Source organism: Larkinella bovis (assembly GCF_042655385.1).
Taxonomy (GTDB): domain Bacteria; phylum Bacteroidota; class Bacteroidia; order Cytophagales; family Spirosomataceae; genus Larkinella; species Larkinella bovis.
Genome location: NZ_JBHSMA010000001.1, coordinates 1 through 57,671, shown reverse-complemented (window position 1 = coordinate 57,671; position 57,671 = coordinate 1). Strand labels below are relative to the sequence as shown.

Annotated in this window: 41 protein-coding genes and 1 CRISPR repeat array (1 of these 42 running past the window's edge); of the genes, 12 read left to right on the top strand and 29 right to left on the bottom strand. The window is 52.0% G+C overall.

Annotated elements, in window-relative coordinates:
- A protein-coding gene (locus tag ACFPMF_RS00205) for a TolC family protein (RefSeq protein WP_379840397.1) crosses the window boundary here: on the top strand, positions 1-827 show its 3' portion. 511 nt of this gene lie to the left of the window's left edge; 827 of the gene's 1,338 nt are visible here — the last part of the coding sequence; its start codon lies beyond the left edge, outside the window; the stop codon is at positions 825-827.
- A 59-nt stretch (positions 828-886) separates the two neighbouring features.
- Here the strand turns inward: ACFPMF_RS00205 and ACFPMF_RS00200 are convergent, their stop codons facing one another.
- Positions 887-1,507, bottom strand: coding sequence for a hypothetical protein (locus tag ACFPMF_RS00200; protein WP_379840396.1), 621 nt, complete (start codon positions 1,505-1,507; stop codon positions 887-889).
- A gap of 206 nt (positions 1,508-1,713) precedes the next feature.
- Between ACFPMF_RS00200 and ACFPMF_RS00195 the strand changes: the two genes are divergently transcribed.
- On the top strand, positions 1,714-2,955 hold the full coding sequence (locus ACFPMF_RS00195) for an MFS transporter (protein WP_379840395.1): 1,242 nt from the start codon (positions 1,714-1,716) through the stop codon (positions 2,953-2,955).
- A gap of 99 nt (positions 2,956-3,054) precedes the next feature.
- On the opposite strand, the gene can is transcribed toward ACFPMF_RS00195, so the two are convergent.
- The 6 genes from can to ACFPMF_RS00165 all read right to left on the bottom strand — a co-directional run bounded on the left by can (position 3,055) and on the right by ACFPMF_RS00165 (position 8,254).
- Entirely contained in the window at positions 3,055-3,699 is a 645-nt protein-coding gene (can, locus tag ACFPMF_RS00190; protein ID WP_379840394.1) for a carbonate dehydratase, read from the bottom strand.
- 113 nt (positions 3,700-3,812) lie between these two features.
- Positions 3,813-4,199, bottom strand: a complete 387-nt coding sequence (locus ACFPMF_RS00185) for a hypothetical protein (RefSeq protein WP_379840393.1) — start codon at positions 4,197-4,199, stop codon at positions 3,813-3,815.
- A gap of 194 nt (positions 4,200-4,393) precedes the next feature.
- Complete coding sequence (locus tag ACFPMF_RS00180) at positions 4,394-5,755, bottom strand: HAMP domain-containing sensor histidine kinase (RefSeq protein ID WP_379840392.1); 1,362 nt, start codon at positions 5,753-5,755, stop codon at positions 4,394-4,396.
- Positions 5,752-6,447 carry a response regulator transcription factor gene (locus tag ACFPMF_RS00175; RefSeq protein WP_379840391.1) on the bottom strand — a complete coding sequence of 232 codons (696 nt, stop codon included), beginning with the start codon at positions 6,445-6,447 and terminating at the stop codon, positions 5,752-5,754. Before ACFPMF_RS00175 ends, ACFPMF_RS00180 begins: the two co-directional genes overlap by 4 nt.
- A 222-nt stretch (positions 6,448-6,669) precedes the next feature.
- Positions 6,670-7,434 carry a carboxypeptidase-like regulatory domain-containing protein gene (locus ACFPMF_RS00170; protein ID WP_379840390.1) on the bottom strand — a complete coding sequence of 255 codons (765 nt, stop codon included), beginning with the start codon at positions 7,432-7,434 and terminating at the stop codon, positions 6,670-6,672.
- A gap of 571 nt (positions 7,435-8,005) precedes the next feature.
- Entirely contained in the window at positions 8,006-8,254 is a 249-nt protein-coding gene (locus ACFPMF_RS00165; protein ID WP_379840388.1) for a hypothetical protein, read from the bottom strand.
- Between the two features lie 436 nt (positions 8,255-8,690).
- Between ACFPMF_RS00165 and ACFPMF_RS00160 the strand changes: the two genes are divergently transcribed.
- Positions 8,691-9,035 carry a hypothetical protein gene (locus ACFPMF_RS00160; protein WP_379840387.1) on the top strand — a complete coding sequence of 115 codons (345 nt, stop codon included), beginning with the start codon at positions 8,691-8,693 and terminating at the stop codon, positions 9,033-9,035.
- A 303-nt stretch (positions 9,036-9,338) separates the two neighbouring features.
- Here ACFPMF_RS00160 and ACFPMF_RS00155 read toward each other — a convergent pair whose 3' ends face one another.
- Complete coding sequence (locus ACFPMF_RS00155) at positions 9,339-11,660, bottom strand: tetratricopeptide repeat-containing sensor histidine kinase (RefSeq protein ID WP_379840386.1); 2,322 nt, start codon at positions 11,658-11,660, stop codon at positions 9,339-9,341.
- A gap of 197 nt (positions 11,661-11,857) precedes the next feature.
- On the opposite strand from ACFPMF_RS00155, the gene ACFPMF_RS00150 reads away from it, so the two are divergent.
- Positions 11,858-12,475, top strand: coding sequence for a DsbA family protein (locus tag ACFPMF_RS00150; RefSeq protein WP_379840385.1), 618 nt, complete (start codon positions 11,858-11,860; stop codon positions 12,473-12,475).
- A gap of 49 nt (positions 12,476-12,524) precedes the next feature.
- Here ACFPMF_RS00150 and ACFPMF_RS00145 read toward each other — a convergent pair whose 3' ends face one another.
- The gene (locus ACFPMF_RS00145) at positions 12,525-14,597 is read right to left on the bottom strand and encodes a sigma 54-interacting transcriptional regulator (RefSeq protein WP_379840384.1); all 2,073 of its coding nucleotides are present in this window, start codon (positions 14,595-14,597) and stop codon (positions 12,525-12,527) included.
- Positions 14,598-15,155: 558 nt separating this feature from the next.
- Here ACFPMF_RS00145 and ACFPMF_RS00140 point away from each other — a divergent pair.
- Both ACFPMF_RS00140 and ACFPMF_RS00135 read left to right on the top strand, forming a co-directional pair.
- Positions 15,156-16,154, top strand: a complete 999-nt coding sequence (locus tag ACFPMF_RS00140) for an alpha/beta hydrolase (protein WP_379840383.1) — start codon at positions 15,156-15,158, stop codon at positions 16,152-16,154.
- Positions 16,155-16,206: 52 nt separating this feature from the next.
- Positions 16,207-17,001 carry an alpha/beta fold hydrolase gene (locus ACFPMF_RS00135; protein WP_379840382.1) on the top strand — a complete coding sequence of 265 codons (795 nt, stop codon included), beginning with the start codon at positions 16,207-16,209 and terminating at the stop codon, positions 16,999-17,001.
- A 244-nt stretch (positions 17,002-17,245) separates the two neighbouring features.
- Here ACFPMF_RS00135 and ACFPMF_RS00130 read toward each other — a convergent pair whose 3' ends face one another.
- The 7 genes from ACFPMF_RS00130 to ACFPMF_RS00100 form a co-directional block, all read right to left on the bottom strand.
- Positions 17,246-17,641 (bottom strand): response regulator, encoded by a 396-nt coding sequence (locus ACFPMF_RS00130; protein ID WP_379840381.1) that lies wholly within the window; start codon positions 17,639-17,641, stop codon positions 17,246-17,248.
- Between the two features lie 449 nt (positions 17,642-18,090).
- On the bottom strand, positions 18,091-20,067 hold the full coding sequence (locus ACFPMF_RS00125; RefSeq protein WP_379840380.1) for a sigma 54-interacting transcriptional regulator: 1,977 nt from the start codon (positions 20,065-20,067) through the stop codon (positions 18,091-18,093).
- The gene (locus ACFPMF_RS00120) at positions 20,057-22,348 is read right to left on the bottom strand and encodes a histidine kinase dimerization/phosphoacceptor domain -containing protein (RefSeq protein WP_379840379.1); all 2,292 of its coding nucleotides are present in this window, start codon (positions 22,346-22,348) and stop codon (positions 20,057-20,059) included. The genes ACFPMF_RS00125 and ACFPMF_RS00120 overlap by 11 nt, the downstream gene beginning before the upstream one ends.
- Positions 22,349-22,796: 448 nt before the next feature.
- A complete protein-coding gene (locus ACFPMF_RS00115) occupies positions 22,797-25,292 on the bottom strand; it encodes a tetratricopeptide repeat-containing sensor histidine kinase (RefSeq protein WP_379840378.1) in 2,496 nt (831 codons plus the stop codon).
- Between the two features lie 197 nt (positions 25,293-25,489).
- Complete coding sequence (locus ACFPMF_RS00110) at positions 25,490-27,604, bottom strand: tetratricopeptide repeat-containing sensor histidine kinase (protein WP_379840377.1); 2,115 nt, start codon at positions 27,602-27,604, stop codon at positions 25,490-25,492.
- 246 nt (positions 27,605-27,850) lie between these two features.
- Positions 27,851-29,083, bottom strand: coding sequence for a PQQ-dependent sugar dehydrogenase (locus ACFPMF_RS00105; protein WP_379840375.1), 1,233 nt, complete (start codon positions 29,081-29,083; stop codon positions 27,851-27,853).
- A gap of 58 nt (positions 29,084-29,141) precedes the next feature.
- Positions 29,142-29,282: a hypothetical protein gene (locus ACFPMF_RS00100; protein WP_379840374.1), complete on the bottom strand. Its 141-nt coding sequence runs from the start codon at positions 29,280-29,282 to the stop codon at positions 29,142-29,144.
- Positions 29,283-29,407: 125 nt separating this feature from the next.
- On the opposite strand from ACFPMF_RS00100, the gene treY reads away from it, so the two are divergent.
- A complete protein-coding gene (gene treY / locus ACFPMF_RS00095) occupies positions 29,408-32,125 on the top strand; it encodes a malto-oligosyltrehalose synthase (protein WP_379840373.1) in 2,718 nt (905 codons plus the stop codon).
- Here the strand turns inward: treY and ACFPMF_RS00090 are convergent.
- Positions 32,122-33,861, bottom strand: coding sequence for an alpha-amylase family protein (locus tag ACFPMF_RS00090; RefSeq protein ID WP_379840372.1), 1,740 nt, complete (start codon positions 33,859-33,861; stop codon positions 32,122-32,124). The genes treY and ACFPMF_RS00090 overlap by 4 nt on opposite strands.
- 175 nt (positions 33,862-34,036) lie before the next feature.
- Between ACFPMF_RS00090 and ACFPMF_RS00085 the strand changes: the two genes are divergently transcribed.
- The gene (locus ACFPMF_RS00085; protein ID WP_379840371.1) at positions 34,037-34,726 is read left to right on the top strand and encodes a DUF421 domain-containing protein; all 690 of its coding nucleotides are present in this window, start codon (positions 34,037-34,039) and stop codon (positions 34,724-34,726) included.
- A gap of 9 nt (positions 34,727-34,735) precedes the next feature.
- A complete protein-coding gene (locus ACFPMF_RS00080; protein ID WP_379840370.1) occupies positions 34,736-35,425 on the top strand; it encodes a DUF421 domain-containing protein in 690 nt (229 codons plus the stop codon).
- Positions 35,426-35,445: 20 nt separating this feature from the next.
- On the opposite strand, the gene treZ is transcribed toward ACFPMF_RS00080, so the two are convergent.
- The gene (treZ, locus tag ACFPMF_RS00075) at positions 35,446-37,302 is read right to left on the bottom strand and encodes a malto-oligosyltrehalose trehalohydrolase (protein ID WP_379840369.1); all 1,857 of its coding nucleotides are present in this window, start codon (positions 37,300-37,302) and stop codon (positions 35,446-35,448) included.
- On the bottom strand, positions 37,299-38,909 hold the full coding sequence (locus ACFPMF_RS00070) for an alpha-amylase family glycosyl hydrolase (RefSeq protein WP_379840368.1): 1,611 nt from the start codon (positions 38,907-38,909) through the stop codon (positions 37,299-37,301). Before ACFPMF_RS00070 ends, treZ begins: the two co-directional genes overlap by 4 nt.
- 440 nt (positions 38,910-39,349) lie before the next feature.
- On the opposite strand from ACFPMF_RS00070, the gene ACFPMF_RS00065 reads away from it, so the two are divergent.
- From ACFPMF_RS00065 to ACFPMF_RS00055, 3 genes are all read left to right on the top strand, one after another.
- A complete protein-coding gene (locus ACFPMF_RS00065) occupies positions 39,350-40,585 on the top strand; it encodes a glycosyltransferase (protein WP_379840367.1) in 1,236 nt (411 codons plus the stop codon).
- On the top strand, positions 40,582-41,901 hold the full coding sequence (locus tag ACFPMF_RS00060; protein ID WP_379840366.1) for a family 1 glycosylhydrolase: 1,320 nt from the start codon (positions 40,582-40,584) through the stop codon (positions 41,899-41,901). The genes ACFPMF_RS00065 and ACFPMF_RS00060 overlap by 4 nt, the downstream gene beginning before the upstream one ends.
- Positions 41,902-42,239: 338 nt before the next feature.
- Complete coding sequence (locus tag ACFPMF_RS00055; RefSeq protein WP_379840364.1) at positions 42,240-44,084, top strand: glycoside hydrolase family 2 protein; 1,845 nt, start codon at positions 42,240-42,242, stop codon at positions 44,082-44,084.
- Positions 44,085-44,098: 14 nt separating this feature from the next.
- On the opposite strand, the gene ACFPMF_RS00050 is transcribed toward ACFPMF_RS00055, so the two are convergent.
- The 10 genes from ACFPMF_RS00050 to ACFPMF_RS00005 form a co-directional block, all read right to left on the bottom strand.
- A complete protein-coding gene (locus ACFPMF_RS00050) occupies positions 44,099-44,581 on the bottom strand; it encodes a hypothetical protein (RefSeq protein ID WP_379840363.1) in 483 nt (160 codons plus the stop codon).
- Positions 44,582-44,781: 200 nt separating this feature from the next.
- Positions 44,782-50,020: direct repeats of the CRISPR family, unit length 30 nt; unit sequence ATTTCAATTCCACACAGGTACGATTAGAAG.
- Between the two features lie 217 nt (positions 50,021-50,237).
- On the bottom strand, positions 50,238-50,501 hold the full coding sequence (gene cas2, locus ACFPMF_RS00045; RefSeq protein WP_379840362.1) for a CRISPR-associated endonuclease Cas2: 264 nt from the start codon (positions 50,499-50,501) through the stop codon (positions 50,238-50,240).
- A gap of 88 nt (positions 50,502-50,589) precedes the next feature.
- The gene (cas1b, locus tag ACFPMF_RS00040; RefSeq protein WP_379840361.1) at positions 50,590-51,621 is read right to left on the bottom strand and encodes a type I-B CRISPR-associated endonuclease Cas1b; all 1,032 of its coding nucleotides are present in this window, start codon (positions 51,619-51,621) and stop codon (positions 50,590-50,592) included.
- Positions 51,618-52,130 carry a CRISPR-associated protein Cas4 gene (gene cas4, locus ACFPMF_RS00035; RefSeq protein WP_379840360.1) on the bottom strand — a complete coding sequence of 171 codons (513 nt, stop codon included), beginning with the start codon at positions 52,128-52,130 and terminating at the stop codon, positions 51,618-51,620. Before cas4 ends, cas1b begins: the two co-directional genes overlap by 4 nt.
- 4 nt (positions 52,131-52,134) lie before the next feature.
- The gene (locus tag ACFPMF_RS00030) at positions 52,135-52,269 is read right to left on the bottom strand and encodes a hypothetical protein (protein WP_379840359.1); all 135 of its coding nucleotides are present in this window, start codon (positions 52,267-52,269) and stop codon (positions 52,135-52,137) included.
- On the bottom strand, positions 52,254-52,631 hold the full coding sequence (locus tag ACFPMF_RS00025; RefSeq protein WP_379840358.1) for a DUF1016 N-terminal domain-containing protein: 378 nt from the start codon (positions 52,629-52,631) through the stop codon (positions 52,254-52,256). The genes ACFPMF_RS00030 and ACFPMF_RS00025 overlap by 16 nt, the downstream gene beginning before the upstream one ends.
- A 6-nt stretch (positions 52,632-52,637) precedes the next feature.
- Positions 52,638-55,106 (bottom strand): CRISPR-associated helicase Cas3', encoded by a 2,469-nt coding sequence (cas3, locus tag ACFPMF_RS00020; protein WP_379840357.1) that lies wholly within the window; start codon positions 55,104-55,106, stop codon positions 52,638-52,640.
- Complete coding sequence (gene cas5 / locus ACFPMF_RS00015; protein WP_379840356.1) at positions 55,091-55,792, bottom strand: CRISPR-associated protein Cas5; 702 nt, start codon at positions 55,790-55,792, stop codon at positions 55,091-55,093. Before cas5 ends, cas3 begins: the two co-directional genes overlap by 16 nt.
- Positions 55,789-56,784, bottom strand: coding sequence for a type I-B CRISPR-associated protein Cas7/Csh2 (gene cas7b, locus ACFPMF_RS00010; RefSeq protein WP_379840355.1), 996 nt, complete (start codon positions 56,782-56,784; stop codon positions 55,789-55,791). Before cas7b ends, cas5 begins: the two co-directional genes overlap by 4 nt.
- Positions 56,785-56,796: 12 nt before the next feature.
- Entirely contained in the window at positions 56,797-57,492 is a 696-nt protein-coding gene (locus ACFPMF_RS00005) for a hypothetical protein (RefSeq protein ID WP_379840354.1), read from the bottom strand.
- Positions 57,493-57,671 lie beyond the last annotated feature (179 nt).

The window sequence follows — 57,671 nt, the reverse complement described above, 5'->3', positions numbered from 1 at the left end:
TGCGCAGTTTTCAGTCGGTTCAACTCATGAAGGCGCGTCTGGAGGAAGGCCGATTGCTCAAGACCGAGTACAACAAAGCCAGGGTCAATCATAATCACGCCCTGGAAAACTACCAGTTGGCGGTTACGGAGTTTGTCAAACAGATTGTCTACCTGAGCTACCTGACCACCTTGCCCGTTGAGCAATTATTGCGCGCTAATTACCAATCGGAATCCCTGCAATCGCTCCTCCATAAAGCCGACAAAACGGACCTGAACCCGCAGCGAATCAGCGCCATCAATCAATTGCAGGGGCAGAACGAGTTGGTCCAGCAGCAACTGATTAGTGAACGCCGAAAAAATAAGCCGACGGTCGGCCTAGACGGTTTTTTCGGCGCCAATCAGTTTACCAATGCGTTCAATCCCGTGGCAAAGAACAGTTGGTATCTGGCGTCCTATGTCGGGCTGGCGGTAAAATGGAATTTGCTGGCGGGCGAGAATCGGGCGAATCATTTACAGCAACTGAGCGTTCAGGCCACCTCCTTAAAGCTACAGGTAGAAGAACAGGAACAACTTGTGCGGAAAGACCTGCTTGAACTGGATGAAACCATTCGTACGCAGCAACAGCAACTGATTCCTATTGAAGAAAATATCGCGCTTTTCAAGGAAAGTCTGCAAATTTACCAGGAACGATTCAGCGCGGGCAAACTGGAAGCCAACGACCTCAACTCGATGGAAATAGACCTCCAAAAAGAAATCCTTAAACAGCAGGACACCAAAATTCAACTGTTACAAAACCAGCTGAAACGGTTGTTCACCTCCGGAAATCTGGCCGTACTCCTCCGGTAGACGTTTACTGATAACAGTCCGAGCCGTATAACTACAACTACCTGATCCCGGTTTTTCGTCTACCTGATGATCACATCCGTGATTTTTATACGGAATAACCCACTGGTAAACCGGGCCGTTTCAGGCATGCCATTCCGAAGGCGGCCGTAAACGCTCATATCCTCATTGAACGAAATGGCAAAACGCCCTTCCACGATACCGGCCGCTTTGTCAACCTTCGTCACGCTGACCCAACTGGGTTTTAGTCCCTGGTCAATATAGCGTTTGACTAATCCGCCCGAGTTACCGATATAGGAAAGATTAGCATACTCGTTGTTCAGTTTGCGCCGTTTGTTCAGGTTGGAAATTTTGAAACGGCCTTTTTTCAAAGGAATATTGAAAATCATCAGGGCCTGCGTTTTCGTGCACTCAGGATCCAGGCAACCGTTGCTGGTATTGGGATTCGGGCCAACACCCATTCCAGGATAATCAATATCGGTGTATACCAGCAAATTAAACTGCCGAACATCTTCTATCCGCTCCGTCCGTTCCTTGAGTCGCAGGACCTGTCCGGTGCCGTACCAAACCGAATCATTGAGCATACTGGTCACATTGTGCTGGCTGTCTTTGGGTAAGGAAGGCTGTCTGACACAGCCTGTGCAGACTAAGGCGAACACCAGGGAATAGAAAAAACCTTTCATACTAACTTTCGGGAGTAAAAACGAAGACCTGCCTTAAAACTAATCATTTAGTTGTGATTTTTCTACAAACCAAAAGGATTCAGCGAACCTCCTTATAAATGGGCAGTATATTACGGTGATTGCCTCCTTAAAGAAGGAGCTTGTTCTCACGCAGGACTGACCTGCTAACCCGCGATCGTCACCTTTACCCTTGCCTCTCCCATTGCATGATCCATTCAATCGCCCCAATTCGCTGGTACCGCCTGATACCGGTTGTTTTCATCACCTACAGTCTGGCTTACCTCGACCGGGCCAATTTTGGATTTGCGGCTGCGGGTGGCATGAACGAAGACCTCCAGATTTCCCAGACAACTTCGTCCTTATTAAGTTCCTTATTTTTCCTGGGTTACTTCTTCTTTCAAATACCGGGAGCGCAGTATGCTTCCCATAAAAGCGCCAAAAAGCTGATTTTCGTTTCCCTGATTTTGTGGGCCGGACTGGCCACGGCGACCGGCCTGGTTAGCAATGTCACGGCCCTGATCGTGATCCGGTTCATGATCGGGGTGGTGGAAAGCGCTGTCATGCCCTCCATGCTTATCCTGCTGAGTCAGTGGTTTACGAAGGAGGAACGCTCCCGCGCCAATACCTTTCTGATTTTGGGTAACCCGGTTACGGTTTTATGGATGTCGGTTCTGTCCGGGTACCTGATCGATTCCGTAGGCTGGCGGTGGATGTTTATCATTCAGGGTGCCCCCGGTATTTTGTGGGCGTTTGTCTGGTGGAAAATGATTGCCGAGACCCCACGGGAAGCCGATTGGCTGACGACGGAAGAAAAATCGAAGCTCGAAAATCGGCTGAAGGATGAGCAAAAAGCGATCAAACCCGTCAAAAATTATGGACAGGCGTTCCGCTCCAAGGCGGTTATTCTGTTATGCATTCACTATTTTTTGTGGAGTCTGGGCGTATACGGTTTTGTCATGTGGCTCCCGTCCATCATCAAAGCCAGTCCGGATATGGACATTGTTACGACGGGCTGGCTATCGGCAGCCCCTTACCTGTTGGCGATTGGTGGCATGCTGGCGGCATCCCATTTCTCGGATAAAAGCCAAAACCGTATTCTTTTCATCTGGCCTTTCCTGGTTATCGCGTCGTTGTCCTTTTTCGGCTCCTACTGGTTGGCGGGGCAACATTTCTGGCTTTCGTACGCTTTACTGATTTTGGCGGGTGGTGCTTTATATGCCCCATACGGTCCATTTTTTGCCCTCATAACCGAACTTTTACCCAAGAACGTGGCCGGTGGGGCCATCGGTTTAGTCAATAGCATGGGCGCTTTGGGTTCGTTTGTCGGCGCTTATCTGGTTGGTTACCTCAGCGGTCTTACGGGCAACTTCAATGCCTCGTACCTGCTGATGGGCGTTGCGGTTTTGATCGCAGCCACCCTGACATTTCGGATCGCCAGACGCGGGTAAGACGGACTCTGGCGTCGGTATGTTTCATGCAAAAAGCCCCAAGGATGGGGCTTTTTGCAACCTATTTACTCGCACAATGAATCTATTTTCGGGCCCGGTTTAGGCGTAAACCGGCTCAAGCCGATACACATCGTCGACGGCATTGGCGTGGTCTATTGTAATTCCCAGATCTTTCAGCAAACCGGTTTTCAGGTCATACACCATTCCGTGAACCTGTAGCGGCCGGCCCGCATTCCACGCGTTCTGCACGATGGTGGTCGTCGTCAGACCATACACCTGCTCCTGGATATTGAGTTCGATCAACCGGTTAAGCCGCTGGGCCGGATCTTCAATCGCATTCAGTTCGTGCTGATGCAGGCGGTATACATCCTTAATGTAACGCAGCCAGTTGTCGATCAGCCCGACCTGCTTATTTCCCATGGCAGCCGCAACGCCCCCACAGCCGTAATGACCGCACACAATGACGTGCTGCACTTCCAGTACATTCACGGCATAGTCCAGCACGCTAAGCATGCTCATGTCATTATGAATCACCATATTGGCGATATTGCGGTGCACAAACATATCGCCCGGATCGGTTCCGGTAACGACATTGGCAGGGACCCGGCTATCGGAACATCCGATCCATAAAAACTTGGGCCGCTGCCCTTCGGCCAGCTTATTAAAAAAGGCAGGGTCTAGGTTTTTTCTTTCATCAACCCACTTTTTATTATTTGCAAAAAGCTCCTGATAAGTACGAATCATGGTATTTCCCGGTAAAAATGAAAAGAAAGAAAACTAATTGGCCAGCGACGTAACCGCATCGAAGTGACACGGTTACGTCGGCCGACTAACGGAGAGTTCAGCATTGAACCGTTTTATTTATTCTCTTTCGGCAACTCCTTGCCGGGGGTGGTGGCCACCTCGGAGGGTTGCTCGACCGGTGTCAACCCACTGGGTCGTTGCATTTTATAGTTCCGGTCGGCCAGATTCTCGTTGGCCTTATGCGGTACGAGATACCCATCGGCGGGGGCAGCATTCGGCACGGGCTGTTTGTAGTTGACTACCGCCCGGTTATCGAGGCCAGGGGCACTGATGGTTTCTCCGCGCTGGCTAGCCAATTTCTGGGCCTTGGCGGCTTTGTTCGGATGCTTGTAATTATGCGTTGAAATGGTGTGGTCCCTACGGATTTTCTGATCGTTTTGGGCCGTGGCGGTCAATATGGTTAATCCACTCAGGGCAAGTGCTGCAATGTATGTTTTCATGGCTTATCTATCTTTATAAACAATCAGCCTCATGATTTTGACCAGTTAACACCTGATCGCTGGCTGACAGAACAAAGATCGGAAGCCCGTGTTAAGCTCGTGTTAGAGCGATATTAGAACGGGGTTAGAAATGATCCGGCCCCTGAAAAAAACCGGATTTACGGGAAATTTACCTAAAAACAGGCCTCCGGAGGTCAGCGGGGTAAGGTAATGACAAAGGTGGTGCCAGCTTCTGCCGATGAGTGGACCTCGATCTGGCCCTGGTGAAGTTTGACAATGCGTTCGGTCAGTGGCAGTCCGATTCCGAAACCGGGCAAACCACTGGCATTGCGCCCCCGCTGGAAGGGAATAAAAATGGCCGTGAGCTGATCGGACGGAATCACCGAACCCGTATTGTGAACCGTGAGCTGAAACGATTTACCGGTGGCGGACAGGGATACCGTTACCGTATGATTCGACGAAAATTTACAGCCGTTGTCCATCAGATTAAAAAAAGCCGTTCGCAGGAGCGGTTCGCTGCCCGTCAGTTGCCAGTCGTCATCCGACTCATTTTGCGATTCAACCCGGAGTTCAACCGTGCAACCGGGCTGAAGACGCTGCACTTCGTGCCGAACCTGTTCCACCAACGCCTTGATCTGCACCGGCCCCATCGGAACGGCGGACGAATCCATGCTGGCATTGGCCAGCGCCAGCAACCCGTTGGCCATCCGGTTCAACCCCCGCACATCATCCAGCACCGAGCGCAGGGTTGCCCGCAATTCTTCCGGTTCGTCATCAGCCAGCAGTGACACCTGCAACTGGCCCGTAATGGCCGTCAATGGGGTACGAAGCTCATGCGATGCGTGCGACACAAACGAACGTTGCAGCCGAAAGGCTTCTTCCAGCCGGTTCAACATCCGATTGAAGCGTTGCGCGAGTTGGGTCAGTTCGTCGCCACTTTTACCTTCCGGTAATCGCAAGGAGAGGTTTGAGGCCGTGATCTCGTCGATCCGCTGATTGATCCGGCTAATGGGCTGCAGGATCCGCCCCATGAAATACCGCCCGGCAACCAGCATGATTCCGGTCATCAGAAACCACCCTCCTCCCAGGAGCTTCGCCAAATCCTGAATGGTCCGGACCCCACGGCTATCGATGGCTGAGGCAAAAATGAGGTAGGGAGCCGTTTGTTCGGCAAACCGGATTCCCACAATCTCGCGGTCGCCTTCCCGCCAATGGGTCGTTTCCAGTTCCCGAACACGCGCCAGAATTGAGGGCGTTACGGTGAGATAATCCGTACCGCTTTCGTAGATTAACCGGTTCTTTGCATCATAAATGATAATTTCTTCGTCGGGCAAAACCGTCAGCTGATTTTTGTCAATGAGTTTGTAGAGGTCCGGTCCGATCCGGTCTTGCCCCACCAGCAGATGACCCGCCGTCAACGCTTCGGCCCGCAGGCGGTTCAGGAATTCGTGTTTGCGGTATTGCTGGGCAATCAGGTACAGAAACAGACAGAAGATCGCCAGCAAAACGGAAACAATGGCGGTCGATAAAAGCGTCAGGCGGTTATGCAGGCTCATTTTTCTTTCAGCACGTAACCCATTCCGATCAGAGTGTGAATCAGTTTGGTGGGGTGGTCTTTGTCGATTTTCGCGCGCAGGTAACTAACGTAGACGTCAATGACGTTGGTCCCCGTATCAAACCCGATATCCCATACCTGCTCGGCAATGTCCACCCGCGAAACCACGCGCCCGGCGTTCCGCATCAGGTATTCCAGGAGGGCAAATTCGCGGGCGGTCAGGTCAATGGTCTGACCACCCCGGCGGGCAACGCGCTCGTGCAGATCAAGCTCCAGGTCGGCCACCCGTAAAATCCGATCTCCTTCTTCGGGTGTCCCCGACCGGCGCAGCAGTGCTTTGACCCGGGCCAGCAATTCCAGAAAGTCAAACGGTTTGACCAGGTAATCGTCGGCCCCAGCTTCAAATCCCAGCAACTTGTCGGCGGTGGTATCCAGGGCGGTTAACATCAGAATCGGGATCCGGGTATTTTGTCGCCGGATGTATTCGGCCACCTCAAGACCACTGATGTCCGGCAGGTTGACGTCCAGAATGACCAGATCAAAAGCGGCCTGGGCAAAAAGTTGTTTCCCTTCCTGCCCCGTCAGGGCCACCTCCACCCCATAGGACTGGGTCTGGAGTCCTTTTCGGATAAACGTAGCCACTTTGGGTTCATCTTCAATCAATAACAAATGTGCAGTGGAACCAGCAATCATAAACCTATGGATAAGATCGGAATCGCCAACCAGCCGAAACCGGCTATACAATCGACTGCAAGGTACTAATCGAATGGCAATCTCCGCCCCCCAATCGCAGGAATACCCGTCTTGTTTTATTATACCAGGCTATTTTCTCACGCTGCGACCCGGTTTTCCGGTATCGCAGCATGAAGCGTCAGAGCAGGCCCTTCGGGCAAAAATCACACACCCGGGCTGGTTTTATAACGTATCCACAAAAATACCCAGGCGGTAATGGGTTGACCCGATGAAGTCTTCGTCTTCAAACAAACCGGTTACCGACGGTTCGTAGTCCTTGAATGAATCCTGAATGGAGACGCCCAACGGTTTCCCCGTCCCTTTATCCCGGGCGGTAATTTTGTACCGGCCCACCGGAATGTCGTCAAGGTAATAGCTGTTTTTGGGCATCATCCGGACTATTTTCTTGCCGGTGCTGCCATCAACCAGCGGGCCAACGGGTTCGAGCGTAATTTCAAGGTTTTCATAAACAACACGATCGACCTGGTGATGCACCTCCAGTTTTGCGCCCAGTGGGCTGGCCGTTTCGTCGGCATCAACGGTGCGTTTTCCGGTCAGCCGGAAAACAAAGTTGCGAACAGCGCCGTCGTAGGCTGAAAACACGCGCGTATCTTCCTGATACAGCGCCATTTTAAAATTCTTATTCTGGTACCGGATCGTCACGGACCCATCCACAGAATAAGAACCGGCGGCAACACCGGTTGGCACCTTAAAACTGTAGTTTCCATTGGCATCCGTATAGCCGGTTGCGGTTCGGTTATAGTGATCGGTGCTGCTGGCCACGATCTCGGCCTTGGCAACCGGTTTGCCCTGCGCATCGACTACGCGGCCTTTGACGATTCCTTCCCCGGGTTTATCCGTTTCCTTCGGCCCTTCCAGACCGGGCTTCGTACAGGCCGCCATGCTCAGCAAAGCAGCCATCAATAAAAAATGCTTCAGCGGTTTCATATTGTATTTGTTGTTCTAAACGGACTGTTATTCAGCCCTATCTGCTTAATAAGTGATTTAATAACTCAAAAGTAAGAGAGTCAATTACCGCCGGAAAACCATTCCCAACCGGGTTGTCAGTAGCGCGGAATGAATTGCGGCAAGGTGCGCATCAACTGCGTACGGCCCTGCCCAACCGGAATCCAGTCAGAAGATGACCATACGGACGCGCCCCCCGGCAGCCAAAAGAAGAAGACGAAAGAAACCGGCAGGCACTTTACCGTAATCAGCCCTACAAAAAAAGGGTTTTCACTTCCAGTCAGAAGAAGTGAAAACCCTTATTCACACGGTATGTCCGGCCGGGGTGTTCAGGATCGACGCCCACCGACGCTGATCGTCAACCAACGATTAGGTCGGTTAAAAGCCCTTAAATCGAAACCCGAAATCCCACCCGATCCTGCCGGCATTCAGTGTTTCCGGGATTGGCAATACGGTCAAATACAGGTGCCGCGTACGGATTTTACGGAGTCGGCCGGTGGCGCTGGCAGCCGTTTATGCTCGTATTTTGGAAACCCGGTTTACTCAGGAATGACTATTTTTTGTAGGCCTTCAAAATAATATGGCCTTCTTCTGCCAGGGCCTTCGCCAGCTTGGTGCGTACGACCCAAAAAAGCTGATGTTGCTGGTGTTTGACTACCGAGTAATCCTCATTAGTATTCCGATACAGACGATTACAGGCCCTAATGGCGTCAATTTGGTTAGTGTACTGATTTTTCTGAGTTTCCACTAAAGCTTTGGCAAGACGTCTCGCATGGAGGTACGAGCGAATCGACTTAATCATAACGTTTAATTTATTTTACGATGTACAAATTACAGTAATTATACTTACTATTTTTTTGAGTATCAATAAAAGCACCATTGTTACTTATAAGGCCAATATTGGTAACAAATGCAATCAAACTGATAAGTTACTATAATCCGTAAAGAGGAATGCGGAAAAACTTTCATTCTCCGTTAATCATGCCAAATAGAGTAATAAAGGAATATTTTTCAAAAATTCTTGATCAGTACCAATAAGCATAAACACTCACCTCTGATAGAATAGGCAAAATAACCGGGTAAGTAGTACCGGGAATTATTGTATAAACTGCCTTTGGTCCTCCTCCTCAGGTTTGTTCATCAGCGCACACCTTATAACATAAATACATCATAAAACTTGACACTTTCACAATATTATATTATAGTTGCAACACAAAACTTCCATTGCCATTATACCCATGTATTTTCAAATAGAGCAAGATCCCAAAACCATTTCGGGCTACCTGGTGCGGCTCCTGAATAATGACCATCGCATTCTGCTCAATAGCGAGCCCTTCAGCAATAAGACAGACTGTCTTATGTGCATCCGAAAGGCTAAACAAGCCGCCGTTGACAAGGATAATTTCATAGTCTGGGACATCGAAGGCTACCGGTTCAATCTTTTCTATGGTACCGGGCTTCTGGTCGGGGCTGTTAAATACAAGAGTGCGGGGGAACGGGATGCTGCGGTCAATCTCTGCCGGCTGGCTATACTGGAAGCGGAAGTGGTGGATAAGGCCCGGGAATTGCTGCAGGCAGCCTGAAAGCAATCCGAAAAAACCCTAAAACAAAACCCGGTTCGTCACCGGGCCTGTAAAACTACCATCTCTATTAATTGAAGCTTTTTATGCTTCTCTATACTAGAGGTACCTTTTGGGGCCCAAAAAGTTGCATCGCTTCCGAAAAAACTCCGCCTGAGTTATCCGCGTTTCGTTTCCCGATAGAAAAAAAGAAGCCGCCAAGCTCTAGAACGGTTGACAGACTTTTCAGATGACAGTAGCCATTGTTCCGCTTAATATGACATCAGTCCGTCAAACGTATATAAATCACCGGTTTCTGATCCAGCCTCAGACCAGCGGGTGCACCTTCTTGTCTTCCACAAACGTTAAACGGATCTGCACCCCGTTTTGGCGACAGATTTCCAGCATCCCTTCTATCTGTTCACTCAGGCCCCTGATTAAACTCAGGCCTAGGGTTCGGCTTTGACCCGGATTCAAATCTGCCGGAAATCCAATCCCATCATCCCCCATGATGAGCCGGTACGATTGATCGGCTTCCAGACGAAGTTCTATGGTTATCGTACCGGGCCGGGTCGCCGGAAACGCAAATTTTAACGAATTCGTCACCACTTCGTTGAGGATCAACCCCAGGGGAACCGCCAGCGTCACATCGAAACTGACCGGAGCGACCACAATCTTTTTTTGAACCTGATCGCCTTTGTTGAACGTCGTAATCAGATAATCGACAATCTCCCTGATGTATTCGTCCATCGCAATACTCGAAAGCCGATCCGACAGATAGAGTTTCTGGTGAATAAGCGCCATCACATACACCCGGTTCTGGCTTTCCCGGATTGCGGCCAAAGCCTCCGAATTTTTCAGAAAAGAACCCTGGGAGTGAAGCAGGCTGGTAATGATCTGCAGGTTGTTTTTGACCCGATGATGAATCTCCTTCAGCATCCATTCCCGTTCTTCCAGCAGTTGGTCTTTGTCGAGCAACAATTGCTCCTTGTCGATCAGCAAGTGGTCTTTTTCCTGCACAATCTGTTCCAGCGAACGGTTTTTCAGATTGATCTCGATTTGTTTCGCTTCCAGCAGCTGGTTATTCCGCTGCTTGAGTTGGTATCGGTTGTAGCCCAGCGCCAGCAGAAGGGCTAACAAAACCGCCCCGGCAATAATACTGTTCCGCATGATAGCGGCCTGGTGCAACTGGTTCTGCTGAAGCTGGCTTTGCTTGGTCAGCAATTGAATGGACTGCTGTTTGAGCTTCAGATCCTGATCTTTTTTCTCACTTTCGTACTGAATTTCGAGCTGGGCAATCTGCCGGCTTTTTGTGACGTTCAATAGCGAATCCTGCAAAACCATGTACTGCTGGTAGTGCTGAATGGCCGAATGATACCGGGCCTGAATAGAATCCAGCTTGAACCAGAGCAAATTATTCTTAGCCAAACCCGTTATGGAGCCGTTTTTCCGGCATTGGGCTTCGTTGAGTTGAAGGTAGTCGTGCGCCAGTGGATATTGTTTACTTTTGATCAGAAACCGGATCGTCGACTCATACAGGGGTGCTGCGCCAATTCCCCCGTTCCCTTTTTTAGCCAGTATGTCCAGTAGATGATCACACTGTTGCTGGGCCTGCCTGAAATCGTTCAACTCGGCGTAAATATCCATAAACCGATGCGCAACAATAAGTTTACTCTCCGCCGTTACGGGCGGATACCGCTGAACCTGTTGTCTGAAAAAGCGCAGGGCAGTTTGCGGTTTGCGCTCCTGAAGCAACAGTTTGGCAATGTTCCCCGCCAAATTCAGGACGTAGGCATTTTCCTTGAAATAACGGGCGACTTTAATCGATTTCTGAAAATAGGCATCGGCCTGTTTAAATTGCCCCAAAGCGAAGTACGTCAAACCCAGCCGGTTATACGTCGTACAAAGCTGAATGGACGTATCGTTTCGCGCTTCCGCAATTTTGACCGCCAGCAATCCATAGGTCAGCCCTTCCTTATAATCCCCGAGTTTTGAGGACACAAAGCCCATTAAATCGTAGATCCGCTCCAGATCGGTTCGCCCAAGTTCCCGGGACAACGTTAGAGATTGCTGCAACTCAATCAGCGCCTGGGTGTAGTTTTCCTGTATTTGATGATGGTCGGCCAGCTCTTTGTAGATATCAGCCTGCTTTCCTTTATTTCCCGCCCTCCGGAAGGCCATCATCGCGTTCTGGTAGCAGTCAATTTTTTTTTGCAATTCGTCGCCCTCGATGGTGTAAAACCGGGTCATGTTCTCATACAAAACCCCCAGTTCCTGCCAGTAACCGTGTCGGGTAAACCGTTCGATGGCCCGTTTCGAAAACGCATGAGCCTGCGGATTGTCGCCTTTTTCAAACAGGGCCAGGAACGTGTTAAAATCGGCCAGGGCCAGGCCTTTCGAGTACTGAAGCGACTGGCTCAGAAAACGGGCTTGCCGGGTCATCAGCAGCGCCGTGTCCAGATCGTGGGCATGTTCGCCCGGTTTAAAAATATAGTATCGGCTGAGATCGAGCAGGGCATTCACCCGATTGGTATCCGCCACATTCCGGCTGACGATGGTTCGCAGGGTTTGAACCGGTACGGCCGGAGACTGGGCAACGACAAACCCGGTTGACAGACACAGGACAATCAGGAAAATGAACCGCTTCATCGGCCTGCTGCAAACCCATATGCGATGCGGTTCAAACAAACTGGAGTTGTCCGGCATTTGCCCTAAATAGTTGGAGATACTCAATTTTAAATCCGTTACCTTTTGCACAACAAAAATCAGCAAACCGGTTTCCTGACGCTTAAAGGCCCGGTTTGCCGTTGCCACTTCTCCCTTTTCTGTTCTGGCACTTCGGTTGAGTGCGTTTAGTCAGACTTAATCGTACACTTTCTAATCTCCTTTCCAATGACCTACACATCTGCCTTTGCAACAACTGCGCCCAACCGGATCGAACTGCTCGAGTTTGGGGATTTTACCTGCCCAAAAGCCGGCGGATCAGACCCCTGATCGACACGCTGCTGGACCATTTCCGGGACCATCTCGCCTACACCTATCGTCATTTCCCGAACAGTCAGGATAATCAGTCGTTTCTGGCCGCGGTGGCCGCCGAAGCGGCCAAACGGCAGGGAAAATTCTGGCCCATGGCCCGGGGCTTAACGTCCTTACCCTCAGTCACCTTTCCGGCCGTTTCGGCTCTGGCGATCGACCTGAGCCTGGACCACCGGCAGTTTATCCACGACTTGCTGGATAATCAACTCTACAATCTGGTCAAAGCTGATTATAGAGACGGACTCAATCTGGGTGTCGTCCACACGCCAACCCTGCTGGTGAATGGTCAACTCTTCCACGGCAAAATCACCCTGGCCCGGCTTTTACCCATTCTTCAGCATCAGGCACAGCCGGGCCGTAAGGCGGTTTTAGGTTCGGTGGACAAACGGAGCGGACGGATCGACTGGGGCCATAACGGGGTATGGTAAAGCGGCCTTATCGGCCTCTCTGCCAACCGGATCCTTGTCATTAAAGCGATTAGGGCGTTGGGGGCTGAACCGTCAGGACTTTGCGAATGCCCATCTTTTCCATCCGATATTCCAGGGTGGTCGGTTTTAAGTTTAAAAGTTCGGCGGCTCCACCGGCCCCCCGAATGCGGCCGTTGGTCTGATTCAGAATAGCCAGAATGTATTCCCGTTCATTCTCCTGCTGCCTCTGTTTCATTTCGTGTAAATCCTTCGGTACGGAAAACGTCAGTTGGTCAGGCGTTGTCCCTGGCGGTTTGGACTGGGAGTGGGCACCGATGGGAGTGAGCGCGAATAAACTCTTCCCCAGAGGACGGCCTAACGCCAGTGGACTTTGGCCATTATTCAGGATGATGGCCTGTTCAATGACATTTTCAAGTTCCCGAATATTCCCCGGCCAGGAGTAATTCATTAACTCCTGCAGAACCGTTTCGCTGAATCCCAGGAAGGGTTTTCCCTGCTTGCGGGCCAGCTTCCGGGCAAAAAAATCGGCCAGAAGCGGGATATCGATGGTGCGTTCCCGCAGGGGGGGCAACGCAAGGGGGAAGGCGGCCAGACGAAAATAGAGGTCCATTCGAAACCGCCCTTCGACCACCTCCATTTCCAGATCCCGATTTGTGGCCGCAATAACGCGCACATCGGTTTTGATGGGCGCCTTCCCACCTACCCGTTCGATTTCCCGCTCCTGCAAAACCCGGAGCAGTTTCGCCTGCAACTCCAGGGGCAGCTCCCCGATTTCATCCAGGAAAATGGTCCCTCCCTGGGCCAGTTCAAACTTGCCGATCCGCTGTTCATGGGCCCCGGTAAAAGAGCCTTTCTCGTGGCCGAATAATTCGGACTCGATCAGGTTGGCGGGCAAGGTGGCACAATTGATTTTGACCAGTATTTTGTCTTTCCGGGAAGACCGGTTATGGATGGCCCGGGCAAACAGTTCTTTTCCCGTACCGCTCTCTCCCATAATCAGAACCGTGGTATTGGTGGGGGCAACCTGGGTAACGAGATTGAAAACCTGGACCAGGTTTTCACTTTTGCCCACAAGCTCGTCGAAGTTCACCAGCGTTTTTACTTCCTCCTGTAAATACGAATTTTCCTGTTTTAACTTCTCGCTAAGCCGGGCGATTTCTTCGTAAGCCATCACCCGCTCCAGGGTTAACAAAAGGGGCTGTTCCAGCCGCTCCAGCAACTCCTGATGGGATGGCTGATAAACCGCGGGGGTTCGACTCAAAAAGCTGATCAGAAACCGATCGCCATTCCGCATGCTCAGCGGGACAACCAGGGAAGACTCCAGCCGAAACCCCTTCACCAGCAGCTGAACAAAGGCATCCTGGCGGCACCACATCCCAAACGCATCCCCGCTATACCGCACCGGCCCCGTCGGAACCGCCCCCGTCGGAATGAACGACTGAACATCCGTCCGGTTGCTGGTCATCTGCTGAATATCCTGAACACTGAGAATCCGGTATTCATCAAACCCTACCCGGTAAAAATTGAAATGGTGCGTCCGGGCCTGACGCTGGTGCCGAATGCTCAGAAAATCGAAAGGAATCTGCCCTTGCAGCAACTGGGCTGCGGCCATCAGCTTTTTCTCCCAGGTACCCGATTCCGACAGGGCTTCCGTGAGCGCAATCTGAAGCGCCTTCTCTTCCCGCAACTTCATTTCAACGCTATGCGAGTGCCGGTATCGACTGATTTCCAGGGCCGTTAATACATCCTTCTCACGAAACGGTTTAACAATGTAGCCGCTCGGCTGGGTAGTTTTGACGGCTTCGAGCACGCGCTGATTGTCGTTGGCCGAAATATAAATAAAGGGGATACCAAGCTCTTTCAGTTGTTTGGCCAGATCGATGCCGGTTGCAGGACCTTTCAGGTAGATATCGAGTAAAACCACATCGGGACGTTGCTGCTCGATCAGCGTATGGGCCATCGGCACCGACCTGGCAATACCAATTACCGGATAACCGGCCGTTTGCAGAATGATCTGGAGGTCGTTGGCAATGATGTATTCATCCTCGACAATCAAAATCTTACAGGTCGAGGCCGAGGTGAACGGAAGGGTGGTTGATGACGGCATAGCAAAACAGGGCATAGACGTGGTTTTCAAACATTGACAAGAATCATACCTTATCCTTTTGATAAACTTCCGGTTTTCTAAAAAGGCCGGATAGCGGGTCCACACGCACAAAGTCCATCTAATTTACTGGATTATTTCAAGGAAAACGACGGCGCTTCCCGTTACCCGCTGGCAATTATCTCCTCACCAGGAAGGCCTTTTTTTTACCATTGGGCTACAGTTCGTAGAGAAAATTCCAGTTTTTTGGAGATATCCAAATTGAATTGGATTCGTAGGGATCAAAACGGAGCGGTTGATGCGGCCCAGCCGCTCGTCAACGCAATTGCTTCCGGTTCCGGGCTGGCTCCGGTTTGAAGGGATACGAAATTCGCGCCATCCAGTTTTTTGGATTTTGTCCTTCAATTTGGAGTTATACAGTCCTTTCAACAATCCGGTTTTAGGTTAAAAGGCCCAAAAAACGCGCTTTTAGCCCTTTTCGAGAGGCCGCTCTGGCATGGCACAGCCTTTGAAACCTCCCTTCGTACTCCGCAACCGGGGCGGTTTTTCTTTCACCTTAAAAGTGGTTTATGAATCATGGAAGTCGTCACCAAGCCCAATGCCGTCAGCGTTCCCAACTACGCCGATGATCCCCATCTCGATCGGGGCACCAAAGCATTTTTAACCATTCTCAATTCCAGTGGTGGGCCACCGCTGGAGACCCTGCCACCCCGCGAAGCCCAGTTGGGACTCGTCCAGGCGCAGGCATCCGTTGACGTTGATCTCTCGGGGATTGAGGTTACGCCGAAGACCATTACCAGTGACGGTTATACGGTCGGCCTGTACATCGTTCGTCCGGCGGGTGTTACGGAAACGCTACCGGTTTTTATCTTTATTCACGGCGGAGGCTGGGTGTTGGGCGATTTTCCGACCCACCAGCGACTGGTTCGCGATCTGGTGGTAGCGTCGGGGTTTGCTGCGGTTTTTGTGGATTATACCCGCACTTCCGACGCCCAGTTCCCTCTGGCAATCAATGAAATCTATGCCGCCACGAAATGGGTCGCCGAAAACGGCGCCGAAATCAACGTGGACGGGAGCCGGCTGGCGATGGTTGGCAACAGCGTTGGCGGCAACATGACAACGGTAACCGCCCTGATGGCCAAAGACAAAGGGGGGCCAGCCATCAAACTGCAAATTATGATGTGGCCCATTGTCGATGCGGATTTCGAAACCGAATCCTACCGGCGGTTTGGCAAAGACCGGTTTTTGACCACCTCCCTGATGAAGTGGATGTATGATCTGTATATCCCCGATCCGCAGAAACGGACCACCATTTATGCCTCTCCGCTGCGGGCCTCAATTGAGCAGTTGAGGGGCCTGCCGCCCGCGCTGATTCAGGTGGCGGAAAATGATATCCTGCGGGATGAAGGCGAAGCCTACGGCCGGAAGCTGGACGAAGCCGGTGTCACCGTCACGACGGTTCGCTACAACGGCATGATCCACGATTTCGGGCTTCTGAATGGCCTGGCAACCCTGCCAACGGTTCGCTCGCTCATTGTGCACGCTGCGGCCGAATTGAAAAAATACCTCCGGTAAGCTCCCTTCTATCATTAAATCATTTTCGGATAACCTTCAAACGCAAAAAATCATGTATCAATTTCATGCGATCGCGGCCGGCGTCGTTTCCGGTTTAGTACTGGCCTTTGCCATGGTCAATCAGGTTCAGGGCCAATCCAAAGGGGTTAAGAATATCGTGTTGGTGCACGGGGCTTTTGCCGACGGCTCCAGCTGGGCCAAAGTGATTCCTCTCCTGGAAGCGAAAGGATTGAACGTCACTGCGGTACAAAACCCATTAAGCTCGTTAAAAGACGACGTTGACGCGGCCAAACGAGCCATTGCCCTGATGGACGGCCCCGTCTTGCTGGTGGGGCACTCCTGGGGGGGCGTGGTCATTTCCGAAGCAGGCAATGACCCTAAAGTGGCCGGCCTCTTGTACGTCGCAGCCTTCGCGCCGGATAATGGTCAATCGCTGGCGGATGTAGCCCAGGCGTTTCCGCCAGCCCCCGGCAGTGATGAAGTCAGACCGGATGCCTTCGGATTTGTGTCCTTAACGCCAAAGGGGATTCATACGGATTTCGCCCAGGATCTTCCCGAATCAGAACGAAAGATTATTTTAGCCACGCAGGGAAGCTGGTCGGCCAAAGCCCCAAGTGAAAAAATTTCCAATGCGGCCTGGAGAACAAAACCGTCCTGGTACATCGTTGCCCGGCAGGATCGGATGATCGTTCCGGACCTGCAACGAAAAATGGCCAAAACGATCAAGGCAACGACCCTTGAACTGAATACCAGTCATGTGCCGATGGTATCGCAACCGGAAAAAGTAGCCGGGTTTATTATCGACGCGAGCCAGACTGTAAGTACAAAAGCGCTCGTCGCGAAATAATTCTGACAGCCCGCCAGCCAAAACCGGGGCGGTTTTAGCCGATCCTTGCGATCCGCTTTCCCGCTGCCGAGCCATGGCGGGGAGCGATACAAGTCCCAAAGCCAGTGGGCAGACCGGCAGCGCCGATCTGCCCACTGGCAATCGTTGCTTTTCATCGGTTCGACCCTTTTCAATCTACCACCGCTGGGTTTGGCCTCCACACCCAATCGGAGAGGCACCGGATGAATAGTAGCTGAAGGCAAGTTTAGAACGTGAGAAAGCAGGTTTTAAGAGCTTTCGCAATTTGCTCGTATTCGCCCACCCGGACCGGTTTTTTGATATAACAGTTGATTCCTTTCCGGTACGCATCCCGTACAAGAGCCGGTTGGTCGCTGGTTGACAGCATGACCGCTGGTGTATGGCCCAGCTTCGTATCCAGCCGCAGCAACCTCAGCGTTTCCAGGCCGGTTAAGCCGGGCATATTCATGTCCAGAACGACCAGATGAACAAAGCGCTCGGCCAGCACCGCCAGGGCCTCTTCGCCGTTTCGTGCTTCAAGCACCGCTACCCCATCGATCGACCGTTCAATGGCTTGCCGAAGAAACCAACGATCGTCCTCATCATCGTCGGTCAACAAAATGATGGTCTTTTCATTTTTCATGGGTTAAATCGGTCAGGGTTTGCCATCCGGGAAGTGCATTCGCCGGGCCCGGTTTTCGGGCCGACACCCAGCGATACGGACGCCGGGAAAGGCGGGGTTCCGCATCCCTCCCATGCCAGGGCCCACTGCCAGGACCTTATCAGGTTTGGTGCAGGCCATCAAACGCATCAGACCGGAAGGGGCCAATTCGCCGGAGCAGAAAAGAAATCGGATTTTTCATCGTCAAAACTGAGGTAGAACCAGTGAACGAATCGTGAAGTTGCTAATTCTATTCACCATTCCTGTGCCACCGCAATTTCAATTCCCAACGCAAAACAAAGACCCTCATTTACAACAACTTACCCATACACGCCATTCATAACCACGGCCAATTGGACCGCTTATCGCTACGAAAATCTGGAGTTGTCGATAGGGATATCGAAAGAATTGGTGGGTCGGTTAAACGCGGTTTATCTCCTGCGATCGATGTTCATCCGGACCATTTTGGCTTCCAGCGTCGTTGGTTTGATGTTCAGCAGTTCAGCCGCTCCCCCTTTTCCCCGGATGCGATAATTGGCCCGCTTGAGAGCCGCCAGAATATTATCTCTTTCGGCCTGATCGAAGGATTTAACCTCCGGTAACGCCCGGTTATCGGATGAACTGAAGCGGGAATGGCCGACCAGCGGCTCCACCAACGACACCTCAGGCGTTCGAGTCATAATGGCGGCCCGCTCCAGCAAATGCTCCAGTTCCCGAATATTGCCCGGCCAATCGTACCGGTGCATTTGCTGCAACGAATCGGCCGAAAGCCCCGTCAGCTTCTTACCCAATTTCTTGGCAATTTTTTTCAGGAAGAAACCGGACAGTGAAACCAGGTCTTCCTTGCGCTCCCGAAGCGGAGGCAGGGCGATGGGAAATACATTCAGGCGGTAAAAGAGGTCCAGCCGAAAATGGCCGGCGGCTACTTCCTGTTCCAGGTTGCGGTTGGTGGCGGCAATGATTCGCACGTCGATAGCGATGGGGCCTTTGCCCCCGACGCGTTCAATCTCTTTCTCCTGTAAAACCCGTAACAGCTTGGGTTGCAGTTCCAGCGGTAGTTCACCAATTTCATCCAAAAAAATGGTTCCGCCGTTTGCCAGTTCAAATTTACCAATTCGTTTGTCAGTAGCGCCCGTAAACGACCCTTTCTCGTGACCAAACAACTCGGACTCAATGAGATTAGCCGCCAGCGCTGCGCAGTTGAGTTTGATGAGCGCTTTGTTTTTCCGGGGTGATCGATTATGGACAGCCCGGGCAATCAGCTCTTTCCCGGTTCCGGTTTCGCCCTGAATCAAAACGGTGTAGTCGGTGGGTGCTACCTGCTCGATATTCTTGAAAACCGTCAGCAAGGCGGGGCTGGTCCCGATGATTTCCTCGAAATTGGCCCCGGTTTTCACTTCCTCCTGCAGATACGTATTTTCCTGCCTCAGCTGTTCGCTCAGTTGTTCGATTTTGTCGAAAGCCACCAACCGATCCATGGTTAAAACAAGGGACGGCTGTAACCGCTGAAGCAGGTTCAGGTGTTCGGGCCGGTAGGTTTCAGGCTGGCGGCTAAAAAAGGAAAGGTAAAAGTCGCCGTTGCGGGCCGTTCGCAGCGGCAGGACGAGGTTAGACGCCAGCCGGAACGTCCGGGCCATAACCTGCACGATGGGGGTTTGGCGGCTAAGGCTCTCAAAGCGGTCGCCGTTGTAAGTCCGCAGCTGGTCGTACTGGTAGTGCGATTGGATTTGCCGGAATTTTTCGGCAGTCAGGCCAGTCATTTGAATAAACGTATCCACCCCAATGATCTGGTATTCCTCCGGCCCCGTCCGGAAGAAGCTGTAGGAACGGACGGAAGGCGGGTCCTGCTCTTTTCCCAGGCCCATAATAACGTAATCGAACGGAATATGGGGCTGGAAAAGCCGGGCAACGTTCAGCAAACGCGTTTCCCACTCATCATATGCCGAAAGGGCATCCGTCAGCTTAATTTGCAGGGCCTGCTCCTGCCGAATCTGTAATTCGATCCGGTGGGCGTGGCGGTAATGAGCAATCTCCAGCGCCACCAGCACGTCTTTTTCCCGGAACGGTTTAACCAGAAACCCGTACGGTTTGGTCGTTTTAGCCTGCTCCAGAATGCTCGTGTTGGTATTAGCCGACAGATAAACGAATGGAATATCGTCCTTACCGAGTTGCCGCGCCAGGTCAATGCCGGTTTGGCTCCCTTTCAAATGAATATCCAGCAGCACCAGATCGGGCCGCTGCTGCCGGTTGATCTCCAACGCTTTCTCAATGGTAAAGGCAATGCCACTCACGCGGTAGCCCGCCTTTTCCAGAATAATTCGCAAATCATTGGCCACGGCAAACTCGTCTTCAACAATCAAAATGGTTTGCTGAGCGGCCTGCGGGAAATTTGTCGCATTAATATGCATAGTCGACACCGGAATAAACCGGACTCAATTGTTCCTCTTTAAAAACCAAACTGATCTGCAACCCGGCCCCACTGCTCAGGTTCAGTTCTCCCCCTAACTGCTGGCTGAAACCATGCATCAGGGTCATGCCCAGCGATCGGCTTTGCTTTGGATCAAAGTCCGCCGGCAAGCCGACGCCATCGTCGCTGATCCGGAGTTCATAGGCCCGGTCGGCACGCTGGTGCAGCGCCAGCGACAACCGGCCCGCGCGGCCCTGTGGGAACGCATATTTGAGCGCATTGGTGATGGCCTCATTGATGATTAAACCCAGCGGTACGGCCTGGCTGACATCCAGTTCAATGCGGTCAACATCCAGCTCAAAAGTAATGGTTTGCTGGGGATTGTAGGAATCGTGCAGGTAGGCAATCACGTCCTGAATATAAGCCGACATGTCGATCCGGGCCACCTGATCCGCCTGGTAGAGTTTCTGGTGGATCAATGCCATGGCCTGCACCCGGTGCTGGCTATCCTGAATGGCGGCCAGGGCGGCATTATCGGACAAAAACCGGGCCTGGGCATTGAGCAGGCTCATCACAACCTGTAGATTATTCTTGACCCGGTGATGGATCTCTTTAAACATCCATTCTTTCTCCGCCAAAAGATGGTTTTTTTCGGATAGCACCAGTTGAAGATAATCATTTTTCAGATTGATCTGCTCCTGCTGGATGCGGAGTTGCTGGTTATTGCGCTGTTTAAGCCGGTAGCGATTGTAACTCCAGGCCAGCAGCAGGAACAGCATACTGGCCCCGGCAATCACCAGGTTACGGGTAGCCTGTTCTTTTTGCAATTCACTCTTCTGCAATTCACTTTGCTGCCTCAACAATTGAATGTTGGTTTCTTTTTCCTGGGTTTTAAACTGCACTTCCAGCAGGGCGGTTTGCTGCTTGGTCGATGCATTGATCAGCGAATCATTCAGCGCATTGTACCGCTGGTAGTGAGAAATGGCGGAGGAGAGGCTGGCCTGCGTTGAATCCAGCTTGAACCACCACCAATGATTGATGGATAATTCCTTCGCATACCGGGCTTGTCGGCATAATTTTTCATTTAAAACCAGGAGTGTCCGCGCCTTTTCGTATTGTTTGCCAGTGACATAGTACGGAATCAGTACGCCGTGGATATAAAGATGATAATCGATTCCCAGATTGGATTCCAGCATGGCTTCCAATTGATCGGCATACGGTTTTGCCCTCGCAAACAGGTGGTGTAATTTGCTGTAATAATTCACGTAACAGGCGGCAACGGCCATCCGGCAATCAATGTCGTTGCGGTCTTCCGGCCTTCTCCGTACCACCTCGCGCAGGTGCGCCATGGCGTCTTCCAGCCCCAGGGATTGAAGCGGTTTTCCGCCAACGTTTTCCAGAATGGCGCTGATCGTGGTCGCCAGAACAATGATGGTACTTTGGCCATATTGCGTCCGGGCGCTGAGGAGCGATTTATTGAAATAGAACAGGGCTTCCCGGGGCTTGTTCAGTTCATGGTACGTATTCCCCAGCCGGCTGTATATTTTGGCCAGTTTGTGGGTTTCGCCGGACGCTTCAACGGTTTTCAGCGCCAGCAGGCCGTATTTAACACCCGCTTCATAATTCCCGATTTTACTGGAAACGAACCCAATTAGGTCGTATATCTCATGCAATTTGGTATGCCCAGCAGACTGGTATAGTTCCAGCGCCTGGTGGAGGTCTTTCAGCGCCTGCACATTGTTGCTCTGCAACTGGTAGAGGTCGCCCCGGTATTTCAGGGCATCGGCCAGGTTCACTTTATTGCCGGCCTGCCGGAGCAGGGGGACAATTGTTTCGTAGAGGGCAATCTGCTTTTTGAGGTCTTCGTTGGAAACGGTATAATAGGCGGCCTGTTCGATGTATAGGTCGGCCTGATTCTGCAAAGAACCGTACGTCAGCAGGAGGTCGCTCGCCAGTCGGGTCAGGTGCCGGCCTTTTAGTTTGTTTCCCTTTTCCCGGTTTGCCTGCGCAGCCGTCAGATAACTCAGCCCCTCTCCTCGCCGGTACCCCAGCAGGCGACTTAACCGAAAAGCCTGCTGACTCAACCCTAAAGCCGTATCCAGATCACCGGCCGCTTCGCCCCGTTTGATGACGTAGGCATGGGCCAGCTCCACCAATCGAAGCACCGCGCTGGTATCCGGCTTCTGAAACCGTGACAAGGTAAGGAGATGATCGGCCCGGGTCGAAAGCGTACGCTGGGCCCCAAGGTAGAAAGTAGGCAACGTCAGTCCTAGAAGCAACATTAAGAAGCGGGTCGATCCAACGTGTTGCATAGCACAGGAATAGAAACTACCAGTAATCTCACCGGGTTTTGCGATGGGCGGCCAAGAAAGTTGAACCTGCTGGAAGAAAAACCAAACATCCGTACGTCAGCCTTCTCTCAATTAATGTTCCAGTTGCAGCGCCCGGCTGGGCATCCGAAACGGATTCAGGACCGCCCCGCGAATCCCCGGACACCCGGATCAGGCAACCCTCTTCTACCCTTTAAATAACTACCTAGAAAACAACCCTTTATCAATGCAAAACCAATCTGATCGGGCAAAACCGCTCCGGCTCATCCGTGGGGATAAGCCGGATTTCCAGGCCCTAAATCGCCCGAATTGATTGCAACCGACAGCGGCCTGCCTCCAATCCGATGGAGTCTCCAAGAAAAAACTCCATTCTCATGGAGTCTGTCGGTTCTTTTTGCCTTTATAAGATGGGAAAAACTAACTGGATCGACAGGCCGGCATGGCTGGCAACGTGCAGTTCTCCGCCTAATTGCTGGCTAAAACCGTGCATCAACGTCATACCAAGAGACCGGCTTTGCCCGGGATCGTAGCCCACCGGCAAGCCCACGCCGTCGTCACAAATCCGGAGTTCACACGCCCGGTCAGGCAACAGACGCAGGGCCAGCATCAACCGGCCCGTTCGCCCCTGCGGAAAGGCATATTTGAGCGCATTGGTAATGGCTTCGTTGATAATTAACCCCAGGGGAACCGCCTGGGTTACCTCCAGCTCGACCGGCTCGACGTCCAGCTGGAAATGGATATTCTGGGGCAGGTTGTAAGCATCGTTTAAATACGTGACCACCTCCTGAATATACGGGAGCATATCAATCCGGGCCACCTGTTCGGCCTGGTAGAGCTTCTGGTGAATCATCGCCATCGCCTGTACGCGGTGCTGACTCTCCTGAATGGCCGATAGGGCGACATTGTCCGTTAAATAACTGGCCTGGGCGTTGAGCAGGCTCATCACGACCTGTAAGTTATTTTTCACCCGGTGGTGAATTTCTTTTAAGATCCATTCCCGCTCCTGAAGCAGCGTATCTTTTTCTTCCAGGAGTTTATCTTTTTCCAGCAGCAAATCCTCTTTATCACAGATTAGCTGGTCTTTCTCCCGGAGAACCTGTTGAAGATGGTCGTTTTTCTGGTTGATCTGGTCCTGCTGGCGCTGAAGTTGCGCGTTACTGCGTTGCTTAAGCCGATACCGGTTGAAACCCAGCCCCAGCAGGGCCACCAGCAGGGCGGTTCCGCCAATCAGGGCGTTGCGCTGGTTTTGCTGGGCCTTACTTTGCTCGGTAAGCAGGGCAATGTCTTTTTCCCTGAGTTTGAGTTCATCTTCCTTTTTGCCGGTTTCGTATTGAATGCTCAACTGGGCAATCTGTTTGCTTTTCTTTTCGTTAAAAATCGAATCATTCAGGGCTTTGTATTGCTGATAATGGTGGATGGCGGTCAGGTAGTTGCCCTGGGCCGAGTCCACTTTAAACCGCATCAGGTGAATTTCGATCTGGTGGCTGGGAATGATCTTTTTTTCGGAAGCCGCCTGTAGCAGCCGCTTTACATACGGGTCTGCCTTGGCGAATTGCCCATTGGCTACGTAAAACTGGCTGATGCGCTGCCAGGCCGTATACTGGAACTGTAAGGCGACATGCTGGCTCCAGGCAACGCTTTCCAGGTAATACTGTTCGGCCCGTTTGTATTGCCTGATGGCATGATAACACGATCCGAAACTCTGGGCCAGCAGCATTTTATCTTCGTAGGTAAGGGGCAGATTTTTTTGCGTTAAATCCCCCAGCAGATAAAGGGCTTCCCCAGTTTTCCCCTGTTTCAAGAGCGTAATGACCAGTCGGCTAATAAGCCCCATTTGAATAAACAGCCTGCCTTTCTGGCGGCTCACCGTCAGTGATTTCCGGTGATAGGCGATGCTTTTGTCAAATTGCCCCAGTTCATAGTAGGCGTTTCCGAGTCTGAAATAAGCATAGTCCAGCTCCTGACGTCTCCCCCGGCTTTCGACCTCTTTGACGACTTGCAGAATATAAAATAGCTTCTGATTCAGATCGCCTTTCGCCTGGCTTAAATCGGACAGGAAGTAGTTGGCATTGGAAAGGTAGCCATATTCCCCCTCGGCATTATAAACGCTTTCCTTCGCCAATTCCTGGCAAGCCTGGCTCAGGGCCAGAAAGCCCACTTTATTTTGAATGGCCAGCACTTCCAGGGCTTTGCTTTCGGCCCGCCGGACATCGCCCCCATCCAACTGAAAATGCTCGTACCCCATTTCCATCAGAATAAGCATCTCCAGCGGTTTATCCCCGATTTGACGCGCCAGGGCCAGCGCCCGAACCAGCGCATTCATATTTTCGCGGCAATCACTGCAATAGGTAGTGGTTACCATCCGCAATAAGGTTCTGATTTCGCCGACCTTATCGCCGGCTTTCTGCCGGGCCGTAAGAACCTGCTGAAAAGAATCCCTGCCGCGCTCCCACTCATTATCAAGCAGATAGCCTATCCCAATTAAACACTGGCTTTCTTCCTGCCATTTTTGATGACCAATCCGCTGGCTGAGTGCTTCTGCCTGTCGAAAGAATAAAATCGCACTGTCGCGGTTGGCGGGCCGGGTATAGGTGGGCCGCAGTTTGCTCTTGCCCAGTTCCAGCAAAAGCTGAATCCGGTTGGTATCGCTCAGGCTTTTCAGCAGCCGCCGACCGGTTTCTGTTTGTTGTTTCCGGGTATACACTTTGCCCATGAGCAGGACCGCATCGTCTACGCCTTTGGCAAACCCGGCTTGCCGACTGAGTTGCTCGGCCTGCCGGGCCAGCACAAGGGCGCTGTCCAGATCATGAATTGGATTCAGGGTTTTGCCGAGGTAAAACGTACTTAACGCCAGCAACACGCGCACCCGCTCGGGCGACGACCTGGTGACTTTCAAAACGTTAAGAAGTCGATCGACATCCGTCCCGGAGGCTGGCTGCGCTACGATCCTAACCGCCGGCAAGCTTAACCAACCAAGCCATAAAAGGAAACGAAACGATCCAAGGCGGTGCATATGGCGTATGAACGGTCAAAGGACAACGGGATTTCACAAAACCAACTAGTTGCCGGGAGCACGTTGCCTTGTGAAAAAGCTCAGGCTACCCCGGACAGCGGAGCTTCGATCGGCACGTCAATCGAAACCGTCGTTCCCAATCCGGGTGCACTTTCAAAGCGGCATTTTCCACCCAGCGAGTCCACCCTGGAATGAATATTTCGAAGGCCAATTCCGGCAGATGCCACGTCGAGCTGCATCCCGACGCCATTATCACCGACCACCAATTGCACCCTTGTCGGGGTTTGGGTTAGAGTCAGCAAGACCCGGTTTGCCTGCGAATGCTTGAGAATATTGTTCACCAATTCAAGGGTCACATGATACAGTTCAAATTCGATTCTGGCATCGACCCGTTTTTCGTACCCATCGGTTTCCAGCCGGAATTCCATCGACGGATTGAAGTTGAGCTGCGTCATTAATTTCTGCAGGGCGGCCCCTAATCCCTGGGTCTGTAGCTCCGAAGGAAGCAGATTGTGGGAAATCTGCCGAACATCCGCGTAGACATCTTCCAGCATCTGAATGGAACCGGCATGAATTTTCTGATCTTTTTCACTATGCGTTGACAGATCCCAGGCTTCCAGACGCCAGCGCAGGGCCGCCAGTTTGGTATTCAGGTTATCATGCAATTCGGTGGCAACCCGCTTTCGTTCAATATGTTGCCCCTTGAAAAGTGCTTCCTCAATTTCCCGGTTTTTAGTCGTTAACTCCCGGTTTTTACGGGTCAGCGTTCGGTTTGACCAGAGAATAACCCCGGCTAGTAGCAGGGCCAGGGCCGCCACCGCCATCAGCCAGTTGCGCCCCATCGTGAGTTTCTGGTTTTCCAGGGCTTGCAAACGCAATTGGTGTTGTTGTTTTTGCTGATCAAATTCATACTTCATGGCGGAAGCCGTCGCTTTTTGGACCGATTCCCTGTTCAGGAGCGAATCCGATGCGGCTTTGTATTTTTTATAATGCAGCAATGCCCGGCCCGTGGCCCCCAGGGCTTCGTAGGATTCCGCCAGCATGTAGTGGTATTCGGCCGCTTCGGCCAACAAAGGCGGATCGGATTCTTCGGCCCACTCCAGCCCTTTCGTCGCCCCGGCAATGACGTGTTTGTATTGTTTCTCCGCCAGCGAGATTTTTGCGTCATTCACCTGAATGATATGATCCAGAAACTCTTCCGAATCAACGACATCCTGAAACAATTTATCGCCTAATCGATTGAATTTCCGGGCATTCGCATACTCCTTGCGCTTGATGTATACCCTCGCCATTCTGGCGTACGATTTAGGCAGCCAGTAAGCCGCCCCGGTCGCTTTGTGGATTGCGACTGCTTGTTCCAGCGCTTTCAGGGCCTGGTCATACTTGCCTTGTTTTTCAAAGATTTCCGCCCGCTGGTTGAGCAGGAAAGCTTCCAGAACCTTGTCGTTTCGTTTTTTGGCGATGGGGTCGGCGGCATCAAAAACCGCCAGGGCTTCCTGGTGCAGATTCAGCGCTTCATAGGCAACCCCTAAATTGGGCAGCGTGGACCGAAGGGCTGCGATATCGTTTACTTCTTCCTGAAGCTTTCTGGCTTTCAGAAAAAATTCGATCGCCTTGCTATATTCACCGCTGCGCGAAAACCGCTGGGCCTGTTCGTTATAAACCGTACCCTGCCAGGACTTATCACCCAGGGCGACGAAAATCGCCAGCGCTTTTTCAACCAACGGCCCGATTTCCTTTTGCCGGGTAAGGTTGGTTTCCAGAAGCTGGGCTTTTCGAATGTAGGCAATCCCTTCCATGTGCCGGTCTTTCAGCTGGGCTGCAATCCGCAGTGTCGTATCAATCTGCGCAAAGCCGGCCTGAAAATCGACCATTCGATCCGCTTCAATCCGGGCCAGGTGCAACCGGGCCTTTCCCTCCTCTTTGAATAACCCCCGCTTGTGGGCCAGCCGGACCGCCTGGGTACAATGGTGGGTGGCCAGGGAATCTTCGCCACTGAGCCAGTAGGCAAACCCCAGTTCATACAGCGTAGCTACCCGTTGCGAATCGGGGAGCACCTTCGTGAGTTGTTTTTGCAGGGAATCTATTTTTTGTGCCTGCAGGGAGAGACTCAGGCCAAGTAAAAACAGCAACAGGCCATTTCTGACACGGCTACTCAGTCGGCGAGACGTTAGCGGAAGGAAATGATTGGGCATCAGTCCGTAAGGATTCCTTAAGTAGTTTTTTCGGTTAAGATTCGGAACGATAAGTATACGTAAAAAGTGTACGTAAAAAACAGAAGCCGGTGTAAAAAACTTCGTGTTTTATCCGTAGAATACCATAAAAAAACCGGCCTGCGAAGCCGGTTTTTAACGGGTCATCCCGTCCTTAAAAAAGCCTGTTTACGCGGATTAGCTGGAACATTGGCCCCGCCAATGACGCAGGGGCCGGAACGGCCCGGATCAGGGCTGGTAACTGACCCGATAGATCACCCCGTTGTTATCATCCGTAAATAAAAGCGAGCCGTCCGGAAGCGTTGCTATGCCGACCGGCCGCCCGAACTGCGCCCGGTTATTGTTTACCAGAAAACCGGTCACAAAATCATCCATGCGGGTGGGCTTGCCCCCGTCGAAATGAATCCGAACCACTTTATAGCCCGATGGCTGCGTCCGGTTCCACGACCCGCGCATGGTGGCAAAAGCGTCGTTCCGGTATTCGCCCGGAAAACTGCCGGATGTGCCCGTGTTGGTATAAAACACCAGCCCCATGGGGGCCGCGTGGGCTTCGTACGAAAAAGCGGGCAGGGTGGTTTTGGCCAGAATCTGGGCGTAGGTGGTATCGCCCATCGGCCGGGGATGCGGGTTGTAATTCCCATCCCCGTAAATGTACGGCCAGCCGTAAAACGCGCCCGGTTTGAGCTGGTTGAGTTCTTCCTTCTGCTGTTCATCACCGAGCCAGTCGATGCCGTGGTCCAGGCCCCAGAGTTCGCCGGTTTGGGGATGCCAGTCAAAACCGATCGTGTTGCGAAGCCCGCTCGCGTAGATCGTCCGACCGCTGCCGTCGGCGTTGGCGCGCAAAATGGTCGCATTTTCGGCATTGGGCTCGGCGCAGGCATTGCAGGTACTGCCCACGGTCAGGTACATCATACCATCCGGACCAAAATCGATGGTGCGGTTGGGGTGCTGGCCCCCGTCGGGCAGGTTGCTGATCAGCAATTGCGGGGTGCCCAGCGTACCGTCGCCGTTCAGGTCGGCGCGGTATACTTCCTTCACCGCTACCAGGTACATTTTGCCATCGTGGATCGTAATGCCGTGAACCGCTTTGATGGTGGCGACGACCTCCTTCTGGTCGGCTTTTCCGTCGCCGTTGGTGTCGCGCAGCAGCGTCACCGTGCCCGCTTCCCGGCTGGTTACGTACACGTTCCCGGAGGCACTGACCGCCAGCATTCGCGGTTTTCCGAGCTGATCGGCGAATTTGGCGATTCGAAAACCGGCCGGCACCTTCAGCTGGGCGATCCGTTCGTCGGTGGCATCGACGAGCGCCGGTTCAAAAACGTTCCCCTGGATACTGGCCGACGTCGGTTCTTTGTTGGTTTCGGGAATTTGGGCATCAATCTGATGGTCTTTGGTGCAGGCACTGACCGCGGCTATGGCCAGCAGGCCCGCCAGGAGAGTTGTCGGGTGAAGGTTTTTCATGTGGATGGACGAAAGGTATACTGCTGGCCCGGTTTCGGTCCGGTGAATGATTCCTTCATCAATAAAACCGGGTCAGCGATGACGGTTGATCCCTACTAACCCGGCGCGCCGGGAAAGGTTGGGTGCCCGCCCGTTCGATGAGGCAACGGTCTTCCGGCGCGCCCCCCCGGACGACCCGCAATCGGGGCCATTCGCTCATTCAGCGCAAATCGGGTAAACTTTTCGGGTTTGATTGCGCTTTGCAACTAGTAACAAAACCATCGAAAATCCACACCGGAGGGTCATTTCGCCCGCACGGGTTAACCGGCCAATCCGTTTTCTTGTATGAATAATCCCGTTTCCAGTTACCGCATTCAGTTTCATGCCGAATTTCCATTCCGTGCTTTCGAAAAAATAATCCCTTACCTGGACCAGCTGGGCGTCGGTACCCTCTACGCTTCGCCGGTTTTTGCCTCCGTGCCCGGTAGTCAGCATGGCTACGACGGGGTACATCCGCACCGCATTGATCCCGAAATCGGGACCGAAAAACAACTGCTTGCGCTTCGGAAACGCCTGCAAAAAAGAGGAATCGGCTGGTTGCAGGATATCGTCCCCAACCACATGGCCTTCCACCCCGAAAATGCCTGGCTGATGGATGTGCTGGAAAAGGGGCCGCTCTCGCGCTTTGCCTCTTTTTTTGATACGGCCTGGACCAGTTCGCTTTTCCACGGGCGACTGATGGTTCCATTCCTGGGTGCTTCGCTGGAAGAAGTCATCCAAAACCGGGAACTGACCGTTGCCTACCGGGCGGACCGGCTGGTTCTGACTTACGGCCAGGCGGTTTATCCCCTGCACCTTCGCTCCTACGGAACGGTTCTGGGAAGTAACACGGCCCCGGTCGCCATTCAACACCTGCTGGACCAGATCCGACCAATCCAGCAGTTGGAGGAGCCGCACGCCTATGCCCTGGCTATGGATGAATTTCGGCAGCAACTGGCTGCCTTGCAGCACGACGACACGGTGAAAGCCTACCTCCGGACCCGCCTGAAAGCGATCAACCACCAACCGGAAGAACTGCGAAAACTGGCGGATGAGCAGGTCTACCGCCTGGAGTACCACCAGAAAACGGACCAGCGCATCAATTTCCGGCGTTTTTTTACGGTCAGCGAATTGATCGGACTCAATATGCAGGATGACCAGGTTTTCACGGCTTTTCACGAGCGCATCAAACAGTTTGTGGATGAGCAGGTGTTCGACGGCCTGCGGATCGACCATATCGACGGTTTGTACGACCCCAGTCAATACCTTGACCAGTTACGCCAGCTGGTGGGAGAATCAACCTACCTGGTTGTTGAAAAAATTCTGGAAGAACACGAGACAATCCCCCCAGCCTGGCCCATTCAGGGAACCAGTGGCTACGATTTTCTGGCGCAGGTCAACAACCTGCTCACCTACGCGGGCAGCAAAGCGGTTTTTACCGACTTCTACCAGCAACTGGTCAGCGACACAACGCCGATTTCCCAGCAAATTCTCGACAAAAAAGCGCTGATTCTTCAGCAACACATGCAGGGCGAGTTGACCAATCTCTACCAGCTTTTCCTGGAACTGAATCTGGTGGAGGAGAACGAACGAACGGCTCTGTCGCCCGAAAGCCTGCGGGAAGCGATTGGTACCTTTCTGGTCTATTGCCCGGTCTACCGGTTTTATGGCAACCAGTTTCCCCTGAACCCCTCCGAAGCCAAAGCCGTCGGGGCGGTTTTTCGGCAGGTCCGGGAAACACAACCGGCCCTGTCAGCGGCCATTCGCTTGCTGGAAAAGACATTGCTCGAAAAGACGCAGCAGGACGACGAGTCGTATAACCGCCGGGTGGCCCGGTTTTACCGGCGCTGCATGCAACTGACGGGGCCGCTCCGGGCGAAAGGCGTGGAAGATACCCTTATGTATACGTATAACCGGTTTATCGGACATAACGAAGTGGGCGATTCACCCGCGGCTTTTGGAATGTCGGCGAACGATTTTCACCGGGCTATGCAGCACCGCCAGGAGCACAGCCCGCTGGCACTCAATGCCACTTCCACCCACGACACCAAACGGGGGGAAGATGTGCGCACCCGGCTGAACGTGCTGAGCGACTTACCCGAACTATGGTTCAAAACCGTGCGGGAATGGCAGTCAATCAACGCCAGCCTGACGGCCAACGGCCCGGATGCCAACGACGAGTATTTTATTTATCAGACTCTGGTGGGGGCGTATCCGATGCCCGGAACAGACGCTGCCGGTTTTAACGACCGGATGCAGCAGTACCTGGAAAAAGCCCTGCGGGAAGCCAAACGGCATTCCCAGTGGAACAGCCCCAATGCCGACTACGAGAATGCGGCCCACACGTTCGTGACCCGACTACTGGACCCCAAACAACCGTTCTGGAAATCCTTTCAGGCTTTTTTGCGAAAAATTGCGGATTTCGGAATCATCAATTCCCTGACCCAGCTGACCTTGAAAGCTACCTGCCCCGGCGTACCGGATGTCTACCAGGGGTGCGAACTATGGGACTTCAGTCTGGTCGATCCCGACAACCGCCGGCCCGTCGATTACGACCAGCGCCAGCAGTGGCTGGACGACCTTATTCAGACACCCCTCAGCCCGACGGAACTCCAGCGCGAGCTCTGGCAACAACGCGCCGACGGCCGAATCAAGCTTTGGTTAACGCATACCCTGTTGAACGAACGGAAACAACAACCTGAACTTTTTGCCCACGGCCGCTACGAACCCCTGCGCGTCGAAGGCGCCAGCAAAGACCACATTCTGGCGTTTGCCCGCCAGCACCAGCGGTCGGTCCTGGTTGTCATTGTACCCCGAAACCTGGCGCTCCTCTGCGAAAAGCAGCAGCACAGCCTCAGCACACTGGACTGGAAAGATACCCGCATCTGTTTACCAGCGGAAACACAGGGTAACTGGACGAATGTACTGTTGAAAACCGGCCAGGAATTTCAGGGAGAGATTCGGGTCCGGGATGTTTTTAAAACCCTGCCGATTGCCGTCCTGCGGTTTTCCGAACCGGTTTAATGGCTCAGCTGATACCAGTTGTATTCATACCCGCCCAACTGGATGGCATGTTTCCCATCGGACTCGACCCGGGTTTCGGCTTTCTCGAGCAGGCTGACCAGTTTTTGGCCCGCTTTGGTGCCGGCATTCAGCCGAAACTGCTGGGCATCCCGACTGAAATTATGCAGCATCAGCAGCGATCGGCCCTGCCAGTCATACCGGATGGCCAGCACATTCGGCGAGCCGGTCGTCAGCAGTTGCCATTCGCCCCAGCCTATTTCGGGACAACTCTTCCGCAACCGGGCTAGGCTCCGCACCCGGTTCAGCAGGGAAGCCGAGTCGGCAAGCTGGGCGGCCACATTCACGCGGTCGTACCCAAAGGCGCCCTGATGAATGACGGGCCGCACGGTTTTGGCCGCCGTTGAAAAACCGCCGTTGGGTGCGTTCGTCCATTGCATCGGTGTCCGGACCGATTCCCGCTCGTTCAGAAGCAGGTCATCGCCCATGCCGATTTCTTCGCCGTAGCGGATCACCGGCGTTCCCGGCAGTGAAAACAAAAGGCTGTACGCCAGATCGATCAGGTGCCGATCGCCCAGCATCGGGGCCAGCCGCCGGCGAATGCCCCGGTCGTAGAGTTGCATCGTGGTGTCGGGGCCGAAGCGTTCATACACCTTGTTGCGTTCCGTTTCACTCAGCCGCCCCAGATCAATTTCGTCATGATTGCGCAGAAACTGAGCCCACTGGGCCGTCGGCGGAATGTCTTTCGTATCCTCCAGTGCCTTCGCCAGCCCCTCGACTTCCCCGGTGGCCAGGGCGTAAAAGAGGTGCTGGTTGGCAAAGAAATTAAACATCGTCTGCATTCCCTGCCCATCTTTGCCGAAATACGGTTCCTGCTCTTTCGGGTCCACATTGGCTTCCCCCAGCACAATGGCGTCGCTTTTGTGCCACTGAATAAACTGGTGCAGTTGCGCAATCATATCGAACTGATGCTTCGGCTTGTCGGGATCGAAATCCGGATTGGCAACCTCGATCAGAAACGGAACGGCATCGAGCCGAAAACCGGCAATGCCTTTATTGAGCCAGTAGCGCACGATTTTCCGCATTTCGCGCTGAACCGCCGGATTTTGCATGTTCAGGTCGGGCTGAAAATCATAAAACCGGTGGTAATAATAGGCCCCCGCCTGCGGATTAAACGTCCAGACGGTTTTCTGGACGCCGGGAAAAACCATGCCCCGGTCGTGTTTAGCGGGTAATTCCTTCGACCAGACGTACCAGGACCGATAAGGCGAAGCCGGATTGCGGATGGCCTGCTGAAACCAGGGATGCTGGTCGGAGGTGTGGTTGGTCACCAGGTCCATCATGACCCGGATGTTGCGCCGACCCGCCTGCCGCATGAATTCGTCAAAATCCGCTTCGGTACCCAGGTTCCGATCAATGCCGTAGAAATCCGCCACGTCGTAGCCATCGTCGCGGTTGGGCGTAGGCTGGAACGGCGCCAGCCAGATGGCATCGACGCCCAGGTTTTTCAGGTAATCGAGTTGCTGGGTCAGGCCCTTGAAATCGCCAAACCCGTTGCCATCGGTGTCTTTGAACACCTCAACATCCACGCTATAAATGAGGCTGTTTTTATACCAGAGTTCTTCAATAAAATCGGTTGGAACCGGAGCAGGGGGTGTTTCTTCGGAGTCGGTTTCGACCCGTTGCGATTGGCAGGCGATGAACAGGCTCAGGCCCAGGAGTAGCAGCTGTTTTTTCATAAACCGGGAGGTTCGTCATAATCATAGCGATTAAGGGGTAACTCAACCGGGCCTGCACCGTCTAAATTTTCGCCATTTCCCGATTCACTGGGCCCAAACCAGCACATTGCCTCAATTCTTTCCCTTTTTTCCCGGAAAGACAAATCCCTGATGCGTATCAAAAAGTTTAGCCAGTATGAAGAAGGAAGCGATTGGGTTTGGGGATTGGCAACGAATTCTGATCGGGAATGCACCGTCCGAATTTCTGGTGGAAGTCCTCATTCGGACCCTGCTGATTTATTGCCTGCTGATCGTGGTTTTGCGGTTTTTGGGGAAACGCATGAACGGGCAGCTGACCAACCTGGAGATGTCCGTCATGCTCACGCTGGGAGCCATTGTCTCCCCGGCCATGCAGCTTCCCGACCGGGGCGTCCTGTCCGGTGTGGTGGCCCTTTTATGCGCCCTGACGTTTCTTCAGGTCACGAACCTGCTGGGTTTCAGGAGCCGGAAAGTGGAACATATTGTTCAGGGAACCGAAACGCTGCTGATCAAAGACGGTATTATTCAACTGGACGCGATGGCTAAAAACCGGCTTTCGCACCAGCAGGTGTATTCGGCCCTGCGGGACAGCAAGGTTTATAACCTGAGCAAAGTTAAACGGATGTACCTGGAAGCCTACGGCATGTTCAGCGTTTTTCCGGATCAAAAAGACCGGCCCGGGCTATCGGTGCTCCCACCCGATGACGATGAAATCCACACCCTTCACCGGCCAACGGAAGAACCGACCGTGGCCTGTACCAATTGCGGCCTGACGGCTCCGAAATCCACCGGCAACCAGCCCTGCCCGAGTTGCCAGGCGAATCAATGGACCAAGGCGGTTTTGTAACCTACCTTCATGGAAAAAGACGCCATTCATTTATACGACTGGGAACGCATCCTGCTGGGCGAGGTGCCCGGTTTTTTTTACCTGGAAATCCTGCTGCGGGTCGCTGCGGTTTACCTGATTCTGGTGGGTTCCATGCGGCTGATGGGTCGGCGAATGGCCTCCCAGCTCAGCCGCAACGAAATGGCCGCCCTGATTTCCCTCGCAGCCGCCATTGGGGTGCCCATTCTGGACCCCAGCCGGGGCCTGCTGCCTGCCGTTATCATCGCACTGGTGGTGATTTTCGTGCAACGCCTGATTTCGTACTGGGCCGCCCGGAACGAGAAATTTGAAGGCATTTCGCAGGATATTGCCACCACGCTGGTGGCGAACTCCGTCCTGCAGCTCGAAAACATGAGAAGCGCCCGCATGACGCGGGAGTTGTTGTTTGCCCAGTTGCGCTCAAGCGGAATCTTGCAGTTGGGAAGTGTCAAGCGACTCTATATGGAGGCCAATGGCGCGTTCACGCTCATCCAGCACCCGGAGACGCAACCGGGGTTGTCCATTTTGCCCGAGTGGGATTCCGATTTTATTGCCCAGCAGACCGTGGTCACGGATCGGTACGTGTGTTACTGGTGCGGCCAGACCCAACCCGCCGGAACCGGCGATTCGGCCCCGTGCCCCCATTGCCAGAAGCAGGAATGGGTACAGGCTATCCGCTGACCCATCCGGACGACGTAGTGTCACAGGCCCCCGGAGACACCCCGGTAAACCGTTACGCTGACGGGCGGCAACCGGAGTAGCTGGCCGGGGCCAGGTTCAGCGGGTAAAACCGCCGGGGCACTTTCGGCCGTTTCCAGCCACTGCGGTTCCTTCGAGTCCAGGCATTTTTGCCAGCCTGAAATCCAGTCGGGCAGCGGATAAGCCACTTCCTCTTCGGAGAGATTGAATAACGCCAGCAGGTGATTTACCCCAGCCGGGTCCTGCCGGTGAAGCACCAAACCGGCCGATCCCAGCACCGTTACCTGGAGTCCGTTCTTGGCGACATGTTGCAAAACCGCTTCGGTCCGGCGGAGGCCGATCAGGGTCCGGTGCCAGTTCAGCATGATCCGGTGTTTCCCCGCCGTACGGTTTTCCCAGCGCAATTTTGAATCCATAAATGTGCTTTCCGCAAACGGATCGAGGTGTTCGTCATCGGCGTTAAAAGCCGCAAATTCCGCTTTCCTTCCTTCCTTGACAGCCCGGATCAGGTCTTTCTCGGAATGATCGGCGAAGTAAAAAAACGGCGCATCCTCCCCGTATTCCTCGCCCATGAAAATCAGGGGTACATACGGCGACAGCATGACCGCGGCAGCCGCCACCTTAAGACGCTCAAAATCAACCAGCACCGACAAGCGTTCCCCGCCAATCCGGTTGCCCACCTGGTCGTGGTTGAGGTTGAACACCACGAAGCGATCGCCCGGAATACCGGCCGACGACGCCCCGAATTTCCGCTTCCGAAATGCGGTGTATTCTCCACTCATGACAAAGCCGTCGGTGTAGGCTTTGGCCAGTTGTTCCATCCGGCCAAAGTCGCCATACCGGCTTTTCCCTGCTTTATCGAGCAGCACATACAGCGCATGGTGAAAATCGTCGAGCCACTGCGCGTCAAAGCCAAAACCGCCCAGTTCGGGGCTTCGGAGCACTTTCGGATCATTCAGATCGGACTCGGCGAGCAGGTGCAGCGGACGGCCCAGGCGGTGCTCCAGGCGTTTGACGTTCTCGTGAATCAATGCCCAGATCGAAACCGCTCCCCCATCGAAAACCGCATGAATGGCATCGAAGCGAAGACCGTCGATGTGGTAGTGTTCGAACCAGTGCAGCGGGTTCTGGGAAAAATAATCCCGGACACCGTCGGCCCATTCGCCGTCGAAATTAATGGCGTTCCCCCAGGGCGTTTGGTATCGGTCGGTAAAATACGGGCCAAACTGGCTGAAATAATTGCCTTCGGGTCCCAGGTGGTTGTACACCACGTCCAGAAAAACCGCAATACCCCGGGCGTGGCAGGCATCGACCAGCTTTTTCAGTCCTTCGGGACCGCCGTAGGAATGCTGCACCGAATAGAGATAGACGCCATCGTAACCCCAGTTCCGGGTGCCGGGAAACTGGGCAACGGGCATGATTTCCAGCGCATTGATCCCGGTTTCGACCAGCGCATCCAGCCGCGGAATGATGGCTTCGAACGTGCCTTCCGGCGTGAACGTGCCAACATGCAGTTCGTACAGAACCAGGTCGCCGAACGGCAACCCCCGCCAGGTTGCATCCTGCCAGGCATACGCCGAATGATCGACCACTTCCGACGGTCCATGAACACCTTCCGGCTGAAAATAAGACGCTGGGTCAGGATAATCCCGTTCGTCGTCCGGTCTGAAAAAATAGCGATCGCCGGGCCGGACGCCTTCGACGGTGACGCTGAAATAGCCGTCATTGTCCTTCGCCATGGGCACCATCCGGTCCACGGGGTGAACGAGGTGTATGGTCATGCGTTTTTTTTTCGGTGCCCAGACCGTAAAGACTACCGTCTCCGGTCCGGAAAAACCGGCTCCAAGGTTCTTTGTCATTCATTCAATCGAATTACGAACCCCTCGTCACCGCTCAGTTGAATGGACTCGCCAACGGACTGCCCTTCCCGTTCGGGGTAGGTTGCCACTTCGACGATGCCCTTGAGCGAAGGGTCTTTTGCTTTAAAATAGGCGGGGCGGTGACTCAGGTTCAGAATAATAAGGTACCGGGGATGACCTTCGGCCTGCCGAATGAAAGCAACCAGTTGGGTATCGGCCAAAACCGGTATATAGTCGCCCACCATCAGCGAAGGTTCCCGTTGCCGCAGGGCAATGAGTCGTCGGTGCAGCGCCAGCATGGAATACGGATCGCCCTGCTGCGCCTGCACATTTTCCCGGGAGAACTGGTCGGCCAGCCGCAGCCAGGGTTTTCCAGTCGTAAAACCGGCATTCGGGCCATTATCCCACTGCATGGGCGTGCGGGCCGGATCGCGGCTGAGGTTTTTATCGGGCATGTTCAGCCCCTGCGGGTCCTGCACTTCCTCAAACGGAATGGGAACGTCCCGCATGCCAATCTCATCGCCATAATAAACGGTTGGCGTTCCCCGGAGCGTCAGCAATAACATGGCCGCGACCCGGGCCTGTTCCCGGCCCACCCGGCTCGTAATCCGGGGCTGGTCGTGGTTGCCAAGCACCCAGTTAGGCCAGCCGCCAGCGGGCAGAACGCCCTCGTACAGGTCGATGGCAGCCGCAATTTGCCGGGCGTCCCACGGCAGGAGCAATAACTGGAAGTTAAACGGCAGGTGGGCCCCTTTGCCATCGATGCCGTAATAGGCCACGAGCTGGTGAATGGGCAGGTAAATTTCCCCGATCATCAGCCGCTCCTCGTAGGCATCCAGCACCTTCCGCATGTCGAGCACCAGGTCATGCACCTCGGGCTGGTCGGTCGAATACACCGGCAGCAACTGCTCGTAGGTGGCCATGTGGGGCTGGTAGTCCGGATTGACGGGATTGTCGCGGAGTTGCTCATCCTTGATCATGTGCCACATTACATCCACCCGAAAACCGTCGACCCCCAGATCGAGCCAGAACCGCATTACGTCGAACATGGCCTGCCGGACCTCCGGATTGCGCCAATTCAGATCGGGCTGCTCTTTCAGGAAAGCATGGTAATAATACTGCCCGGTGGCTTCATCCCATTCCCAGCCGCTGCCCCCGAACACGCTGAGCCAGTTATTGGGGGCAGCGCCATCCGGCAGCGGGTCGTGCCAGAGGTACCAGTCCCGTTTCGGATTCTCGCGCGACGAGCGCGATTCCAGAAACCAGGGATGCTGATCGGAGGTATGGTTGGGGACCAGATCCAGAATCAGTTTCATACCCCGCTGGTGCACCGCTTCCAGCAGGGCCGTAAAGTCGTTGAAGGTTCCGAACAGCGGGTGAATGCCCCGGTAGTCCGAAATATCATAGCCAAAATCAGCCATGGGCGACGGATAGATGGGCGACAGCCAGACCGCCGTTACCCCCAGGTCCTTCAGGTAATCCAGCCGACTGAGAATGCCCCGCAGGTCGCCGATGCCATCGCCATTACTATCCTGGAACGACCGGGGGTAAATCTGGTAAATCACTCCCTCCTGCCACCAGAGGTGTTTGTGTGGGCCTTTTAACATATGCCAATCGTACGCTTAAACGCCTTGAATGGATGATTTTGGGGGCGGGTTTACTGCCCCGTAGCATCCGCATTTTTCTATAACCAGCCAGACGCTTGTTTAGGCGGCTACGCAGGGTATATCTGAGCGAGCGGCCTCGTAAATACGGTTTTTCTAAACCGGTTTTTCCCAAAACCGCCCGGTGGCGCACACGTTTGGGCCCGTGGACGGCGATCGGCAGCGGGGCGACTCGCTGATGTTTTTACTAGCTGGAAAATGATTACCCCTGGCTTCCCCAAAAGCCGTATTCGGCGGAGGACCGTTTCCTAACTTGAACGGTTCCTGAGCAGACATACCCCATCCGAAGTGGGTTAAAGAAAGTATGATCATTTCCCAACAACGAATCAGAACCTGTAGGTTGCCAGGCAGTGGTCCATTGAGGACATTTAAATCAGTACATCATGTCGAATCATCCAACGATTGCGGGTCTCAAAGCAGGTCTGAATCCTTTGTCCAAATTTCTCGTATCGAATCAGGAACCATCCTTTTCATCCGTCTATGACCTCCAGGATTTACTCTGTTTTTCCCATCTGCGCTGGGACTTTGTGTACCAGCGGCCGCAGCATTTATTGAGTCGAGCCAGTCAACATTTCCGGGTCTGGTTTTGGGAAGAGCCCGTCGGCGATGATCATGACTGGCTGGAGGTTCGTTCCGTCAGTCCGAAACTCCAGCTTGTTATCCCCCATTTTTCGCCGGAAACCTCGCCGGAAACCGCCATCGATCAGCAACGGTGCTGGTTGAATGACCTGCTGGGTCAACACGGTATTGCCGATTATTTAACCTGGTATTATACGCCGATGGCGCTGCTGTTTACGGATCACCTGATGCCGCAGTTGACGGTGTATGACTGCATGGATGAGCTTTCGGCGTTTCAGGGAGCTTCACCCCAGTTGCGGGAACAGGAAAGGCAGTTGATGCAGCGGGCCGACCTGGTTTTTACGGGCGGCTATAGTTTATTCGAAGCCAAACAGAAATTGAATCCTTCGGTCCACCCCTTCCCCAGCAGCATTGATTATGAGCACTTTGTTAAAGCCCGTCGGGGGCTAACCGACCCCGCTGATCAGTGCGAGCTGGCTGGCCCACGCCTGGGGTACAGTGGTGTGATTGACGAACGACTGGACCTTCCTCTTTTGCGCGACCTGGCCCATCGTCACCCCGACTGGCAGTTTATCCTGCTGGGGCCCATCGTTAAAATCGATCCGGGGACCCTGCCACAGGGCCCAAACCTGCATTACCTGGGCATGAAGTCGTACGGGGATCTGCCCGCCTATTTCAGTCATTGGCAGGTGGCGCTGTTGCCGTTTGCCCTCAACGAGTCCACGCGCTACATTAGCCCCACCAAAACACCGGAATACCTGGCCGCCGGCCTGCCGGTCGTTTCGACGCCTATCCGGGATGTGATTACCACCTACGGGGCCTGCGGTCCGGTTCAGATTGCCGATTCCGTCCGGGCGTTCGAACAGGCAATTGAGCGGATTCTGCAAAACCAGCCGATGCCCGAATGGGCAGGTGTCGATGCGCAGTTGCGGCAACAATCCTGGCAGCAGACCTGGCAGGCGATGCTGGGGTTGATTGAAGGGCAACTGGCGGTAAAGAGCGCCGTTTCGCCCGCCACCCAACCGACCTTTTCCGCATGAGCCAGCAAGCCGGTCCCGCAGCCCCCGGGAGTTCGGTATCGCAGCCGCTAGCGCTCTGGGGAGGCATTGAGTGTACGGTCAACCGGGTGGGCAATAGCTATCAGGATCAACTGCAGCGTAGCGGGCATCACCACCGGGCCGACGATTTGGTTCGGATTGCCGAACTGGGTCTGAAAACCCTGCGCTACCCCATCCTCTGGGAGCGCACGGCACCGGAGCGGATCGATCAACCGGACTGGCGCTGGACGGATGAGCGCCTGGGGCTGCTGCGCCAACTGGCGATCCGGCCCATCGTCGGGCTGGTGCATCACGGGTGCGGCCCCCGCTATGCCACGTTTAACGGCCCGAATTTCGAACAGCAACTCCCCCGGTTTGCCCGGCAGGTGGCCGAGCGATATCCCTGGGTTGACGCCTATACCCCCGTTAACGAACCCCTGACAACCGCCCGGTTTTCGGGTTTATACGGGCACTGGTTTCCGCATAAAACAAACGTCAGGGTATTTGCCGAAATCCTGCTCCGGCAATGCAGGGCGACGGTTTTGAGCATGCAGCAAATCCGGCAGGTGCAGCCCCAGGCCCAGTTAATCCAGACCGATGACCTGGGCCAGGTGCACAGTACGCCCCTGCTCGCGTATCAGGCGGAGTGGGAGAACCATCGCCGGTGGCTGACCTGGGATTTACTCTGCGGGCGCGTTACCGACCATCATCCGCTCTGGGATTATCTTCGCTGGGCGGGCATCTCCCAGCAGGAGCTGGCCTATTTTAGCGACCATCCGACCCCGCCTTCCGTGATCGGGGTCAACCATTACATTACCAGTGAGCGCTATCTGGATGAGCAGCTTTGGCAGTACCCGGCTCACCAGTGGGGTGGCAACAACCGGCACCGCTACGTAGACACGGAAGTGGTCCGGGCAGCACCGGAGCAACGAACGGGCCTGGGCGGACTGCTCCGGCAAACCTGGGAACGGTATGGGTTACCGATTGCCGTCACCGAAGCCCACCTGGGGTGCACGGTCGATGAGCAGATGCGCTGGCTCCTTGAGGTCTGGCAGCAAACGGAGGAAGCGCGGAAAGCCGGGGTTGACGTTCGGGCGGTTACGGCCTGGGCGCTGCTGGGTTCGTACGACTGGGACTCCCTGCTGACCCGGCAGGAAGGCCACTACGAAGCGGGCGTCTTCGATGTCCGGGCAGGGCACTTGCAACCGACGCTTTTGGCCCGTCTGGTACACCGGCTCGCTACGGGTCAAAAACCGGGTAAGCTGGTCCCGCCCGGCCTGGGCTGGTGGCAAACCGTACCGGAAATGAAGTTCATCTAACTCTTTGAAAGTACTGGCCGCAGGCACTGCGGATCAACCAGGCTCATACTCAGGCGATTCAGAAACGTTATACCCGGCGCGGTACTTACTCCGTTATATTTTAAGGCCATGCGGTTTCGATTCTGGTGGTTCTGATTGACGGGAAAATGAACGAGAAGTATGGCCCACTTCCTGTATTTGCACGCCGTGGGTGATTATGAGACCCTGAAAGGGTTGCCGTTTTGAACCGGATCAAAAACCGGGTACCGGCCAGGGATCTGGCTGCTTACCCACCCGATAGAGGACCTTAAAACCGTGGGGACTCCTGGTGCAGCTATTTTCACAGTATCACGTTTCGTATGGAGTTAAAACATCCGAATACCGGGCTTTCAGCGAGCCAGCCCGAAGTCGCCGAGCCGGTTAATCAACTACCCAGAGCGGTTTTACGGCCCAATGATTACCTGTTGCTCGACGGGGAATGGCGGTTTTCACTCGATCCCGACGATCGGGGAATGGAAGAACGCTGGTGTTTAGGCCATTCGTTTGAAGGCACCGCCCACTGGCCCGGTTCCATTGAAGCCCATCTGGCGCAGGCCAAAGGGCAGGCTGGGGTTACGGGCTGGAACGATAAGGTGGTTGCCTGGTATGAACGCGACTTTCCTGCGCCCACCCGCACCGAAACCTCAACCCGGTCGATGATCCAGCTTACCTTCGGAGCCTGTGGCTACGAAACCCGCGTTTGGCTCAACGGCCACCCGCTCCGTACCATCGAAGATGAAGAGGTACACTTTGGGGAATATACATCATTCTCGTATGAACTACCGGAAGAATGTCTGCGCCCGACAAACCGGCTCACGGTGCGCATTGCCGATACGATGGATGCCGAAATTCCGCGGGGCAAACAGGAATCGCACGTTTATAAGCGCGGAGGAATCTGGTACCAGACCTACACGGGAGCCGTCCGCAGTGTGTGGCTGGAAACCGTTGAGCGCAACCGGTTGCGCTCCCGCGCTGGTGTCGTCAGCATTGTGGAAGACCGACTCGTCCGTTTCAGCCTGACCACCCGGATTCATGATCCGGGCGACTACGTACTGCGGTTGCAAGCCTTTGCGCCGGGATCGACATCCCCCCTGCGCACCTCCGACTATCCCTTGCGCCTGGCCGCCGGGCAAAAGCAGCAGCGGGTGGTGCTGGATCTGGACGATGCCCAGCTTTGGTCACCCGAAAACCCGGTCCGCTACAAACTCGTCGCCCAACTGATCGATCAGGAAGGGTATGCCGCCCAGATTGAAACGCATTTCGGCCTGCGAAAAATAGAAGCCCGGGGACGCTACGTTTACCTGAACAATGAACCGGTTTATCTGGATGGCATTCTCTATCAACCCGGTACGGCCACCTTTGAGGAAATGCAGCGGCACATGCGGGCCATGAAAGCGCTGGGGTGCAACCTGGTGCGGGTTCATATTGCCGGGATTGATCCGCGGATTTATAACCTAGCCGATGAGCTGGGGCTGCTGTTGTGGGTGGAAGTACCGAGCCCGCACGTCTCTACGGCTCGAAGCCGGGAAAACCACCGGGCCGAATTGTTGCGGATGGTGGCGCTGATCGGCACCCACCCCTCGGTGGTCATCTGGAGTCTGTATAACGAAGACTGGGGCGCTCAGGATATTGCGACCAACCCGGATACGCGCCGGTATATTATGGATATGTATCACTACATGCAACTGGCGCATCCGCAATTTCTGGTGGTTGGTAACGATGGCTGGCAGCATGTTTCCTTCGAAGGACGGCTGAAATCGGACTTGCTGACGGCGCACCTCTACACGCCGGACCCGGAGCGCTGGCGGGAGTTGCTTACCCGGATTTCTGCGGGCAAGCTGACGGACGTAGCCGTCTTACCGCTCGTGGTGGGCGATCCTTTTTTCTACCGGAAACAGGTGCCTCTGGTGATCAGCGAGTGGGGCGGTTTTGGTTTTGCCGACTATGGAGGCCCCCACGAAGGCTCTGAACGGGCGGAACGCATCCGGCTCTTCAAGCATGAATTACGCCAACACCCCATTGCCGGGGATATTTATACGCAGGCAACTAACATCGAAGACGAACGCAACGGCTTGATTGATCCGCCAACCGGTGAACTAACCGTACCCGAAAATTTACTGAATTCGCGGGACTTTTATCCGTCCGGTGTCCGGAAGGCAGATTAAAGGTCCGGAAAAGTTCAGGGACTTTCAGGCCGGATCATGGCTTTGCGTACGGAAGGCAGCAATTGAAGCTTAATCATTAAAAGGGCCATTAGCCCATCAATGAGCTGATAATGGACACGGTAGCCGACCATCCCAATAAGGATTCCGGTCCACAGCAGGAGCAAAAGGCTTAAACCGACCGAAGCCCCCCAAGCCCAGTGGTACCCTTTAACGAGCGTCTGGGCCAACGGGATCTGCAGGTTGATCCATAAGGCATAGGCCAGCACTAACGGCGCCAGCCCAAACATGGTCAGAATAAAAATGCCCGGGAACAGGAAGTTGTGGACGGGAAAGCTATTTAAAAGTTCAGCCGGAAGACCCAGGCAGCGCCCGGTAGGATCCGAAATCAACCGCCAGCCACCCTGTAGCCCCCCACCCGCAAAACAAAGTTGGGTTAAAATCAGGAGATACAATGAAAAGGGACGCGCAGGTTTATCCGTTGTTGATACGTCACTCATGAAATAGACAAACAAAACGTTCAGTAAATTGCAACTTCCTCCTGCCGTGCCTCCGCCCTTTAGCTAACCAGCTTGTAAGTAAACTGTTTATATCGTTGAAAAAGAAAGTACTTTGGCCCTCCGACGTAACATCCCATACCAGAAGCCGTCATAAACCCACGATCTTCGTGCTGCCTTCCAACAGTGGTATTACAGCTTTTATTTCAATTCCACACAGGTACGATTAGAAGGCATCCGTGCTGTTGGCGGTAGCCCCCGTGGTAATGCATTTCAATTCCACACAGGTACGATTAGAAGCCTGGTTGCCCCGGAAGGTGCCCGCTTCAAAGCCGAATTTCAATTCCACACAGGTACGATTAGAAGGCAATGTGGGAGCGGACCCCGCCATCGAACAGCAATATTTCAATTCCACACAGGTACGATTAGAAGCCATCCCCGTCCGAGACGTGGAACTCGTTCAGCCCCATTTCAATTCCACACAGGTACGATTAGAAGGATAAATGTCTAAATTTGTATCCATTAAGAGATAATTTCAATTCCACACAGGTACGATTAGAAGTGGTAGATTTCGGTTACCGTGCTGCCGGTATAATCCATTTCAATTCCACACAGGTACGATTAGAAGTGGTAGATTTCGGTTACCGTGCTGCCGGTATAATCCATTTCAATTCCACACAGGTACGATTAGAAGCCGGTGATGCCCTCGCCGTCCGGCCCCTTCCAGAACATTTCAATTCCACACAGGTACGATTAGAAGTGGCCGCCGTCGGGACCGTTGGAGTCCCGGTAAAGGTATTTCAATTCCACACAGGTACGATTAGAAGGGAACACGGGCAACCTGAACACGGGCGACCTGAACAATTTCAATTCCACACAGGTACGATTAGAAGCCCTGCTGGCTGATACGCTGAACGGGGTTAGTTTATTTCAATTCCACACAGGTACGATTAGAAGCTCCAGAACTTTCTGGTGTCGGCCATACACCATGATTTCAATTCCACACAGGTACGATTAGAAGTTTATACGATCCTTTTTTTATCAACCCTTTTTCGAATATTTCAATTCCACACAGGTACGATTAGAAGGCCAGCAGCCGGGCGTTTTCCCCTACACGTTTTTCCATTTCAATTCCACACAGGTACGATTAGAAGAGCGGCACCGGGGCCCGCAGCATGATGGATGTGGGATTTCAATTCCACACAGGTACGATTAGAAGCACGCAGGAAACCGTATACATTCACGCTCTTTTTGTATTTCAATTCCACACAGGTACGATTAGAAGATCCAGGACCTGCCCATCAACGAACGCATCAATTTCATTTCAATTCCACACAGGTACGATTAGAAGCCGGCACCGTCCCAGTTTGTGGGAGCTGGTTGAACATTTCAATTCCACACAGGTACGATTAGAAGGGCCCGTTTGCAGGTTGTTGACCACAGCCCCAATCACATTTCAATTCCACACAGGTACGATTAGAAGCAAAACCGCTGGAAATTGCAACCCGACCCGGCTATTTATTTCAATTCCACACAGGTACGATTAGAAGCATGAAATTCGAGTCGCAACGTTGAACTTCCTCATATTTCAATTCCACACAGGTACGATTAGAAGCGCGTACGGGTCGGTGAAGGTGATTTCATTCAACCCATTTCAATTCCACACAGGTACGATTAGAAGCGAGCTGGGCGAAAAGTCCCACTTTGACCCGACCACATTTCAATTCCACACAGGTACGATTAGAAGCACACCCGCTAGCGCGGACCGACGCATATGACATTATTTCAATTCCACACAGGTACGATTAGAAGGCCCTTTCGTGTACTCGATTGCTTTTCTAAGCTTTATTTCAATTCCACACAGGTACGATTAGAAGCCCTTAAGAAAATCCGGGCGGTAATGAAATATGCCATTTCAATTCCACACAGGTACGATTAGAAGTCCTCAACGCGCCAGGGCAGGATTTGATGCTGATATTTCAATTCCACACAGGTACGATTAGAAGATCGTAACAGCTCTCAATCCCCGTATCGGTCAGAAACATTTCAATTCCACACAGGTACGATTAGAAGGATAGGCTTCAGTAATCAAGTGCGTGGCGGAATTAAATTTCAATTCCACACAGGTACGATTAGAAGTGCCATTAGAGGTTTTTCTTGTTTAAGTAGGATTGAAATTTCAATTCCACACAGGTACGATTAGAAGCCGCACTATCACGACGCGATTTCGGGCCGACCAAAAGATTTCAATTCCACACAGGTACGATTAGAAGGTTTAGCCGCCAGCTGAACAACGAATTTGTGGCCATTTCAATTCCACACAGGTACGATTAGAAGCCCGGATTGGAGTTGCTGTAGACCCGAACTTTTTCATTTCAATTCCACACAGGTACGATTAGAAGACAGCAACCGGTTCCAAATGTCGGCAGCGGTGAGGTATTTCAATTCCACACAGGTACGATTAGAAGTGAGGCAAATCACCCCAAAAGAATACGCCCAAAAGCGATTTCAATTCCACACAGGTACGATTAGAAGATTGTCTACAGCAACGAAATGGTGCAGTTGTGGACAGATTTCAATTCCACACAGGTACGATTAGAAGTGTAGATTCTGGCCAATCAGTTGACCGGAAAGACATTTCAATTCCACACAGGTACGATTAGAAGGTTTGCGCTCCACTTGATCGCCTAGACTTCCATCGGTATTTCAATTCCACACAGGTACGATTAGAAGGGCACCCAGGATAGTTCATTGATCGTGCGGGAAACATTTCAATTCCACACAGGTACGATTAGAAGTTTTGGTTTCGATAGGCCCCCCGCCCGACCAGCCCCATTTCAATTCCACACAGGTACGATTAGAAGGCACACCCGCTAGCGCGGACCGACGCATATGACATTATTTCAATTCCACACAGGTACGATTAGAAGTGTCCGGGGCCAGCATTGCCCAAATCTCGAAAGGAAATTTCAATTCCACACAGGTACGATTAGAAGGATTTTTTGCATGAAGTTGCTTGACTTGCCAAAGTGAATTTCAATTCCACACAGGTACGATTAGAAGTCAGGATAGTTCCGATGATGGCAACCCACGCCAGAAATTTCAATTCCACACAGGTACGATTAGAAGTGCATCCGAAACCAGCTGACACACGCGACCTGCAAGCATTTCAATTCCACACAGGTACGATTAGAAGTCCGGAACGGGCATCACCACCCCCATTGAGCAATCATTTCAATTCCACACAGGTACGATTAGAAGGATCGACGGGCAGCCGGTGAAAAACCACCTTCAGGTATTTCAATTCCACACAGGTACGATTAGAAGTGATGCAGACCGGTATTGGGAACACCCAATTGAAAATTTCAATTCCACACAGGTACGATTAGAAGTATTCAGTACGGCGATGAGTTCGTTATCAAGCGTGTTATTTCAATTCCACACAGGTACGATTAGAAGAATCTGAAACGTGTTATACCTGCATGACCATTATTAATTTCAATTCCACACAGGTACGATTAGAAGGTTGATCCGATTCAGGCCACCATTCCTCCCCTACCCTATTTCAATTCCACACAGGTACGATTAGAAGGCCCGAGATCGAAGAAATGGAGGGCAACGTACCGCATTTCAATTCCACACAGGTACGATTAGAAGCAACAATATCGACCTGGCCAATGCCCAGGTACGGCTATTTCAATTCCACACAGGTACGATTAGAAGGCAGCAGGAGCGGATTGGTAGACGGTGGGGTAATGTATTTCAATTCCACACAGGTACGATTAGAAGGCGCCCTGACCAAACCCAAGCGCAGCAAGTACCGGGATTTCAATTCCACACAGGTACGATTAGAAGAGTTCCGTGATGCTGCATCTGGTCCTTGATCAGATGCATTTCAATTCCACACAGGTACGATTAGAAGCGGCCATCCTTCTGATGTGCATTTTTGTCATTGCTGATTTCAATTCCACACAGGTACGATTAGAAGACTCGCATCGGTCATGACCGTCCCCGGCGTGACCAAATTTCAATTCCACACAGGTACGATTAGAAGACCGAGATGCGGGCCAATTTCCCCGGCATTCCCGTATTTCAATTCCACACAGGTACGATTAGAAGTGAATAGTCGGTGTTTTTGAATAGTTCAGCGACTCATTTCAATTCCACACAGGTACGATTAGAAGCACTGACCCGGCCGGTTATACCTATATAGGAACCTATTTCAATTCCACACAGGTACGATTAGAAGAACTAAACGTAAACTTGCTATTCAGCCCCCAATCTCATTTCAATTCCACACAGGTACGATTAGAAGTCAAGCACATGATCGATCTGGGCTTAGCGGAAAACCATTTCAATTCCACACAGGTACGATTAGAAGGAATCGGAGCCCCTGTCGCTTGATGATATCCAGCCGTATTTCAATTCCACACAGGTACGATTAGAAGGCTGCCGACCCTTTGTACTTCCAGCCATTCCAGGTTTATTTCAATTCCACACAGGTACGATTAGAAGTCTTAATCTTGTAGTAAACCGGCTTGCCCTCTTCGTATTTCAATTCCACACAGGTACGATTAGAAGCCGTTGGGGTTGTGAGTGACTTCGATGAAATACATGATTTCAATTCCACACAGGTACGATTAGAAGTCGTCGCTGGAAAGTCCCATTATCGAACATGTAGGGATTTCAATTCCACACAGGTACGATTAGAAGTGATGGTATGGCATTTGGATTGCAAAATGGCTTGTTATTTCAATTCCACACAGGTACGATTAGAAGTGGACTTGCCCGCATTGGCCTGGTTGCTCGAGGCTGATTTCAATTCCACACAGGTACGATTAGAAGCCCGAATACCGAGCGTTATTTCGTCCGTTTCCAGATATTTCAATTCCACACAGGTACGATTAGAAGACAGTCACCGAATGGCTCTCAATCAACCCATCATAGATTTCAATTCCACACAGGTACGATTAGAAGGCCCGTGCCCTCCCATTCGTGCGAAATCGAATCAAATTTCAATTCCACACAGGTACGATTAGAAGGATGGTAAAGCTCGGCAACTTATGCCAACGCTACCGAATTTCAATTCCACACAGGTACGATTAGAAGCCCGAAGAACGGATGCATCAGGAACTTGTGGTTTTATTTCAATTCCACACAGGTACGATTAGAAGTCCAGCGCGAACAGCCGGGGCCGCACCGGGTCATCAAATTTCAATTCCACACAGGTACGATTAGAAGACCAGATCAAACCAGATCAGTCCCGAGCCGTCCTTGTATTTCAATTCCACACAGGTACGATTAGAAGCATTTGCGTTCTCCTAATCCAAGTTGTTTGAAAGTAATTTCAATTCCACACAGGTACGATTAGAAGTACCACCACGCCCACGCCGGTCGTGGGAACGAAAGTGAATTTCAATTCCACACAGGTACGATTAGAAGCCGTAAAAGTAAAGCAAAAAAATAGGCTTTGAGAAGCCTGGATGCAATTTTTGCTTCTTCAAAAACAGGAGAATTATCGTCGACCGGCAATACTATAAAAAAGCCCGCCGATCGACGACATATTGATTATCAGCCCCTTGAAACCTATCTAGCGTTCAAGCCTGCTTTTTTGCACAGCATGTCAAGGAACGGTTTTGGCCGGTCGACGACCAGCATCCTAAAGAAAATCATCAATCCGACTGCGTTCCTGTCCGACGATTTCCTTTTCCAGCCACCGCTGATCCCGGTTTTTAAACAGAATCAGGCTGTCTTCCTCTTCGTTCATGATCCGCCGGGCTTCGTACAGCAATTCCTTCAATTGCACCTCCGTGATCTCTCCCTCAAAAACCGAGTTCTGAATCCAGTTCAAATACCGCCGACAGAGTTTGAGCATCTTCCCGATGCGCTTCTGCTCCATGTCATACACCAAAATTACGTACATAATGCAATGAGTGACTTGTGAATGAGCGAATGATGGCTGCCGGATGGCTATTCACTCAATCACTCATTCGCTCATTCAACAATAAAACTTACCACCACGCCTTGAAGGGCCGGTATTCTTCCACACCCAGCAAATGCTTCTGCAATTTGTAGCACTCGAGCTTGATCAGGTGCCGGTAGCTCACACTCCGCCCCAGCACCCGGTGCTTGATGGTTTCCTTCAACTGCTCATCAAACCCCTGCACAAACCGCTTGCGGGCGGCTTCCCTCATCACGCAACCGCCAATTTCGACCCGAAAATCCGAGGGCTGCAACTGCCGTTTGTTGATCATCCGGAAAATCAGCCGATCGACCAGAATGGGCTTGAAAACTTCGGCAATGTCCAACGCCAGCGAATACCGGCGCGCCCCGGGTTCGTGCAGAAAACTGATTGTCGGGTTTAGCTGCGTGTGGTAAATCGTGCTCAGGCAAGCGGTGTAACAGAGCATATTCCCGAACGAAATCAAGGCATTCAGTTCATTTTTGGGAGGGCGTTTGCTCCGACCCTCCAGACAGAACGTGGCCCCCACAATGGCGTCGAAGGTGTCGTAGTAGGTCTGCCGGATATTCCCTTCAATGCCCATCAGCATCGGTATGTCCGTTGCCAAAGGCACAGCCGCCAACAACCGTTCGACCGTCAAAACAGCCTCCGACAGCGTAGCATCCGCACAATCGACGGTCGATCGGGTCCGGTTTTCATAGTATTTCAGCACCCGCAGGATGTTGTTGGCCGCCCCTTCCACAAACCGCCGGGCAATCTCGATCCGCTTTTTGGCCGACAGGTAGTGTTTCGTCTGATCCACCTGCATCTTACCAGCCAGCAGGTACTCCCGCGGCATAAACGACCCGGTATAGTGTTCGTAATAGTTGAAAAAATGCACCGCGATGCCTTCCTGTCCCAGAAAATTATACAGCGCCGAATTGGCATCCAGACTCCCGAATACATACAAATCGCCGACCTGCTCGATGGGAAGAAAACGCGGCTGGCCCTCACGACCCTCCTCATCCACCGGCGTAAACTTGAGCGTGTTATCCTGCCGACTCATCCGGCCCGGATTGAACAAATATTTGGGCTGTTTCATGGCTCCTCGGCTGCGTAACAAAAATCAAAATAACTGCACGACCGGCATTTGCTCCGCGCAATACGATCCGGACACCGTTCGGAGGTTACAATCCGTTCAATATCCCGCACCCACGACTCCACCATCGACACTTCCTCCTCGGCCAGTTGCACGGTTTGAGTCTGGCGGAGTTTGGGGTATTCGATCAGACCCGTGGCTCCCTCGACCCCATTGCGCCGGAGCAGATACAAGTAAAACTGCACCTGCGCCACGTGCGAATGCTCCAGCTTATCGGACTTCTTGATCTCGTGCACCACCTTGTCATACGGATCATAAAAGTCGATTTTGGACCCGTCGAGAATGATTTCGCGGTATTTCTCAGCGCGTTGGGGATAGGCGTGTTCGTGCAGTTGTTTCCCTTCGGCGACGGCCTCCGACGTATGCTCCATCCGGATTTGGTTGGCATGTAGCCACATCTTCCGGTGACAGAGATGGTAGTAATTGATCAGGGTAGCGTTGGCGTGGAGCATAATTTTATACGTCCAAAGATTGTAAGCGTTCCTGAATTTCTTTAAGTAGCCTGACTGCATCGTTCAACACGGCCAGATAAAACTGCATCGTTCCCTCGTATTCCGGTTTAAATTCCCCGATTTTCAGTTCCAAAGCCACCAGACAACGAAGCTTGAGGATAAAGTAACAAATCCAAGAAATACTCCTGCCCTCCAGGCAATTTCTCGCGCCAGTGGTGCGAGATTTGATAACTCCCTATACGTCAGAAAGAAATTGCGCATCCGCCAGAGGTTGGCAACCGAAAAACCGCTGATGCCCGGAAATGCAGCCTGTAAATCCTGGGACAATTGCTCCATCACCGATTTGCCCCACCCGTCGGATCCCTGCTTTTCCACAATCATCCCGCTCATGTCCCAATACAGCCCGATCAGTTGTTGATTGACAACGTCCCGAGCCTCATACTGCGCCTGTTGGATGCGGGTTTTGATGGTAGCCAGGAAGTCGGTGTAGGTGGGTTGCATGGGTGATTATAGTAAAGCATTGGCACTCGAACTATGTGTCAATCCTTCGTCAAAAGAGTAAAGTGACAGATCTGCTAAAACACGAATCCCGAATTGTTCCGGCTGATTTGCCGCCAAAGGAGCATCATTCTCGTCCCAAACCCGGAGCGTAATGGTTCGGTCAGCAATGCGCTTCAACTGCTGCTCAAGTTGACTTTTATAGTTGCGGCTCTCGCCGTAAGATTTACTTCGATCATTAGCTAATTGAGCCAGTTCAACCGCACGAGTATACGTATTGTCAGTTACGTCTTTCGGCACAAAATATCTGAACTCATGACCAAATTCGCGCTCTTCAATAAGTTTGAAGCTGCCTAATTTCTCAAACTCCGCTTTGTTAACACATTCAATCAAATGTAAGTCCTTATTGGCCTGACCCACGGTAAGATTTTCAGCTATGAACTGGAAAAATTGGCTTTGAATCGAGAACAGATCATTTTCTGTAATACCATCATGAATGTATTTACGGCTGAACTCTAAAAATTGCCGAGCCTCATCGCGATAAATCATTTCGGCACTGGCTTTTCCATTTTCGCCCACTAAGTGGAATGAATATACTTGCCCTAAAACAGATTCATTTTGATTATTTTTCAGTTCTCCATTTCGATTGCAACGTCCAGCACTCTGGATCAAACTTGGCAGTGGACACAAATCTCTGTAAACCACAGGGAAATCTATATCTACCCCTGCTTCAATAAGCTGTGTCGAAATTAACGTTACTTTCTCGCCTAATTTCAGATGCTGTTTGATGCGTTCAATTTTAGTACGTCGGTCAACTGGCAGGAAATGAGTATTGAGTAGATAAACATTCCTCTGGTCCTTCAAACGCTCATACAAGTCACGCGAATCGCGGATAGTGTTCAAAATAATCAGGCAAGATTCAGTTTGTCTTGCTAAGTGTCCTTCCAGATCATCTAGTGTAAACGGATCAGGCTCCAGCCAATTAATTCGATAACGGTTAAACGTATCTGCAGCGAAAAACGGAACAGGATCAAATAACGGATGTGGTAATATAAACTGCTTAAAAAGCTCATCCGGTTTACGGAGCAACGGCACTTCTGATTTGCTGTTGATAGTGAAATGGGGCATAGTGGCCGTCGATAGAATAGCGAACGAGTCGAATCGTCGGCAAAACTCATCTAACCAGGCTGTAAAAAAGATATACAGCCGGGGTGGTAATGCCTGAATTTCATCAATCAGAAAAATACGCTTGCTGAAATTAGGCAGTTTGAGAAGCGTAGCATTTCTGTTACTCATCAATGTCTCGAAGAACTGAACGAATGTCGTGATGATAAACGGGTGGTCAAAGGTCTGTTCCGAGAAAATTTCCTGTACTAATTTCTGTAGTTTTTCATTGGAGGGATTATCTTCCAACTCCTTCTGTAACGCTTCAATACGATCATTGATCGCTTTAGAGTTAACAGACAACACTCCGCTCTGTGGTTCTTCTTCCTTATCCGATTGGTTGAGTAATTCCCGGCAAATGCTTTCTACCTGTTCTGTTATAGATAAAAAAGGCAGGCAATACATAATTCCCATAGTTGGGTACTGCTGCTGAATAGCACTGGCCAGTGCTAGCAACATGTATGTTTTACCTGATCCCGTGGGGGCTGTCAGTGTAAATACCCGATTACCTTTAGCCAACCCGTCCGCTAAGCCGACTAAGGCAGCGTTTTTAATTTGAGTTCTTAACTGATTGAGGGCTGATATTGGTCTGAAACCTTGAAAGCGCACCGCTAAAGACTGCTCTAGCTTAGATTTAGATATTAACTGTTGCTCGTCGCAGAAATAGATTTCATTATTGCCCGCGTCCCGTTTATCTGCTTCAATCAGAGCCGCAAACGAAAACTGCGTATCCATAAAATAAGCTAGTGCATTCTGTTGCCAGTACTCGGGTACACCTTTCTGCTCCGTAAAATAAGTAAGGTCGAAAAGCCTCTTATTATCCGTTAGTTTGAATGATTGATGGGTCTGACTTAATCGGTGTTGGTAAAAAGCAGACATTGGCAACTCTTCTTTTAAAGACCTGACAAACTCTACTAATGCATCTTTAGGTTCAGAATTAAGAATTTTATCAAAATCCGGCAAGTGGCCGTGATGCCGGGCTATGATAGCAACCATTCGGAGTATGTCGATTCGGAGTTGCATATTATCCTCCGCTCTCATCAATCTCTTGAATTCCGCACTGTTTATTGATACGTAATTCAAAAACGCTAACACTGACAGATATGAATGCTGGCTATAAGCAGATGGTTTGACTTTCTTGCATGGTTCTAATTTATCCTGGAAATTAGGATTGATTTTACCCAGATCATGAAACAAAACCGCTTGTTCAGCCAATGGCATTGAGGTACGTTTGCGTGCTTTTCGCAAAACGCCCTCAATATGTACTTCCAATAATTTGTTGGGGTGCGAATTGAAATTCAGATCAGTACCCATTGGCTTTGGTCGGTAAAGATGTAGTGTGGTCCTGTAGCCGATAAGCTACGTTGTCGCGTCTCTGTTTCCGATGGATAGACAACCTGTTTGTACTTATCTGGCAGATTCCAGAAATCATCATTTTGATAGGATGGAATCCGTTCAAAACCAATCCGGAAGTTTTCCGACACTTTCAGTTGCTCTTTTTCAATAAAACCCTTCGTCTCAAACGGTCCATCGGCCACAAAATCGATTGTTCCCTGTCGCACAAACTTCAATTCAGCAGGACAGTTATGCAGACCAAGTATGGGCGTAAAATGAGCTTCCTGCGCTTTTATGTGCGTAATAAACTGATCGAATAAACTGGCTGATCGTTCATTAGCCAGGCCGAGCAAGACATAATAACTTGGATCTCGGATGAGTTCCATTTGCTTAGGCGCTTTTGCAAAAGCATCACTAACAGAACGGTTTGTAAATCCCCACGACTGTTTACGAACGGCATTTCGAACCTGCACCCCATATAGTAAATCGTCGCTTAACTGCGGAAACAAAGCTTTCATTTCGGTACGTTCGATCCCCAAAACAGCTCCTATCAATCCGATAAGTGCTGTTTTAGTGATAAAATCGTGCGACAATGGGTTATTGCTGGTTTCGGGTTTGCGGAAGTGCGCCCAGTTTCCTGTTATACCAATCAATGCCCCTCTCATACCATATCAAATAGAGCTAATGGACGCAATTTGCCACCGATAGCTGCCAACTGCGTCTGAATCTCAGGAACCTCGGTGTAGTATCGAATTTCAGACACCTTCGTTGATTCTAGGGCATTAACCAGTCTACTGAAATCAAATGGGCAATCGTCTAAGTCACGTAATTCTTCATCCCGTTTCCGTAATGAACCATCGGCATTTTTCTCGCTTAATTGCACGAAGCGATCAATTCCATAAAGTTTATCCGTTGGATTCGCGTACACAATCTGAAGCAACAGTAGAGAACTTTGATTCGATTTACTACGTGTATTGGCGTTGTTAACGCTGTTCCAGAGTGCTTTCAACATCTCCAGCACGTCATCATCGGTTAAGCCGCTCAACTTTGCAGAAAAAGGGTTAATCCATCCGTGAATCTGACATAAGGCAAAAGGTACGACCGTGGTTGTGCCAATAGCTCCGCGCGATTTCTCTGCACTTGATGAAAAAACAGACGTATTCTGGTGAATACGTAAATCAACAGAGTTAAGAGAAGGATTTAATAATGCAAATTGTACAGGTCCAGTTAAATTAACAGCCGCACCTTCTTTAGTAGATATTCCACCAAAAAGTCGCACATCAATACACTGCTTTATTAGTTGTAGAGCTTTTTCCTCCTGACGCTTATTCTTATTGGCCGTTAAAACATCCTTAAAATCTTTGTATTTCTCTTTACTGGCAAGGGCATTTATCCGAACAGAGGAACCCGATTCATCTGCTTTTTGGGTAATCTTATCCGAATTGATAACATATACGTCCCAGTCCGGTTTTGCACCAGACTCGATAAGTTGGACAAAATAATCTCTGATAAAGCGTTTGATACGTACATCACTAACTAAAATTTTCTTGGTCTCTTCGTCATAGCGTTGTTCACCTGTAAATGGGTCGCCGTTAGGAATCGAGTATTTGCTTTCGTACAGGAACAGTAGTTCTGATTTTTCGGTAATAGTTGCCATCAGTTACTAAGTTTAGTTGGTGGTTGTTTCTGTTTTAGTTTCTTTTTCTTTACGGTCGATCGTGTAGTAGCTTTCAAAAAAGCCAAGTGAACAATGGTGTTTATTGTACCGCTCGTCGAACTGTCGGAGTAATGCGGTTAGATTCAAAAAAGCATTTTTTACATCGGGATAGAGCCGTTCATGGATCGTCAGCTTTTGGTTTAAAAAATCACAAAAAGCTGCTACATCGTCCAGCGATGAAATGCGACGTGTTAGGTTACCCACGTAGCTTTTCTCGAACGACTTAATAGGACAGTCGTCCCGCCAGGCGGCAAATTGTTTCGCCATCGTGCCGAGATACTGTCCAATGGCGTAACTTTTGGTTTCGGTAATCTGCATAAGGTTATCTTGTTTTTGGATGAGCATCAGAAAATAGAAATCATACTTAAAGGTGGAAAAACCTTGTCCTCCGTTTCGGATGTTGTTTTCTACTTTTTCAATAAAGGCCGGTAACAGCAGAGGATCGTCGTAGTACGTGTCGGTGTAAATCTGAGGCAACACTTTGAGCAGATGGAACTGATATTTCTTCTCATTTTTAGTACGGTCGCTAAGAATTTTCAGGAAACTGAATTTTAAGTCCAGGGCCAGATCAACCTTTAGTTTTCCCTGAAATTCTATTTTAGCATGTTGACGTAAATCCCTTCGAACCTTTTGGATACGTTTACTCACTTCTACTAACAAGCTTTTCTGAACACTAGATACCTCAACTAAATCAGAATACTGAGATGGTCCAATAAATCGGCACAGTGAACTTGCTTAACTTGCAAGAACATGCAGCCTAAAAACACCCCCCTTAAAAGGCGTAAATACGACGCGACTTTTAAAGCAGACGTGCTGAAGATGATTGC

Coding starts and splice junctions, on each gene's coding strand:
- cas4 (WP_379840360.1), bottom strand. CDS start 52,130: ATGCTCCACGCCAACGCTACCCTGATCAATTACTACCATCTCTGTCAC.
- ACFPMF_RS00155 (WP_379840386.1), bottom strand. CDS start 11,660: ATGAAGCGGTTCATTTTCCTGATTGTCCTGTGTCTGTCAACCGGGTTT.
- ACFPMF_RS00085 (WP_379840371.1), top strand. CDS start 34,037: ATGAAGAAGGAAGCGATTGGGTTTGGGGATTGGCAACGAATTCTGATC.
- cas1b (WP_379840361.1), bottom strand. CDS start 51,621: ATGAAACAGCCCAAATATTTGTTCAATCCGGGCCGGATGAGTCGGCAG.
- ACFPMF_RS00135 (WP_379840382.1), top strand. CDS start 16,207: ATGTATCAATTTCATGCGATCGCGGCCGGCGTCGTTTCCGGTTTAGTA.
- ACFPMF_RS00145 (WP_379840384.1), bottom strand. CDS start 14,597: ATGCCCTGTTTTGCTATGCCGTCATCAACCACCCTTCCGTTCACCTCG.
- ACFPMF_RS00080 (WP_379840370.1), top strand. CDS start 34,736: ATGGAAAAAGACGCCATTCATTTATACGACTGGGAACGCATCCTGCTG.
- ACFPMF_RS00025 (WP_379840358.1), bottom strand. CDS start 52,631: ATGCAACCCACCTACACCGACTTCCTGGCTACCATCAAAACCCGCATC.
- cas5 (WP_379840356.1), bottom strand. CDS start 55,792: ATGAGAGGGGCATTGATTGGTATAACAGGAAACTGGGCGCACTTCCGC.
- ACFPMF_RS00065 (WP_379840367.1), top strand. CDS start 39,350: ATGTCGAATCATCCAACGATTGCGGGTCTCAAAGCAGGTCTGAATCCT.
- ACFPMF_RS00110 (WP_379840377.1), bottom strand. CDS start 27,604: ATGCCCAATCATTTCCTTCCGCTAACGTCTCGCCGACTGAGTAGCCGT.
- ACFPMF_RS00160 (WP_379840387.1), top strand. CDS start 8,691: ATGTATTTTCAAATAGAGCAAGATCCCAAAACCATTTCGGGCTACCTG.
- ACFPMF_RS00200 (WP_379840396.1), bottom strand. CDS start 1,507: ATGAAAGGTTTTTTCTATTCCCTGGTGTTCGCCTTAGTCTGCACAGGC.
- can (WP_379840394.1), bottom strand. CDS start 3,699: ATGATTCGTACTTATCAGGAGCTTTTTGCAAATAATAAAAAGTGGGTT.
- ACFPMF_RS00170 (WP_379840390.1), bottom strand. CDS start 7,434: ATGAAACCGCTGAAGCATTTTTTATTGATGGCTGCTTTGCTGAGCATG.
- ACFPMF_RS00185 (WP_379840393.1), bottom strand. CDS start 4,199: ATGAAAACATACATTGCAGCACTTGCCCTGAGTGGATTAACCATATTG.
- ACFPMF_RS00165 (WP_379840388.1), bottom strand. CDS start 8,254: ATGATTAAGTCGATTCGCTCGTACCTCCATGCGAGACGTCTTGCCAAA.
- ACFPMF_RS00125 (WP_379840380.1), bottom strand. CDS start 20,067: ATGCATATTAATGCGACAAATTTCCCGCAGGCCGCTCAGCAAACCATT.
- ACFPMF_RS00070 (WP_379840368.1), bottom strand. CDS start 38,909: ATGTTAAAAGGCCCACACAAACACCTCTGGTGGCAGGAGGGAGTGATT.
- ACFPMF_RS00175 (WP_379840391.1), bottom strand. CDS start 6,447: ATGATTGCTGGTTCCACTGCACATTTGTTATTGATTGAAGATGAACCC.
- treZ (WP_379840369.1), bottom strand. CDS start 37,302: ATGACAAAGAACCTTGGAGCCGGTTTTTCCGGACCGGAGACGGTAGTC.
- ACFPMF_RS00090 (WP_379840372.1), bottom strand. CDS start 33,861: ATGAAAAAACAGCTGCTACTCCTGGGCCTGAGCCTGTTCATCGCCTGC.
- ACFPMF_RS00195 (WP_379840395.1), top strand. CDS start 1,714: ATGATCCATTCAATCGCCCCAATTCGCTGGTACCGCCTGATACCGGTT.
- ACFPMF_RS00180 (WP_379840392.1), bottom strand. CDS start 5,755: ATGAGCCTGCATAACCGCCTGACGCTTTTATCGACCGCCATTGTTTCC.
- ACFPMF_RS00100 (WP_379840374.1), bottom strand. CDS start 29,282: ATGAGCGAATGGCCCCGATTGCGGGTCGTCCGGGGGGGCGCGCCGGAA.
- ACFPMF_RS00055 (WP_379840364.1), top strand. CDS start 42,240: ATGGAGTTAAAACATCCGAATACCGGGCTTTCAGCGAGCCAGCCCGAA.
- ACFPMF_RS00105 (WP_379840375.1), bottom strand. CDS start 29,083: ATGAAAAACCTTCACCCGACAACTCTCCTGGCGGGCCTGCTGGCCATA.
- cas7b (WP_379840355.1), bottom strand. CDS start 56,784: ATGGCAACTATTACCGAAAAATCAGAACTACTGTTCCTGTACGAAAGC.
- ACFPMF_RS00050 (WP_379840363.1), bottom strand. CDS start 44,581: ATGAGTGACGTATCAACAACGGATAAACCTGCGCGTCCCTTTTCATTG.
- treY (WP_379840373.1), top strand. CDS start 29,408: ATGAATAATCCCGTTTCCAGTTACCGCATTCAGTTTCATGCCGAATTT.
- cas3 (WP_379840357.1), bottom strand. CDS start 55,106: ATGGGTACTGATCTGAATTTCAATTCGCACCCCAACAAATTATTGGAA.
- cas2 (WP_379840362.1), bottom strand. CDS start 50,501: ATGTACGTAATTTTGGTGTATGACATGGAGCAGAAGCGCATCGGGAAG.
- ACFPMF_RS00120 (WP_379840379.1), bottom strand. CDS start 22,348: ATGTTGCTTCTAGGACTGACGTTGCCTACTTTCTACCTTGGGGCCCAG.
- ACFPMF_RS00130 (WP_379840381.1), bottom strand. CDS start 17,641: ATGAAAAATGAAAAGACCATCATTTTGTTGACCGACGATGATGAGGAC.
- ACFPMF_RS00060 (WP_379840366.1), top strand. CDS start 40,582: ATGAGCCAGCAAGCCGGTCCCGCAGCCCCCGGGAGTTCGGTATCGCAG.
- ACFPMF_RS00140 (WP_379840383.1), top strand. CDS start 15,156: ATGGAAGTCGTCACCAAGCCCAATGCCGTCAGCGTTCCCAACTACGCC.